Source organism: Streptomyces sp. W16, from assembly GCF_033194735.1.
Classification (GTDB): domain Bacteria; phylum Actinomycetota; class Actinomycetes; order Streptomycetales; family Streptomycetaceae; genus Streptomyces.
Map to the genome: position 1 here is coordinate 1 of NZ_JAWOAI010000001.1, position 57,671 is coordinate 57,671.

43 protein-coding genes and 2 pseudogenes (1 of these 45 running past the window's edge) are annotated in these 57,671 nt (G+C 69.1%); 18 read left to right on the plus strand and 27 right to left on the minus strand.

Annotation, left to right across the window (positions count from 1 at the left end):
- From R6V09_RS00005 to R6V09_RS00060, 12 genes and pseudogenes are all read right to left on the minus strand, one after another.
- Positions 1 to 587, minus strand: a 587-nt coding sequence (locus R6V09_RS00005; protein WP_317879199.1) for an alcohol dehydrogenase catalytic domain-containing protein, incomplete at its 3' end; no start/stop codon positions are given.
- Positions 588 to 714: 127 nt separating this feature from the next.
- Positions 715 to 1,935: a cytochrome P450 family protein gene (locus R6V09_RS00010; protein WP_317879200.1), complete on the minus strand. Its 1,221-nt coding sequence runs from the start codon at positions 1,933 to 1,935 to the stop codon at positions 715 to 717.
- A 508-nt stretch (positions 1,936 to 2,443) separates the two neighbouring features.
- On the minus strand, positions 2,444 to 3,946 hold the full coding sequence (locus tag R6V09_RS00015) for a class I adenylate-forming enzyme family protein (RefSeq protein ID WP_317879201.1): 1,503 nt from the start codon (positions 3,944 to 3,946) through the stop codon (positions 2,444 to 2,446).
- A 9-nt stretch (positions 3,947 to 3,955) separates the two neighbouring features.
- On the minus strand, positions 3,956 to 4,783 hold the full coding sequence (locus tag R6V09_RS00020; protein WP_317879202.1) for a class I SAM-dependent methyltransferase: 828 nt from the start codon (positions 4,781 to 4,783) through the stop codon (positions 3,956 to 3,958).
- A 2-nt stretch (positions 4,784 to 4,785) separates the two neighbouring features.
- Positions 4,786 to 6,054, minus strand: coding sequence for a radical SAM protein (locus R6V09_RS00025; RefSeq protein ID WP_317879203.1), 1,269 nt, complete (start codon positions 6,052 to 6,054; stop codon positions 4,786 to 4,788).
- A gap of 11 nt (positions 6,055 to 6,065) precedes the next feature.
- Positions 6,066 to 13,211 (minus strand): annotated as a pseudogene (locus tag R6V09_RS00030) (SDR family NAD(P)-dependent oxidoreductase); the annotation flags it as partial.
- A gap of 79 nt (positions 13,212 to 13,290) precedes the next feature.
- Complete coding sequence (locus R6V09_RS00035; RefSeq protein ID WP_317879205.1) at positions 13,291 to 21,456, minus strand: SDR family NAD(P)-dependent oxidoreductase; 8,166 nt, start codon at positions 21,454 to 21,456, stop codon at positions 13,291 to 13,293.
- Between the two features lie 12 nt (positions 21,457 to 21,468).
- Entirely contained in the window at positions 21,469 to 22,878 is a 1,410-nt protein-coding gene (locus tag R6V09_RS00040; protein WP_317879206.1) for a class I adenylate-forming enzyme family protein, read from the minus strand.
- 1 nt (position 22,879) lies between these two features.
- On the minus strand, positions 22,880 to 23,413 hold the full coding sequence (locus R6V09_RS00045; RefSeq protein WP_317879207.1) for a coronafacic acid synthetase: 534 nt from the start codon (positions 23,411 to 23,413) through the stop codon (positions 22,880 to 22,882).
- Positions 23,410 to 24,555, minus strand: coding sequence for a beta-ketoacyl synthase N-terminal-like domain-containing protein (locus R6V09_RS00050; RefSeq protein ID WP_317879208.1), 1,146 nt, complete (start codon positions 24,553 to 24,555; stop codon positions 23,410 to 23,412). Before R6V09_RS00050 ends, R6V09_RS00045 begins: the two co-directional genes overlap by 4 nt.
- A complete protein-coding gene (locus R6V09_RS00055; protein ID WP_317879209.1) occupies positions 24,549 to 25,001 on the minus strand; it encodes a 3-hydroxyacyl-ACP dehydratase FabZ family protein in 453 nt (150 codons plus the stop codon). Before R6V09_RS00055 ends, R6V09_RS00050 begins: the two co-directional genes overlap by 7 nt.
- Positions 25,002 to 25,036: 35 nt before the next feature.
- Positions 25,037 to 25,309 (minus strand): acyl carrier protein, encoded by a 273-nt coding sequence (locus R6V09_RS00060; protein ID WP_317879210.1) that lies wholly within the window; start codon positions 25,307 to 25,309, stop codon positions 25,037 to 25,039.
- A gap of 741 nt (positions 25,310 to 26,050) precedes the next feature.
- Here R6V09_RS00060 and R6V09_RS00065 point away from each other — a divergent pair.
- Complete coding sequence (locus R6V09_RS00065) at positions 26,051 to 26,806, plus strand: helix-turn-helix transcriptional regulator (RefSeq protein WP_317879211.1); 756 nt, start codon at positions 26,051 to 26,053, stop codon at positions 26,804 to 26,806.
- Between the two features lie 238 nt (positions 26,807 to 27,044).
- Entirely contained in the window at positions 27,045 to 27,191 is a 147-nt protein-coding gene (locus R6V09_RS00070; RefSeq protein ID WP_317879212.1) for a hypothetical protein, read from the plus strand.
- A gap of 365 nt (positions 27,192 to 27,556) precedes the next feature.
- On the opposite strand, the gene R6V09_RS00080 is transcribed toward R6V09_RS00070, so the two are convergent.
- Both R6V09_RS00080 and R6V09_RS00085 read right to left on the minus strand, forming a co-directional pair.
- Positions 27,557 to 27,730, minus strand: a complete 174-nt coding sequence (locus R6V09_RS00080) for a hypothetical protein (RefSeq protein WP_317879213.1) — start codon at positions 27,728 to 27,730, stop codon at positions 27,557 to 27,559.
- 276 nt (positions 27,731 to 28,006) lie between these two features.
- The gene (locus tag R6V09_RS00085) at positions 28,007 to 28,198 is read right to left on the minus strand and encodes a helix-turn-helix domain-containing protein (RefSeq protein WP_317879214.1); all 192 of its coding nucleotides are present in this window, start codon (positions 28,196 to 28,198) and stop codon (positions 28,007 to 28,009) included.
- Between R6V09_RS00085 and R6V09_RS00090 the strand changes: the two are divergent.
- Positions 28,137 to 28,370, plus strand: a pseudogene (locus tag R6V09_RS00090) (IS701 family transposase); the annotation flags it as partial. The gene R6V09_RS00085 and the pseudogene R6V09_RS00090 overlap by 62 nt on opposite strands.
- Before the next feature lie 147 nt (positions 28,371 to 28,517).
- Here the strand turns inward: R6V09_RS00090 and R6V09_RS00095 are convergent.
- Both R6V09_RS00095 and R6V09_RS00100 read right to left on the minus strand, forming a co-directional pair.
- Positions 28,518 to 29,168, minus strand: a complete 651-nt coding sequence (locus tag R6V09_RS00095) for a response regulator transcription factor (RefSeq protein ID WP_317879255.1) — start codon at positions 29,166 to 29,168, stop codon at positions 28,518 to 28,520.
- Positions 29,156 to 30,442, minus strand: coding sequence for a sensor histidine kinase (locus R6V09_RS00100; protein ID WP_317879215.1), 1,287 nt, complete (start codon positions 30,440 to 30,442; stop codon positions 29,156 to 29,158). Before R6V09_RS00100 ends, R6V09_RS00095 begins: the two co-directional genes overlap by 13 nt.
- A gap of 184 nt (positions 30,443 to 30,626) precedes the next feature.
- Between R6V09_RS00100 and R6V09_RS00105 the strand changes: the two genes are divergently transcribed.
- The gene (locus tag R6V09_RS00105; protein WP_317879216.1) at positions 30,627 to 31,199 is read left to right on the plus strand and encodes a hypothetical protein; all 573 of its coding nucleotides are present in this window, start codon (positions 30,627 to 30,629) and stop codon (positions 31,197 to 31,199) included.
- Between the two features lie 42 nt (positions 31,200 to 31,241).
- Here the strand turns inward: R6V09_RS00105 and R6V09_RS00110 are convergent, their stop codons facing one another.
- Entirely contained in the window at positions 31,242 to 31,415 is a 174-nt protein-coding gene (locus tag R6V09_RS00110) for a hypothetical protein (protein WP_317879217.1), read from the minus strand.
- A 755-nt stretch (positions 31,416 to 32,170) separates the two neighbouring features.
- Positions 32,171 to 33,106, minus strand: coding sequence for a nitrilase-related carbon-nitrogen hydrolase (locus R6V09_RS00115; protein ID WP_317879218.1), 936 nt, complete (start codon positions 33,104 to 33,106; stop codon positions 32,171 to 32,173).
- Between the two features lie 291 nt (positions 33,107 to 33,397).
- Between R6V09_RS00115 and R6V09_RS00120 the strand changes: the two genes are divergently transcribed.
- Positions 33,398 to 33,847, plus strand: coding sequence for a peptidase inhibitor family I36 protein (locus R6V09_RS00120; protein ID WP_317879219.1), 450 nt, complete (start codon positions 33,398 to 33,400; stop codon positions 33,845 to 33,847).
- Here the strand turns inward: R6V09_RS00120 and R6V09_RS54495 are convergent.
- Positions 33,825 to 34,499: a recombinase family protein gene (locus R6V09_RS54495; RefSeq protein WP_442809941.1), complete on the minus strand. Its 675-nt coding sequence runs from the start codon at positions 34,497 to 34,499 to the stop codon at positions 33,825 to 33,827. The genes R6V09_RS00120 and R6V09_RS54495 overlap by 23 nt on opposite strands.
- Before the next feature lie 295 nt (positions 34,500 to 34,794).
- On the opposite strand from R6V09_RS54495, the gene R6V09_RS00130 reads away from it, so the two are divergent.
- Entirely contained in the window at positions 34,795 to 35,169 is a 375-nt protein-coding gene (locus R6V09_RS00130) for an effector-associated constant component EACC1 (RefSeq protein ID WP_317879220.1), read from the plus strand.
- Between the two features lie 2 nt (positions 35,170 to 35,171).
- Positions 35,172 to 36,296, plus strand: coding sequence for a caspase family protein (locus R6V09_RS00135; RefSeq protein WP_317879221.1), 1,125 nt, complete (start codon positions 35,172 to 35,174; stop codon positions 36,294 to 36,296).
- Between the two features lie 469 nt (positions 36,297 to 36,765).
- Here R6V09_RS00135 and R6V09_RS00140 read toward each other — a convergent pair whose 3' ends face one another.
- Positions 36,766 to 37,002, minus strand: a complete 237-nt coding sequence (locus R6V09_RS00140) for an RICIN domain-containing protein (protein ID WP_317879222.1) — start codon at positions 37,000 to 37,002, stop codon at positions 36,766 to 36,768.
- A 561-nt stretch (positions 37,003 to 37,563) separates the two neighbouring features.
- On the opposite strand from R6V09_RS00140, the gene R6V09_RS00145 reads away from it, so the two are divergent.
- From R6V09_RS00145 to R6V09_RS00165, 5 genes are all read left to right on the plus strand, one after another.
- A complete protein-coding gene (locus tag R6V09_RS00145) occupies positions 37,564 to 37,872 on the plus strand; it encodes a trypco2 family protein (RefSeq protein ID WP_317879223.1) in 309 nt (102 codons plus the stop codon).
- Positions 37,873 to 37,897: 25 nt separating this feature from the next.
- Positions 37,898 to 41,866, plus strand: a complete 3,969-nt coding sequence (locus tag R6V09_RS00150) for a tetratricopeptide repeat protein (RefSeq protein ID WP_317879224.1) — start codon at positions 37,898 to 37,900, stop codon at positions 41,864 to 41,866.
- A gap of 4 nt (positions 41,867 to 41,870) precedes the next feature.
- The gene (locus R6V09_RS00155; RefSeq protein ID WP_317879225.1) at positions 41,871 to 42,323 is read left to right on the plus strand and encodes a DUF4913 domain-containing protein; all 453 of its coding nucleotides are present in this window, start codon (positions 41,871 to 41,873) and stop codon (positions 42,321 to 42,323) included.
- Positions 42,324 to 42,434: 111 nt separating this feature from the next.
- On the plus strand, positions 42,435 to 42,911 hold the full coding sequence (locus R6V09_RS00160) for a DUF2165 domain-containing protein (RefSeq protein WP_317879256.1): 477 nt from the start codon (positions 42,435 to 42,437) through the stop codon (positions 42,909 to 42,911).
- 172 nt (positions 42,912 to 43,083) lie between these two features.
- Positions 43,084 to 43,929: an IS5 family transposase gene (locus R6V09_RS00165; protein ID WP_317879226.1), complete on the plus strand. Its 846-nt coding sequence runs from the start codon at positions 43,084 to 43,086 to the stop codon at positions 43,927 to 43,929.
- A gap of 96 nt (positions 43,930 to 44,025) precedes the next feature.
- Here the strand turns inward: R6V09_RS00165 and R6V09_RS00170 are convergent, their stop codons facing one another.
- Positions 44,026 to 45,036 (minus strand): MBL fold metallo-hydrolase, encoded by a 1,011-nt coding sequence (locus R6V09_RS00170; RefSeq protein ID WP_317879227.1) that lies wholly within the window; start codon positions 45,034 to 45,036, stop codon positions 44,026 to 44,028.
- A gap of 683 nt (positions 45,037 to 45,719) precedes the next feature.
- Here R6V09_RS00170 and R6V09_RS00175 point away from each other — a divergent pair.
- Together R6V09_RS00175 and R6V09_RS00180 are read left to right on the plus strand one after the other, a co-directional pair.
- The gene (locus R6V09_RS00175) at positions 45,720 to 46,979 is read left to right on the plus strand and encodes an alginate lyase family protein (RefSeq protein WP_317879228.1); all 1,260 of its coding nucleotides are present in this window, start codon (positions 45,720 to 45,722) and stop codon (positions 46,977 to 46,979) included.
- A 174-nt stretch (positions 46,980 to 47,153) separates the two neighbouring features.
- On the plus strand, positions 47,154 to 48,314 hold the full coding sequence (locus R6V09_RS00180; RefSeq protein ID WP_317879229.1) for a glycoside hydrolase family 88 protein: 1,161 nt from the start codon (positions 47,154 to 47,156) through the stop codon (positions 48,312 to 48,314).
- Positions 48,315 to 49,082: 768 nt separating this feature from the next.
- On the opposite strand, the gene R6V09_RS00185 is transcribed toward R6V09_RS00180, so the two are convergent.
- A complete protein-coding gene (locus tag R6V09_RS00185) occupies positions 49,083 to 49,394 on the minus strand; it encodes an IS3 family transposase (RefSeq protein ID WP_317879230.1) in 312 nt (103 codons plus the stop codon).
- A complete protein-coding gene (locus tag R6V09_RS00190; RefSeq protein ID WP_442809942.1) occupies positions 49,391 to 49,699 on the minus strand; it encodes a transposase in 309 nt (102 codons plus the stop codon). The genes R6V09_RS00185 and R6V09_RS00190 overlap by 4 nt, the downstream gene beginning before the upstream one ends.
- 364 nt (positions 49,700 to 50,063) lie before the next feature.
- Between R6V09_RS00190 and R6V09_RS00195 the strand changes: the two genes are divergently transcribed.
- The 4 genes from R6V09_RS00195 (at position 50,064) to R6V09_RS00210 (ending at position 52,301) form a co-directional block, all read left to right on the plus strand.
- On the plus strand, positions 50,064 to 50,495 hold the full coding sequence (locus R6V09_RS00195) for an effector-associated constant component EACC1 (protein ID WP_317879231.1): 432 nt from the start codon (positions 50,064 to 50,066) through the stop codon (positions 50,493 to 50,495).
- 2 nt (positions 50,496 to 50,497) lie between these two features.
- On the plus strand, positions 50,498 to 50,722 hold the full coding sequence (locus R6V09_RS00200) for a caspase family protein (RefSeq protein WP_317879232.1): 225 nt from the start codon (positions 50,498 to 50,500) through the stop codon (positions 50,720 to 50,722).
- Positions 50,723 to 51,390: 668 nt separating this feature from the next.
- Positions 51,391 to 51,729, plus strand: a complete 339-nt coding sequence (locus R6V09_RS00205) for a hypothetical protein (protein ID WP_317879233.1) — start codon at positions 51,391 to 51,393, stop codon at positions 51,727 to 51,729.
- Positions 51,726 to 52,301, plus strand: a complete 576-nt coding sequence (locus R6V09_RS00210; protein WP_317879234.1) for a hypothetical protein — start codon at positions 51,726 to 51,728, stop codon at positions 52,299 to 52,301. Before R6V09_RS00205 ends, R6V09_RS00210 begins: the two co-directional genes overlap by 4 nt.
- A 204-nt stretch (positions 52,302 to 52,505) precedes the next feature.
- On the opposite strand, the gene R6V09_RS00215 is transcribed toward R6V09_RS00210, so the two are convergent.
- From R6V09_RS00215 to R6V09_RS00230, 4 genes are all read right to left on the minus strand, one after another.
- Positions 52,506 to 53,450 (minus strand): pentapeptide repeat-containing protein, encoded by a 945-nt coding sequence (locus tag R6V09_RS00215; RefSeq protein ID WP_317879235.1) that lies wholly within the window; start codon positions 53,448 to 53,450, stop codon positions 52,506 to 52,508.
- Between the two features lie 160 nt (positions 53,451 to 53,610).
- Positions 53,611 to 54,777: a hypothetical protein gene (locus R6V09_RS00220; protein WP_317879236.1), complete on the minus strand. Its 1,167-nt coding sequence runs from the start codon at positions 54,775 to 54,777 to the stop codon at positions 53,611 to 53,613.
- Positions 54,774 to 55,694, minus strand: coding sequence for a recombinase family protein (locus R6V09_RS00225; RefSeq protein ID WP_317879237.1), 921 nt, complete (start codon positions 55,692 to 55,694; stop codon positions 54,774 to 54,776). The genes R6V09_RS00220 and R6V09_RS00225 overlap by 4 nt, the downstream gene beginning before the upstream one ends.
- A gap of 114 nt (positions 55,695 to 55,808) precedes the next feature.
- Positions 55,809 to 57,671 carry the 3' portion of a tetratricopeptide repeat protein gene (locus tag R6V09_RS00230; RefSeq protein ID WP_317879238.1) on the minus strand. Its footprint extends 189 nt past the window's final position, so only the last 1,863 of its 2,052 coding nucleotides appear in the window; its start codon lies beyond the right edge, outside the window — the gene reads right to left on this strand; the stop codon is at positions 55,809 to 55,811.

Consider the following 57,671-nt stretch of genomic DNA (forward strand, 5'->3'; position numbering starts at 1 on the left):
GACAGGTGGTCCGGCTTGGGCATCAGCTGGTTGGACTTGACCAGTGCGATCTCGGCGAGCCCGCCGAAGTTGGTCTCGAAGCCCCAGATCCGCTGCTCGGGGTCGAGCATCGTGTCGTTGTGCCCGTCGGAGGACTCCAGCTCGACGGACAGGCAGTGCGCGACGACCTCGTCACCGGGCTTCCAGGCGTTGACGCCCGGGCCGGTGCGCAGGACGACGCCCGCGAGGTCGGAACCGATGATGTGGTACGGCAGGTCGTGCCGCTTGGTGAGCTCGCTGAGCTTGCCGTAGCGCTCCAGGAAGCCGAAGGTCGACAGCGGCTCGAAGATCGACGACCAGACGGTGTTGTAGTTGATGGACGACGCCATCACAGCCACCAGGGCCTCGCCGACGCCGAGTTCGGGCACCGGGACGTCGTCCAGGTGGATCGACTTGCGGGGGTCCTTGTCCGCCGAGGCGATCCCCTCGAAGAGTCCGGTCTCGTCCTTCCTGATGACGACCGCGCGACACGTCTCCGGGAGTCTCAGAGCGGCGAAGTCCTCGGCCGTCGTCCCGCTGGAGAGTACGGCGTTGACGATTTTCTTCATGTGGCTGCCCCACAGCGCTGAGGAGTTGTACGAGCGGGGGAGAGGCCCGACCCGAGGTCCACGACGGTCGGCGGCGTCGGTCGATCCGGGCGCGGCTCGGCGGAGACACCGGGTCGGGCGGGCATGGTCAGAGCGATGCCCTGCGGAGGGGCAGCGCCGTCACCCCGTGGTGGATCATGCTGAACTGCCAGACCAGCTCGTCCGGATCGACCGCCAGGGAGAACGACGGGACGTGGGCGAGCAGCCGTCCGAACGCGATCTCGCCCTCGACCCTGGCCAGCGGTGCGCCCACGCAGTGGTGGATGCCGTGGCCGAACGCGAGGTGACCGTTCGCCGCGCGGGTGACATCCAGTTGGTCCGGATCGGGGAACCTGGCCTCGTCCCGGTTGCCGGCAGCGAGCCCGATGAAGACGAAGGCGCCGACCGGCACCGTCACGTCGCCGATGCGAACGGGTTCGACAGCGCGTCGGAAGTGGCTGATGTTGGCCGAACTGTCGAAGCGCAGGAATTCCTCGACCGCGTTGGGCAGCAGCGACGGGTCGGCCCGCAGAGTGGCCATTTGGTCCGGGTTGCGCAGCAGGGCGAGCGTACCGTTGCCGATGAGGTTGACCGTGGTCTCGTAGCCGCCTGCGAACATCATGATGGCGATCGAGACGATCTCGTCGTGGGTCAGCCGGTCGGAGCCGTCGGCCGCTACGACCAGGGAACTCAGCAGGTCGTCGCCGAGGTTGCCGCGCTTGGCCGTGACGATGTCGCTCACCATGTCCAGCAGCAGGTCCGAGGCGTCCGCCACGGTCGCTCGGTCCGCGTCAAGGCCCAGCACGGCGGACCGGGCGCGGAACTCGGTCCGGTCGGCCTCCGGTACTCCCAGCAGCTCGGAGATGACCCTGCTGACCAGCGGTCCGGCGTACTCGGATATGAGGTCGAACTCGTCGCGGCCGGACAGTGAGGTGAGCAATTCGTCGGCGATCTGCTCGATCCGGGGGCGCAGGCGGGTCACCTGTCGCATGGTGAACGCCTTGGTGACCAGGCGGCGCAGCCGGGTGTGGTCGGGCGGCTCCAAGTTGATCATGGATTGCTGGATCACATGGGTGTAGTCCCGCTGCCGGTTCATGTCCGTCTGGTGTTCTTCGAACAGCGGGCCCGCGTCGGCCATCTGCTTGCTCAGCCGTGGGTCGGCGAGCAGTGCGCGGCCCTCCTCGTAGTGGGTGACGAGCCAGGCCTTCAGCCCGGTGGGCATGATGACCTGGTGCACCGGGCCATGTGGGCGGAGCCGGTCGTAGACGGAGTACGGATCCTGTACGAACTCCGGTCCGAGCACGTCGGGTTCGGTTGTCGAGATGGGCATGAGCTGACCGTCTTTCACGATGAGGATGTCCTGCCACGGGCGGGATCGGCGAGGGGTGATGTGGTCGGTGGGCTTGTCGGCCTCACTCTGGGGAGGAGGTCGCGCAGGGGGAGCGCGGTCCGGCCGACGGCCTCGGGGCCGTCGACTTCGCGCGGTCCTCTCGAACTCGGCGATGTAGCCGAGGGCCTTGGGGTGGAGTGCGGGAATCCACCTGTCTCTGGCGGCGGCATGGTCGAAGTCGTCCTGCAGGGCGATCGCTTCGTGAGTCCGGGTCGGCGGTACGGCCTGCCCGCCTTCGCGTCTGTCGCGTCGGCGTCGGGCGGGACGGAGCAGCGACCCGGAGCCGCGGTCTTTCGGCACCGTGCCCAAGTGCCCCGTCGGGATGCGGTTCTGTGCGGGAGACATGACCAAGCAGAACGTCACGACGAGTCCTCCTCACGGCCGGACCGGGCAGACGGCAGCCGCACCTCGGGCCGCCGCGGCCTTCTCCGGATGTCGTGCGCAGCCGTCAACCGGCATACGACGACGGGTAGTCGGCCGCGAGTCGCTGCCGACCGAGCTTTCCGCTGGACAGCACTGGTAGCTTCTCGACGAGGCTGATCTCGCTCGGGTACTTGTACTTGGCGACACGGCCGGACAGATGCCTCCGCAACTCGCCCACCTCGACGTGTCGTCCCGGCTCGGGCTCGACCAACGCGATCACACGTTCACCGGTGCCGGCGTCGGGGACGCCGAAGACGATGGCGGCGGCGACATCCGGGTGCGCGGCCAGCTCCTGTTCGATCTGCAACGGCGATACCGGATAGCCCTCTACCATGATCAGATCGTTCTGCCGGGCGACGAACAGCAGGCAACCGTCCGGTTGTTGTCGGACCATGTCTCCCGTGGAGATCCACTGCTCTCGGTCGAAGCGGTCCAACTCCGTTCCGTTCCAGGTGCCGACGGGTCGGGACGGGCTGCGGAGCAGCAGCTCACCGACTTCCCCCGGCTCGGCCTCGACCCGTATCTCCACGCCGTCCAGTGGCCATCCGATGGACGGCTCGTCGACGGCGTCGATCCTCGGTTGTTGGATCACGGGCGCGGCGGTCTCGGTCAGGCCGTAGAAGCCCCGCAGATGGGTCCCGAAGGTCTTGACGAAGTCACGGCCGAGGTCGGGCGGACACGCGTCGCCCCCGGCGACGCAGCTGGTCAGCCTGAGATCGAGTGCTGGTCCGGTGGACCGGTCGGCCTCGTTGAGCAGACCGCGGAAGGTGGACGGCGCGCCACAGATCCAGCCGCATCGGTGTGTGCGCAACATCCGCAGGATGACGTCCGCGGTGTGCGTCGACGTCAAGGCCAACGGACGACCGCGGCGCAGGGAGGTGAGCAGGACGACGATGCCCAACGGGTTGATCAGATCGACCATGCAGTACGTCGCGTCGGCGTGCCCGGCGCCGGTGGCCGCCATCAGGACGAGACCGGCGCCGAGGGTTGCCTGCGACAGGACGAAGCTCTTGGGCCGTCCTGTAGTACCCGAGGTGTAGAAGATGGCGGCCGGCTCGTCCGGACCGATGTCGTCGATTACGGCGGCGCCGTTGACGAGCAGATCACTCCACGGCCGTGTCGTCGCCGTCGCATCCGGGGAATCCAGGACCCAGGCCTGTTCGAGGGCAGGGCTCTGCCCGACGACGTCTGCCCATGCTTCGTACACTCGGGACTCGCCGAGGTAGAACCGAGCCCCACTGTGCGCCAGGAGATGTCCCACCTCGCTGCCCGACAACTTGTAGCTGACCGGCACAATCACGGCACCCACCCGCAGGCAGGCGTAGTAGACCGAGACCAGCTCAGGCCGGTTGCCGAGATGCACGGCCACTCTGTCCCCGGTGCGCAGACCCGCTGTCAGCAGACCGCCGGCGATCAGGTCGGCGAGATCGAGCACGTTCGCGTACGACACCTCACCGTCGAGCGTGACCAGCGCGGGCGCGTTGGGCCGGCGGAGTGCCACCTGCCGGAAGTCGTCGAAGATCGACATGAGTCCCCCTCACATCGCTTTGGCTACGGCGAAGGCGTAGAAGTAATCTCCCTCGTGAGCCGAGACCTCGGTGCTGTCCGGTACGAGCGCCTGGTGCTCCCGGCGGGAGACGAAGCACTCAAGCGCGTAGGGGACCCCTTCATCCCGGTGGTGGGCCAGCCAGTCGAGGAACTGCTCGTAGCCGAAGGTGAGGTCGCCGATCACCACCAGACCGCCAGGGCGCGTCACGCGATGCAGCTCGGCGCAGGCACGGGCCTTGTCCAGCAGATTCAGGTGATGGTGCGTGTAGGGCGCCACGACGACGTCGTAGGCGCCGTCCGGGGCAGCAGAGAGATCCACCGCGTCAGCAGCCCATACCTCGCAGGAGGAGAGCACTTTCCGGTACTCCTGGGGTGACAGGAGGTGTGACACACCGCTCGACTTGGCGGCATCGGCCGGGAAGTCGAACGAACCCGCCTTGGTGAGGTGAAGGGGTTCCTCCAGCAGGTCGGTCAGTTCGAAGTCGCAGTGGTCCAGCCATCCCTGCTCGGCGAGCAACGCCGCGTGGAAGTAGGTGGCGATGGAACCGAGGGCCGACCCGGTGACGAGGATGCGGGTGCGTCGGCCCGGCACGGGCCCGCCTACGGTGGCCAGCCCGGTGACGGTCGCCGTGGCCAGCTCGGAGTAGACCTCCACACGGGTCTTCCAGTCGGAGTGAGAGGTCACGAACGCGCTGCTCCACTCCCCGAACCGGGCTTCCGAGGACTCCGCGAAATAGCGCCTGTCCACCATCCCGAGAAGGTCGAACTCGGCGCGGCTCAGCGTGTGCCCGGCGATTCCCTTGGCGGTGATTCCCATGGTCATCCCCTGGCCTGGAAGAATAGGTCACGCTGAGCGAATTCACGAACGTATTCCTCGTGCGGATGGTGGTGGTGCCGGAACTGTTCCATCTCGTCGAGTGCGGGCTTTTCGGTGCGCAGCAGGGGGAGTTCGGCGAAGACCACCTCACGGTCGCCTTCCGGCATCCCGCCCAGCGCGGCCGTGAGGTAGCCGCCGGGACCAAGCTTCACCTCGGTGGACGTGAAGACTCCGGCAGCACGCACGGCGTCCGCCTGCGCGCTGATGCTGACCCGGCAGTTCGGGAACACCCAGACGTCGTGCAGATGCAGGGAGAGGAAGTAGACCGAGGCCAGGTAGGAGAACGAGTCCTCGACGCTCAGGGTGTGCTCGGGCCGCCGGTCTGTCCTGGGGGTGGTGATGTGGTTCCAGGTCGGCATGCCGACGATGACGGGGTGCTCCGGCAGGTAGGTCTCGCTGAGATAGCGGGCGTGGTCGATCGTGGCGAGCATCTCGAACCCCAGGTTGGGATTGAGGCCGAGCATCGAGCCGACCGACACCGCGAGGCCTTCGCGTGCGGCCCGGTCCTGGCTCTCCAGGCGGAAGCGGAAGCCGTCGCCGTCGCGCAGAACGCGGAAGTTCTCGTCGATGCCCCGGGCCTTGGGCCCGGTGGGGATGGAACGACGGTAGAGGTCCGCGTCGTAGGTCTCCTGCCACATGATCATGGAGTCCGCGCCGCACTCCCGCAGGTCCCGGTACTGGTTGCTGGTCAGCGCCATCGTGCAGAAGTGCGTCATGCCGTCCTCGGGCAGCTCCTTGCGGATCTGTGGAAGAAGGCTCGGCAGGGTGTCGCGTACGAATGTGGTGTCGTCGCCGCCGACCAGTTCGATGTCGTGGATGCCTTTCCGGACCAGGTAGCGCGTTTGGAGCTGGACCAGCTTTTCGGAGATCGTGAGCCGCTGCATGTCCTGATTGCTCGCGCGCCAGCCGCAGAAGACACAGTTGGACGAGCAACGGTTGGTTACTTCGACGGGGGCCATGGGAACGACCGCCCTGCCGTGCTTGCGCGTCCTGATCGAGGTCGAGGTGGCGATGACCATCGACTTGATCGCATCGGCCGACGGCGAACCCAGAACGTTGATCAGCCGCATGACTTCGGGATAGGTCAGCTCCCGATCGTCGAGTTCCCGCAGTGTCACCGCGAGTTCGTCCGGCGTGATGTCGGATGTGTCGTCGGCGTATGCGAGGAGTCGTGCGTCCGGCAGCTGATAGCACTCGGTTCGGGTGCTCATGGGGGGTCTCCTCAGGGCTTGTTGGGTGCGGTGGGGAACGTGCGCCGTGCGTGGAGCAGGTCTGTGATCGTTCGCGCGGTGTGCGGTGCTTGGTCGGTGAGCAGCGTGAAGTGGCGGCCAGGTGTGGTGACGTGGGCGGCAAGTCCTGGCCAAAGCCGCGCCCAGCCGTGAGCGGGGGCGGAGGGCACCTGCTCGGCGGCTTCGACGAAGAACACGGGGGCCACTGGCTCGGCCGGCGTCCACCGTGGGCCGAACAGGTCGAGGTACCAGCCCATGGCGGTGAGTCCGGCATCGTCGTGGGACCAGAACTCGTCTCCCGAAGCCAGCCATTCCCGCAGGATGTCGGCGGCGGACGACCCGGCGACGGCGCTGGGGGAGAGGCTGTCGATCAGCACCACGGCTTCGGGACGGATGCCCCGGGCCTCCAGACGGTGGGCCGCGGCGTGGGCGGCGAAACCCCCGGTGGAGAAGCCGACCAGCGTGAACGGCCGGTTTTCGGAACACGCCTCCACACAGGTGGCCAACGCCTCGGCCGCGGCGTCGACGGTTGCGGGCAGCGCCTCGCCGTCGTGGTAACCCGGCAGTCGTACGGCCGCCACGTCGTGCTGTCCGTCCAGGGCGGTGGCCAGCCGTTGGTAGGTGAGGTTCGCTACGCCCGGGATGAACGGCTCCACACAGATCAGGGCGGGTCGCCCGTGCCGGCGCAGCCAGGTCGCGGCGGGCAGGTGGTCCGGCCGGGGCGGGTGGGAGAAGGAGGGCCGCAGCCGCGCGGCTGCGGCCAGTACGCCGATGCCTTCGTTGGTCCTGCCCTGTGCTACCGCCTGCCCCAACAAGCTGCCCAGAGTGGCCGCCGCAAGCCTGTCGGGCTGCGGTGCCGTCGGTGCCACGGGACCGGTGGAGTCGGTCAGTTGGTCGCCCAGGTGGTTCGCGAGGGCACCGAGGGTGGGGTGGTCGAAGACGACGGAGGCTGGCATGCGCAGCCCCGTCGCGTCGGCGAGTCGGTTGCGCATCTCCACCGCGGTTACGGAGTCCATGCCCAGGGACCGGAAGTCCGAGTCGGCCAGGATGGCCGTGGGATCATGATGGTTGAGGACGGCGCCGGCATGGCTGGTCACCAGGTCGAGCAGGAACCCGGGCCGTTCGGACTCCGGCAGCGCCGCGAACCGCTGGGCCATGTCGACCGCGGTCGACGGACGGGACGTCGTGGTGATGAGCTCCGACAGCAGCGGAGTGGGCTTCTGCGCGCGGAGCGAGGCCGTGTCCAGCCGGACCGGCACCAACAGCGGCAGGCGGCTGTCAGGGCCGGTCCCGAGCACGGCGTCGAACTGTGCCAGCCCCTGCGCGGCGGACATCGGCACGATCCCCGAGCCGATGAGTTGCCGTATCTCCTCGGCGCCGAGCCGCTCGCCCATCCGGGACCTCTCGTCCCACATTCCCCAGGCCAGGGCGGTTGCCGGCAGCCCGAGTCCGCGGCGGTGGCAGGCCAGGGCGTCGACGAAGGCGTTGGCGGCGGCGTAGTTGCCCTGCCCGGCCAACCCCAGGATGCCTGCCGACGACGAGTAGAGGATGAACGCGGCGAGGTCCATCCGCTCGGTGAGCTGGTGCAGATGCCACGCGGCGTCCGCCTTGGCCATGACGCCGTCGATCTGGTTCGGCGTCAGTGTCTCCACCCCGGCGGGATCCACCGTGCCGGCGGCATGGACGACGGCCGTTAGGGGATGCCCGGTGGGGATGCCGTCCAGGACGGCGGCAAGGGCGTCGCGATCGGCGGCGTCACAGGCGGCGATGGTGACCTGTGCGCCGAGGCCGGTCAGTTCGGCGTACAGGTCGGCCGAGCCGGGAGTCTTGGAGCCGCGGCGACTGACCAGGAGGAGGTGCCGGACCCGGTGTTCGGTCACGAGGCGGCGGGCGGCGAGGGCGCCGAGAGCACCGGTGCCTCCGGTGATGAGGACGGTTCCCTCGGGATCCAGGGAGCGCGGCAGGGTGAGGACAACCTTCCCGGTGCGGTCGGAGCGCCGTAGGAACTCCATCGCCCGGGGAGCCTGGCGGATATCCATGGTGGTGAGGGGCAGGGGGCCGAGGACTCCGTCACGGAACAGGTCCGCCAGCCGTGCGAAGGTGCTCGACACCTGCTCGGGGTTCCCGTTCGGCTCGTGGCTGCGGAATTGCCGTACGGAGCCGGAGTTCTGCGGGACGGCGACGCCGGAGTCGTCGAGGGTCGAGCCGGCCCGGCGGGCGTCGGAGGATTCGCCGAGGCCGATCTCCTCCGAAGAGGTGATGTGGGAGTCGTCGAGGCCGAGAGCACGCAGGGCCGCGTGTTGTGCGGGGTGCCCGGTGGCGTGGACGTCCGCGCCGAGGTGGAGGGCGATCTGGACGGCGGCCATGCCGACGTCACCGGCGGCGTCGTGGATCAGTACCGTCTCGCCGGGCCGGAGACCGGTGTCGACGAGGCCCTCCCACGCGGTGAGGAAGGCGACGGGGACGGTGGCGGCCTGGGCGAACGTCCAGCCGCCCGGGACACGGGCGAGGAGGCGGTGGTCGGTGACCACCAGGGACCCCGTCGCCCCTCCCCGCGCCAGGCCCATCACCCGGTCTCCGGGCCGCAGTTCGCCCACGCCCGGGCCGCACTCGACGACCACCCCCGACAGTTCGACGCCGATCCGCCCCGGCTCGGGGAGCGTCTCCGAGGTGATCAGCAGGTCGCGGGAGGTGACCCCCACCGCGCGCACGGCGACGCGGACCCGGCCCTCCGCCAGAGGGGTCTCGGCGGCCGGGCAGGGGGCGAGGACAAGCTCGTCCGGGCTTCCGGCGGGCCGTTCGGGAAGGGCCGGACGCCAGGCCGTATGCCCGGCCGGCGGGGTGAGTGACGGGCCGGATTTCATTGTGGTCAGCCGGGGTACAAGCAACCGGCCGCTGCGCAGGGCGAGTTGGGGCTCGCCGTCGGCCACCGCGATGGCGACCGCGGACGACAGGTGTCGCCAGGAGTCGCGGTGATCGTCGATGTCGAGGAGGACGAACCTGCCGGGATGCTCGGACTGGGCCGTGCGCAGCAGACCCCACACCGGTGCCTGAGCGAGGCCGGGTACGTCGTCCGTGTCTCCTGCCGCCACTGCGCCGTGCGTCATGACCACCAGGAACTGGCCGACGGTCCGCGCGTCGGCCAACCACCTCTGGACGACGGCAAGGAGGTCTCGGGCAGAACGATGTGCGGCCTCCGGCACTGCCACGCCTGAGCGTTCGGCGCACACCAGGATCGCCACGTCATCGCCCGGGCGGACGGTGAGGGCGTCGACCGCGGGGCAGACACCGGTGAACACCCGGGGGTTCACCTCGCTCGGCCGACAGTCGTGCGGAAGCCAGGACGGGATGTCGTCGGGGACGATCCAGCACGCGGCGCGTGGCGGCCGGGAGGCAGCGATGGCGGCCTCGCGCCAGGCCAGGAGATAGGGAGGTCGCCGGTGGCCACGGGCACCCCCGATCGTCCACGGGTCGACGGCCCGAAGTGCCAGCGACTCAATCGTGGCGACGGGCTTGCCCTTGTCGTCGGTCATCCGGCACGCGTACGTGCTGTGGCCGGGCGGGGACGCGGCGGGTGTCGTGGCCGACAGATGGGCGCGTACCGCGGTGACGCCCCGGGTGTGGATCCGCATGCCGGTGAGAGAGAGGATCATCCGGGCCCGCCGCTCGTCGGCCGGGGCGGTCACCGTTTCGACGAGGCAGCCCTGCAGGCCCCCGTCCAGCAGGGCGGGATGGACGTCGAAGGCAGCGCGTGTCCCGGCATCGCCCGACGGCAGACGGGCTTCGAGATAGGTGTCTGCGCCGTGCCGCCAAGCGGCTGTGACCAGTTGGAAGGCAGGGCCGAAGGTGATGCCCAGTTCGGCGAGGTGCCCGTACAACGAGTGGATGTCGACGGGCTCCGCGTCTGCGGGGGGCCAGACCCTGAGATCGGGCCACACGGGCACGGCGGTATCGGTTGGCGCGAGGGTGCCGGTGGCGTGGCGGGTCCACTCCCGCTCCGGGGCGTCGACAGTGGCGGGACCGGACGGGAGGCGGAAGGAGAGGTCCGCGGAGCGCCGCCCGTCGGCCTGGGCCGGTCCGACGCGCACCTGGATGTCGACGGGCTCCCCGGGCAGCGGCAGGGGGGTGTGCAGGAGGAGTTCGTCGAGTCGGGCGCAGCCGAGCCGCGTCCCGGCGTACAGCACCATCTCGGCGGTGGCCGCACCCGCCGCGACCACGGTGCCTCCCACCTCGTGGTCGAGCAGCCATGGGTGCTGCCGGCCCGACAGCGTACCGGTGAACAACCAGCCATCCTCACCGGCGAGTTCGATCCCGGCATCGAGGAACGGATGTGCCAGCGGGGTCAGGCCCCCGCCGACGGCGTGGGCGCGCGTTGGCGTGCGGAGCCAGTAGCGCCGGTGCTGGAAGGGGTAGGTGGGCAGTTCCGCACGGCCCGCACGGGGAAGGATCCGTGTCCAGTCGAGCCGGGCTCCCCGGACGTGGAGGCGGGCCAGCGCGGCAGTGAGAATCCGCGGCTCGTCACGTCCTCTGCGCAGGGTGGATGTCCATGTGACGGCAGGCCTACCGGCCACCGGTCGGGCGGCGCCGACGCTTGACTGGCCGAGCGCGGTCAGGACCGCGTCAGGTCCGATCTCGACGAAGGCGGTGGCGCCCTGAGCCCGCAGCCACCCGACGGCGTCCGCGAAGCGGACAGCCCCCCGCGCCTGACGGGCCCAGTAGCCGGGCGAACAGGCCTCCGCCGCGGACAGTGCCGTGCCGGTGAGCGTGGAGACGACGGGAACGGCTGGGGCCCGGAAGCCCAGATCGGCCACGGCACGGCCGAGTTCGGCGACAACCGGGTCCATGTGGGGGGAGTGGAACGCGTGGCTGACCCGCAGCCGGTGGATACGGCGACCGCGGGCCCGCCACTCCTCGCCCATTCGTACGACGATGTCGCGGTCGCCGGAGATTACCGTCGAGGACGGCGCGTTGACCGCGGCTACGGTGACGCGGTCCTCGTAGCCGGAGAGGGTGGCCAGGACCTCCTCCTCACGGGCCTCAACGGTGATCATCGCTCCCGTGGCGGGCAGCGATCGCATCAACCGGCCCCGGGCTGCGACCAGTTCGGCCGCGTCGGGCAAGGACAGGACGCCGGCGACGTGGGCGGCGGCGATCTCACCGACGGAGTGCCCGGCCACGAAGTCGGGGCGGAGACCGACGCTCTCGACCGTCCGGAACAGTGCGACCTCCAGCGCGAACAGGGCGGCCTGAGTGAAATCGGTGCGGTCCAGCAGCGTGGCCTCGGCGGTGTCGTCACTTGCGAACATCACCTTCTGCAGGGGGTGTTCGAGGTGCGGGTCGAGATGGGCGCAGGCTTCGTCGAGCGCCTGGGCGAATACCGGGGAGTTCGCGTGGAGACCGCGGCCCATCCCCGGCCACTGGCAGCCCTGGCCGGAGAACAGGAACGCGGTGCCGCGCGACGGAGTGCGCACCCCCCTGGTGACGCCGGCCGCGGACCGGTCGTGCGCGAGCGCATCGAGGGCGGTGACCATTCCCGTGCGGTCCGCCGCGGTCAGGACAGCCCGGTGGTCGAGGTGGGCCCGGGTGGTCGCGAGGGAAAAGCCGACGGCGGCGAGGTCGACCTCCGCCTCGGGCGACTCGGTCAAAACGCGTGAGAGCTGTGCCGCCTGGGCACGCACCCCGTCGAGTGACGCGGCGGACAGCGGCCACATGAACCCCGGAGCGGTCAACGCGGGGAAAGGAGCCGGGCCACGTGGCTTGTCCGCACGCGGCGGTGGTGCCTGTTCGAGGATGAGGTGAGCGTTGGTGCCGGACAGGCCGAACGAGGACACTCCCGCTCGACGGGGCCGCCCGCGATCCGGCCAGGGACGCTGTTCGGTGAGCGGCCGCACCGCCCCCCTGGACCAGTCCACCTTGGAGGTCGGGACGTCGGCATGAAGGGTTTTGGGCAGTTCGCCGTGGCGCAGGGCCAGGACCGTCTTGATGATCCCCGCGACACCGGCCGCCGCCTGGGTGTGCCCGATGTTGGACTTCAGCGAACCAAGCCACAGTGGCCGGTCCGCGGGACGGTTCTGGCCGTACGTGTTGATCAGGGCGTTCGCCTCGATGGGGTCGCCCAGCACGGTGCCGGTCCCATGCCCCTCCACGGCGTCCACGTCGGACGGCGTCAGGCCCGCGCTCGCCAACGCCTGGAGGATCACCTGTTCCTGGGCCGGGCCGTGCGGCGCCGTCAGGCCGTTGCTGGCTCCGTCCTGGTTGATGGCGCTGCCCCGGATCACAGCGAGTACGGGGTGACCGGCCTCTACCGCGTCGGACAACCGTTGCAGCAGCAACAACCCCACGCCCTCGGCGAACCCGGTACCGTCGGCGCCGTCACCGAAAGCCTTGCACCGACCGTCCGCGGCCAGACCTCCTTGCCGGCTGAACTCGGCGAACACCTCCGGGGTCGCCATGACCGTCACGCCTCCGGCGATGGCGAGCGAGCATTCCTCGGCCCGCAGGGACTGGCAGGCGAGATGCACGGCGGTCAGAGAGGAGGAGCACGCGGTGTCCACGGTGACGGCGGGCCCGTTCAGTCCGAGCGTGTAGGCGATGCGGCCGGAGGCGACACTGGGCAATCCGCCCTGCAGGCGGTATCCCTCGGCGCCGGGGACCGGCCGGTCGTAGGAGGGCAGGTAGGCCTGGGGGGTGGTGCCGACGAAGGTACCGGTGAGGCTGCCCCGCAGCGATGTCGGATCGATACCTGCGCGTTCCGTCACCTCCCACGCGGTCTCCAGCAGGAGGCGTTGCTGTGGGTCCATCGCCAGTGCCTCGCGGTCGGAGATCCCGAAGAGCCCGGCGTCGAACCCGGCGGCCTCCGCCAGGAACCCGGCCTCCAAGGAAGGGGAGCTGCCCGCTCCCTCGGGAACCGGGGCGAACAGGTTCTCAAGGTCCCAGCCCCTGTCGGTGGGGAATGCGCCGACGGCGTCCGCTCCGGTGGCCACCAACTCCCACAGCTGCTCGGGCGACTCGACTCCGCCGGGCAGTCGGCACCCCATCGCGACCACCGCGACGGGCTCCCGCGCGGCGTCGGTCAGCTGCTGGTTCGTCCGCCTCAGCCGTTCGTTGGCCGTGAGGCTGCGGCGCAGTGCCTCGGCGATGTCCTCAGGGGTGTTGTTCACGCTCGGCTCCGTGGAGGTGAGTCGGTGGACATGACGACACTTGCTCCCGGGTCGGCTTTCATTCGGCCGCCTCCGCGGACCATGCGAGCGAGACGAGTTCGTCGACGCTCGCCGTCTCGATGTCCTCCACGCCGTGCGGACCGGGGGCGGGCACAGGGACCGTGTCGGTGTCCGCCAGTTGCACGAGGGTGTCGAGGAGACCGAGTTCGCGAAGGCGCGCGACGGGGATCGAGGCGATGGCCCGGCGGATCCGGGCATCCTCGGCCGGTGTCGGCCGGACCTCCTCGGCGGTGGGGAACAACTGGTCGTTCAGGTGGTCGGCGAGGGCGTCCGGCGTGGGGTGGTCGTAGATGAGTGTGGCCGGCAGCCGGAGTCCGGTGGCACTGGTCAGCCGGTTGCGGAGTTCGAGCGCCGTGAGCGAGTCGAAGCCGGACATCTTGAACGGCTGGTCCGCCGGGATTTGCGAAGAGTCGTCGAGGCCGAGCACCGCGGCGGCGTGGGTGGTGACCAGGGTGCGCAGACGGCGTAGCCGCGGTTCGGGGCCGAGGTCCGCGAGGTCCTTGTGCAGATCTCGGGTGGAGCCGGGGGGACTGCCCGCGCGACGGGTGGTCGGGGAGATGGTCAGACGGTCCAGCAGGGGGTGCAGAGTGCCCAGTTCGCTGTTGGCGTGGAGGGTCCGCTGGTCGAGGGGCGAGGCCGTGAGGACGGGATGTGGCAGTTCCAGCGCGGTGTCGAGCAGGGCGTGCCCGTGCTGTGCCGTGATGGGGGCGAGCCCCAGGCGGGCGATGCGCGTGTTGTCGGTGTCGGTCAACGCGCCGGTGAGGCCGGTGACCGGTTGCCACCATCCCCAGGCCACGGAGGTGGCGGGCAACCCCTGGCGCCGGCGGAGGTGGGCGAGGGCGTCCAGGAAGGTGTTGGCGGCCACGTAGTTGCCTTGGCCGGGGTTGCCGAACGTGGCGGCGGTCGAGGAGTACAGGACGAAGGCGGTCAGGTCGAGGTGCCTGGTCCGCTCGTGGAGCTGCCAGGCGGCGTCGGCCTTGGGGGCGAACACCTCGTCGAGATCACCGGAGGTCAGATTGCCGATGGTGGCGTCCGCCAGCGTGCCCGCGGTGTGGAACACCCCGGTCAGCGGATGCCCGGCGGGTACGGATTCCAGCAGGCGCCCCAGCTGCCCCGGGTCGGAGACGTCGCAGGCGACGATCGTGACCTTCGCGCCGGTGCCCTCAAGGGCGGCACGCAGCTCGGAGGCACCGGCGGCGTCGGATCCGCGTCGGCCGGCCAGCAGCAGGTGGCGGATGCCGTGCGTGGTGACCAGGTGCTGGGCGAGGAGCCCGCCGAGCGTGCCGGTGCCGCCTGTGATCAGGACGGTGCCGTCGGGGTCCAGCGGGCGGGGGAAGGCGAGCACGATCTTGCCTGTGTGACGGGCGTTCTGCATCAGCCTGAAGGCGTCGGGGGCGTGGCGGATGCCGTACACGGTGACCGGCAAGGGCGCGAGCACACCCGTGCGGAACAGGTGGTTCAGATCGGTGAGTATCCCCGCGATGCGGTCGGGGCCGGCGCTGGGATGGAGGTCGAAGGCCTGGTAGGTGAGGCGTGGATGAGACGTGGCCAGCTGCTCGGCATCCCGTATGTCGGTCTTGCCGAGCTCGATGAAGCGTCCGCCGTGGGCCACGAGATCCAGTGACGCGTCGACGAAGTGTCCCGCCAGCGAGTTGAGTACGACGTCCACGCCTCGGCTGCCGGTGACCTCCCGGAAGCGCTCGGCGAAGTCGAGGGTGCGGGAGTTCGCGATGTGCTCTTCGGGATATCCCAGGCCGCGAAGCGTGGCCCACTTGCCGGGGTGGGCGGTGGCCAGGGGGATCGCGCCCAGATGGCGGACCAGTTGCGTGGCGGCCTGGCCGACGCCTCCAGCGGCTGCGTGGATCAGGACCGTCTCGCCCGGCTGGACGTCGGCCAGGTCCACCAGGGCGTGGTACGCGGTGGCGAACGCCACCGGGACTCCGGCGGCCTGCGCGAAGGACCAGGCGTCGGGGAAGCGGGTCAACAGGCGTTGGTCGGCTATCACGACCGGGCCGAACGCCTTCTGTGCGAGGGCCGCCACCCGGTCCCCCACGGCGAACCCTTCGACGTTTGGCCCGATCTCCGTGATCACACCGGCGGCCTCCGCGCCGAGACCGGTCTGCGGTGGGATCAGCCCGAGCGCGGTGGCGGTGTCGACGAAGTTCATGGCGGCGGCCCGCACGTCGATACGCACCTGGCCGGGTCCCAACGCAGCGGCGGCCTCGGGAGCGGGCAGCAGGGCCAGCCGGTCAAGGCCACCCGCACTCGTGGTCTCCAGTCGCCAGTGGGGCGTTCCGGGCGGCGGGGTGAGCAGCTCCGCCGTACCGACCCGCGCCAGACGGGGAACGTATGGCTGCCCGTCGCGGACGGCCGACTGCGAATGACCGGCCGTCAGTGCGGCGGTCAGCGCGGCGGGGTTGCGGGGGTGGCTGTCGGTGTCGACCAGGACGATCCGGCCGGGGTTCTCGTTCTGGGCGGTGTGCAGCAGACCCCATGCCGGAGCGTGGGAGAGGTCGGGCACCTCGTGGGGGCCGGTGGCGACGGCATGGCGGGTGACGGCCGCTAGGACGGTGCGGGTGAGGCGTTCGTCGGCGAGCCATGCCTGCAGGAAGTGGAGAACCCGTTGGCACAGGGTGCGCGCGGCACTTGCCCCGTCCTCGGCTGCATCGGCGGCGGGCAGCGGCCAGATGACGACCTCGGGCGGCGGTGATCCCGCCTCGACGGCCGCGAGCAGCTCCGGCAGCCCGGCGTGGCGTGGGACCGGGCCGAGGGCGGCGGAGAGTTCGGGATCGGTGTCCAGCACGGCCCACGCGGTGATGTCCCGGGCGTCGGCCGTGTGGATGCCGACGGAGGGCAGGGGAGTCCAGGTGAGGTGCAGCAGATCGTGCTCGGGGGCGGTGGCCAGCAGCTGGCGCAGATGGTCGCCGGTGGTGCCGCGCAGGGTCACAGCGTCGATGGTCAGAACCGGGGCACCCGTGGCGTCGGTGGCCATGACGCTGACGGTGTCGGGCTTCGTACGGTGGAGGTGAACACGTAGGTGTCGGGCGGGAGTTCCGACACGAGTGATGCCGGCGAAGGTGAACGGCAGTCGTGGTTCACTCTGCCCGGCGGCTGTGTCCTCGGCGAGGTCGGGGAGGGCGATGGGGTGCAGCGTGGCGTCCAGCAGCGCCGGGTGGATGAGGTGTCCGGCGCTCGCCAGCCCGTCGGGGAGATCTGCTTCGGTGTAGACGTGGTCGCCTTGCCGCCATGCGGCGCGCAGGCCGGAGAACGCCGGGCCGTAGTCATAGCCGGCTGCCGCGAGCGTGCTGCGAAGGTCGGTCAGATCGAGGGGCTGGGCACCGGCGGGCGGCCATGAGGCCGGGCCGGCCACCGGCGGCCGGACCGGGGCTTCCCGGGACAGCCGGGCCGTGGCGTGGAGGGTCCAGGCGGGCGGCTCGATGTCGGCGCCGGTGTGGGCGCGGGCGTGCAGGGTCAGTGGTCGGTGTCCGTCGTCGTCGGGTGGACCGACCCGGAGTCGCAGGTCGAGGGCGTTCTGCTCGGGCAGCACCATCGGCGTGTGGAGGGTCAGTTCGGCGACATGGGGGTGTCCCGTGAGGTCGGCCGCATACAGGGCCATGTCGAGGTAGGCGGTACCGGGCACGAGGACGACCGAGGCGGCGGCGTGGTCGGCGAGCCACGGGTGGCTGGCCAGGCCGACGCGGCCGGTGAGGAGCAAGCCCCCGTCGTCGGGGAGGTCGATGGCCGCGCCCAGCAGCGGATGGTCCGTCGTGCGCTGCCCGGCTGCTGACACATCGGCCGACGGCGCCGGGGTGAGCCAGTAGCGCCGGTGCTCGAAGGCGTAGGTGGGGAGGTCCACCCGGTCGGCCTTGGGGTGGGCGGCGCTCCAGTCGAGGTTGTGGCCATGGGTGTGCAGGCGCGCCATGGCGCTGGTGAAGGCGCCCGTCTGGGGCTTGGTCCGGCGTAGTGTGCCCACGACGAGTGCGTCGGTGCCGAGGGTCTCTTCGATGGAGGGTACGAGCACCGGGTGCGGGCTGCACTCCAGGAACGTCCGGTGTCCCTGTTCGGCCAGGGCACGGGTGGTGTCGGCGAGACGCACGGGGTTGCGGAGGTTGTCGTACCAATAGTGGGCGTTCAGAGCCGTGCCGGCGAGTGACGTCTCGTGGGGGTGGCCGTCGACCGTGCTGCGGAAATCGACGGTGGTGGGGTGGAGGGTGAGGTCCGCCAGCCGTTCGAGGACCTCGTCGCGCAGCGCGTCGATGTGCCGGGAGTGGCCGGCGACGTCGACGTCGATCCGTCGTGCCCGGACCCCGTCGGTCCCGCACCGCCGCAGCAGGTCCGTCATGGTGGCGGGGTCCCCGGAAACGACCGTGGACGTGGGGCTGTTGACGGCGGCGATGCCGATGTGACCGTCGTACCGGTCGATGAGTTGGTGGGCCCGGTCGGCGGGCAGCCCGAGCGTGGCCATGGCTCCGGTGCCCGCGAGGGCGGTCAGCGCTCGCGAGCGCAGGGTGACCCACTGTGCCGCGTTCCGCAATGTGAGGGCGCCGGCGATGTGGGCGGCGGCTATCTCGCCCTGGGAGTGCCCCACCACGGAGTCCGGCACGAGACCGAAGGACTGCCACAGCCGGGCGAGGGCGACCATCACCGCGAACGACGCGGGGTGAACGACGTCCACTCCTTCGAGCGCGGGTGCGCCGGGTTCATCGCGCAGTACATCCACGACCGACCAGCTGGTGAACGGCCGCAGGGCCTCGTCGGCCTGGTCGAGGGCCTGCCGGTACACCGGGAAGGCGTCGTACAGGCCCATGCCCATGCCGGACCAGTGGGTGCCCTGGCCGGGGAAGACGAGCACCAGTTTTCCGGGCCCCGGGGGAGGCACCACTCCCTGGGCGAGGCCGGGGTGGTCCCGGCCCTCGACCAGGGCGTGCAGGGCCTCCACGTGCTGGTCGCGGGTTCGTCCCCAGACCACGGCGCGGTGGGTGAACCTGCTCCGTGTGCTGTGCAGCGAGTGGCCCACGTCGACGGGGGTGAGCTCGGGGCGGGTGGCGACATGCCGTCGCAGCCGGTCGGCCTGGGCGCGTAGTGCCGTCTCCGTCTTCGCGGAGACCGGCCACGCAACCTCCGGTGGTGTGCCGGTGCTCCCGCCCGGGGCATTGTCCGGGGCGGGCGTCGACGAGACAGGGGCTCGCTCCACAACCACATGGCAGTTGGTGCCGGACACTCCGAACGAGGACACGGAGGCGCGCCGGGTGCGGCCGTCGGTGTCCGGCCAGGGGCGTTGCTCGGTCAGCAACCGGATTGTGCCGCTCGACCAGTCGACCTGCGTGGAGGGCGCGTCGACGTGCAGGCTGCGGGGGAGCAGCCCGTGCCGCAGGGCCATGACCATCTTGATCAGGCCGGCCACTCCCGCGCCGGCCTGGGTGTGACCCATGTTCGACTTGATCGAACCGAGCCACACCGGCCGTTCGGCGGGTCGGCCGTGGCCGTACGTCGCCAGCAGCGCGTGGGCTTCGATCGGGTCGCCGAGGAGGGTCCCCGTACCGTGCGCCTCGATCGCGTCCACGTCGGAAGGGGCCAGATCGGCGTTGGCAAGAGCCTGGCGGATCACGCGTTGCTGTGCCGAACCACTGGGCGCGGTCAGGCCGTTGGAGGCGCCGTCCTGGTTGACCGCGCTGCCACGGATCACCGCCAGGACCGGATGCCCGTTGGCCTGGGCGTCGGACAACCGCTCCAGTACCAGCATGCCGACGCCCTCGGACAGGGCGATGCCGTCGGCGGACGCCGAGAACGCCTTGCACCGGCCGTCCGGGGCCAGCACCTGTTGCCGGGAGAACTCGACGAGCACGCCGGGCCCGGACATCACGGTCGCGCCGCCCGCCAAGGCCAGCCGACAGTCGTCGTTGCGCAGGGCCTGGCAGGCCTGGTGAATGGCCACCAGGGAGGAGGAGCAGGCTGTGTCCAGCGTGATCGCCGGGCCCTCCAGACCCAGGGTGTAGGCGATCCGGCCCGATGCCACGCATGCCGCCGTACCCATGAAGGCATGCCCGGCAACGTCGTCGGAGGCCTGGTGCAGGCGTGGACCGTACTCCTGGGCGATCACACCGGCGAACACCCCGGTGTCGGTGCCGCGCAGCGACTCCGCGTCGAGGCCCGCGTGTTCGAGAGCTTCCCACGAGACCTCAAGAAGCAGGCGCTGCTGCGGTTCCATCGCGGTCGCCTCGCGCGGCGAGAGGCCGAAGAACCCCGCGTCGAAGTCGGCGGCGTCGTAGAGGAATCCGCCAGTGCGTGAGGAAGCCTTGCCGACGCGCCCAGGGACGGGGTCGTACAGGCTCTCGGTGTCCCAGCCACGGTTGGCAGGGAGGTCGCCCACCACGTCGCGGCCCGCCAGCACCAGGTTCCACAGTGAGTCCGGGCCGGTGACCTCACCGGGATACCGGCAGCCGATCCCGACGATCGCGATCGGCTCCGCCTTTGCGGTGCGGGAGCCCACATGGGTGCTTGGCGCGTTGTGCCCGGATTCGAGGGCGACCGGCTTGTCCTGCCCGGGTTCCGGGCCGAGTTCTCGCCGCAGGTGTGTGGCGAGCGCATGTGGTGTGGGGTGGTCGAAGACGAGGGTCGCGGGAAGATCGAGACCGGTGGCCGCCGACAGCGCGGCGGCCAACTCGACCACGCCGAGGGAGGTGAAACCGATCTCCAGGAATGTCTGGGTACCGACGGAGAAGGTGTGGCCGAGCACCGCGCTCGTCGCACGGGCTATCAGGTTGACCAGATCGTCCCGCTGTTCGGCCGATGAGGCGCGGCGCAGGGCCGTGCGCTCGACGAACTCGGCACCGGCCGGAGCCGGGACGGCGGTTTCCGCGAGCGGTTCCGGCCGGCGGGAGGGCGCCACCGCGGGCCGAGGCCGTAGGAAGAGCCGTTCGTATGCCGTGTTCCAGGCGATCGGCACTCCGTTGACGAAGGCGTGGGTGAGGGCGTGGAGGAGGCTCGCCCTGTCGTCCTTTCGGCGGTCCAGCGTGGGGATCACGGCGCCGGTCACGCCCGTGCTCCGGAGGGTCTCGCCGATGACCGTCGTCAGCGCGGGGTGGGTGCTGACCTCGATGAAGAGCCGGTGGCCGTCCTCGACGAGCGCGCGGACGGCGGGTTCGAACAGGACCGTGTCGCGCAGGCTCCGGAACCAGTGCAGGGGGGTGAGCCCGTTGCCCTCCAGCCGGGTGCCCGTGACGGTGGAATAGAAGGCGGCGCGGGGCGTCTTTGCGGACGTGAGCGGAACCCCGTCGAGTACGAACTCCCTCAGGGCCTCCACCTGGGAGGAGTGTCCGGCGACATCGATGCCCGGCACCCGCCAGGCCCACAGGCCCTGCGCCTTCAGCTCCGCCAGCAATTCTTCGACGGCTTCCGTGTCACCACTGACCGTTACGTTCCGGGCGCTGTTGACGGCGGCGATGTCCAGACGGCCGCTCCAGTCGGCCAGCAGCGGGCGGACGCGTTCGGCGGAGGCCGCGACCGACGCCATGGCACCCTGGCCTTCGAGGCGGGTGAGCGCGGCGCCGTGCAGGACGAGCACCTTGGCCGCGTCCTCGACGTCGAGCACCCCGGAGGCATGGGCCGCGGTGATCTCGCCCACGGAGTGTCCCAGTACTGCCGCCTCGTGGAGTCCCAGACCGCGCCACAGGTCCGCCAGAGCCGAGGAGAGGGCGAACTGGACGGGCTGGATGGCGGAGAGCCGTGTGAGGTGTTCCCGTTCGACGAGCGCGGCGCCCGGATCCCAGCCGAGATGAGGGAACAGGGCCTGGGCGCACCTGTCGACGTGCTCCCGGAATTGGGGCACGGACGTCAGCAACTCCTCCGCCATGCCGGGCCATTGAAGGCCCTGCCCGGGGAATACCAGCACGGGTTTGCGGCCCACGTCCGCGGTTCCTGTGAGCACGTTCCGTGCGGATCTTCCCTGGGCGAGGGCGGTGAGCCCGCCGAGGAGTCCGGCCCGGTCGGTTGCGAAGACCGCGCCGCGGTGATCGGCGTGGGCCGTGGTCAGGAGACGGTGTTCGAGTTGCGGCAGGGCTTCGGCCGGGGTCGTCTCGACTTCCTTGCGCAACTCGTCGGCTGCCGCCGTGAGCTCGTGCGGCGAATCTCCCGAGACCACGAGCGATATGGGGAGCAGTTCCATGGTCAACCTCCGCTACTTGGCGACGGACTTTCGCCAACCCAGTTGCGCTGCGGGGTGAATCAGCAGATGCGCCGGCTGCTCGCTGCGCAGCAGAACCTTCGCCAGCCGCCGCCGCACTTCCCGTTCGTCGATCGAGTCGTCGGCGCAGTAGACGTCGAGGGTGAAGACGACGTCGCCCGAGGCGCTCTCGTGTGTCCACGCTTCCGCTCCCCGGATGCCGGGGAGCGTCTCCGCTATCTCACAGACCGACCTCAACGAGACCTTCTCGCCGCGGCTGATCACATAGGTCGGTCGTCGGCTGCGGAAGAACAGGTAGCCGTCGTCGTCCATCGCGAAGATGTCGCCGGTGCTGATCGACGTTCTGCCGTCGCCGACCGGGCACGCGGACTCATCGCGCCGACCGACCCGGCGAAGCATGCCGGTGTCCGTCTCGACGATCAGTTCACCGACGTGGTCGTCCGGTCTGTCCGTGCGGAGACGTACTCGGACGCCGGGCAGGGGGAGCCCGACGGACGAGTACCGGCGGGGTGGCTCCAGGTGGGCGGCCAGGGTGGAGACGCGGGGGCCGGCCTCGGTGAGCCCGTAGGTGAGGTACAACTCCAGGTTCGGGTTGTGTTCCAGTACGTTCGCCACGGACGAGGCGTCGAGCCCGCCACCCCCGACAGTCAGGGCGCGCAACGGGGCAGGGAGTTTACGGCCGACGCGACGCCACGACTCCACCAGAGTGGGCGTCAGGGAGGACACCGTGACCTGGTGGTCCTGAAGGGTCCGCTCGTAGTGCGCCGGTGTGAACGGCGGCCCCGCGATGACCGCTGTGCCTCCCGAGACAAGGGTTCCCAGGACCTGCGCGACGAAGGCGTAGGAGTAGTGCATGGGCAGGTTGACGAGCACCCTGTCGGCGGAGGTCTGGCCGATGGACCGCACGTGGCGGGCGGCGTTGCGCAGGAGGGAGTCGACCCGATGCAGACAGCCGCTGAACACACCGGACGTACCGGAAGTGAGCAGGATGATCTCGCCTGGCAGGTAGCTGTCGGTCACCAGGTCGCGCAGGAAGGTCAGTTGGATGGTCCTGGCGATCGTGTGCGATGGTTCACCACCCGCCAGATCGGCCTGGATTCGAGGCGCGACGAGTACGTCGGCCCCGAGTGCCTGGGCCATGCGTTCGATCCTGGACGGTGGGGCCGAGGGCGGCAGGAGTATCGGAACCGCGCCCCGGGCAAGCAGGGCGAGCAGCACGGTGAGGAACTGCCCGCCGTGCGGCAGTGCCACCAGTACGGCCCGTCCGGGTCCGATGCCGAGCCTTCTCACCTCGTCCATGACGGTGTCGAAGTCGGGGAGTTCGGCCTGTGGCCGCTCCACCTGGACGAGGGTGCAGAGGAACTGACGTACGGTGTCCGTTTCGATGGTGAGGGCGGTCGTCACGTCAGTCCCCCTTTCGGGTCTCCCGGAGCACCGTGGTGGTGACGCGGTGGCCGGAGGCGTCCGCATCGTGGGATGTGAGAAGCATGTGAGTAGCCGAACCCTCTCGGAGCCAGGCGCGGCAGATGGCCAATGCCGGTGGCAGGCCCCGCGCCGGCGGCATCGAGAGGGTCATGCTGGGGCCGCTGAACCCGAGGAACTGGGAGGGAAGGCTGCAGACCGAGCCCGGGTTCGCTCCGGAGAATCGAAGCGGCGAGATCCGGCCCGCGGCCAGCGTCGCCGCGATCCCCCGCATCGTGTGCGTGGTGCAGTGATCGCTCACGACGACATGTCCGACGAACTCCCGCGAGGACAGGAGTTCCTCGCTGTGGCCGTCGATCGCGTGCCGCACAGCGTCGAGCACCAGCCACGAGAGGGGGTCCGCGTAGACGGATGTCCGCTGCCTGCTCCGTGCACCCGACGGGTCGGATGGGGTGGCGACTCCCCGACCGACGATGTCCAGGCCTTCGGTGTTCAGCCGGGCGATCGACTCGTTCATGCTGCCGCGCTTTCCGGTCCCTGGAGAACGAGACAGGTGTTGAAGCCGCCGAAGCCGAGCGTCACGCTGATCCCCGCGCCCGGAGCGACCGGCATGGGTCGTTCCGACGGGATCGGCAGGCGGAGGCCCGGGATGGGATCGCGCAGGGCGTGCACGGGGGGCGCCCAGCCCGTGTCGAGGGCTTGGAGAACGGTCATCGCCTCGATGGCGCCGGTCGCCCCGAGGGCGTGCCCGAACGATCCCTTGGTCCCGAACAGCACGGGCGGGCTGGGTACGTCGGTGAACAACTGCTTGTAGGCCCGAGCCTCGGTATCGTCGTTCACCGGTGTCCCCGAACCGTGTGCGCTGACGAGGGTGACGTCCTCCCGGGAGAGTTCGGCGTTCCGCAGGGCGCGTTGGACGGCGAGGACCACGTTCCTGCCGGAGGGGTCAGGAGCCGTGGCACTGGCGGCGTCGTTCGAGGATCCTGCCCCGGCGATGACTCCGCGCGGTCGGGCTCCCCGGGCACGGGCCTGTGTCGCCGGCTCCAACACCAGGAACGCCGCGCCCTCGCCGAGGACGGTACCGCTGCGCTGGACGTCGAACGCACGAAGGTCGTCGGGGGACATGGTGCCCAGGCGTGAGTGGCCGAGCCGCTTCCCAGGGGTGAGCACGTCCGCCCCTCCGCACACGCACAGTTCCGCGGCGCCTTCCCGCAGAAGGGCAAGCCCGGCCAGGAGGGCGTCGGAACCAGCGGAGCAGGCAGTGGTGACGGTGACGGGATTCGCCACACAGCCGGCGTCGCGTACCGCCGTGGCAGACCATCGTGACATGGAGGTGACGTCGGGCAGTTCGAGGTGAGGGCCGTAGCTGGTTCCCAGTACGGGGAGAAGACGCGGGTCGCCGGCGTCGATTCCCGCGTCCACCAGTGCTCTCGACAGTGTGGTGCGCGTGATCTCTTGCTGGCGGTTCCACGCAGGCAGGTCCAGCGGGACGGCGGACACGGTCGCGGCGAGTGTGCCGCGCAGGGGAAAGGGGAAGTCGACCTCGGTGATGCCGGAGAGGTTGGCAAGAAGGGATTTCCACACGGTGTTCACATCTGGACCGAGGGCGGTCGACCAAGCCATTCCGGTGACCCATATATGAGGGTCGGTGGTCACCACAATTGCTCGCCCAGATCCGTGATCTTAGTGCGGACCAGCGTTCCTCGTGTCATGGCAACCGGCTTTCCGGAAACTGTCGCTCGGCAGGAGAACACGAGGACATTGTCACGAAGGCTTTCACATCGGGTCGTGAAGATGATCTGGTCGCCGGGGACGACCACGTGAGTGAATCTTGCTTTGACCGATCCGATCAAGGTGATTTCTTCGTCTGTCAGCGGTGACGTCGACAACTGGGCCAGAATGATTGCCGACTGGGCAATCGCCTGCATCATGTGGCTGGCCGGAAAGATGGCGCGCTCCGGAAAATGCCCGGAAATGGCGTCCGTCTGTCCGGACACGGCCATGAGGCTCGTGACGTATTCCCTGGGCTCGTAGTCGAGGATACGGTCCAGATAAATCATAGGATGACGATGGCGCAGCCATCCCTTGAGCTCTGTGAACCCCATCGTCCTGGGTGTGCGGGCCCCGGTGTCCGTCCCGGTCACCGGTTGCCCGCCGTGTCGGGCAGGGGTGCGCGGAGGCCGGCCACCAGGTTCGTCAGAGTTCGGATCGAGGAGAAGTGCTCCGGCACGAAATCCTCGTCGGAGATGGTGATGTCGAACGCGTGCTCGCACTGGGCACGGAGCTCGGTGAATCCGAGAGAGTCAACCCCGAGGACGTCCCGCAGGCTGTCGTCCGGGCCGATCTGGGAGGGTGGAACTTCCACGAACAGGTCGTCGACCAGGATATGGGCGATGGTTGTCTCGATGTTCATGATGCAGTCCCCTGTGTTGCCGATCGGACCGTCTTTCCGTAGACCGTGCTGATCATTTTTGAACGCCCTTTCATGTCGCCGATGGACGTGAAAAAGGGGAGGCGCAGGCATGCGTGACCGCAAAACGGCCGCCCTTCGGAGAGGGCAATGCGACCATACAAGGTTCAAGCTTCGAGGGTCGACTACGAAAACCCTTAGCCCCGCTTGACAAAACGTGAAAAATGGGACGCATCCTGGCGGGGATGTGTGGGATTTCTGGTCCGGGGAGATCAATATTCCGGGTTACTGGCGGGTCTATTAGAAACCTTCCGACGTGTTGACCCATTCCTTGTGCAACCTTGCCCGGTCGAGGGTTTGAACCCGATGGCGGGTCTCTGTGTCGTGTGATGGCGCGCTGACCGGTACGTGCGCCATCACACAGAACCGCTCTCTTGACCAACTGCCGTTCCTGCAAGGCAAACTGAGGTGTTTCATCCTGCCGGATGGAATCGAACCTCTGTTTGGCAGTGTTTCCTTCGTCCTGAATTTCAGCCCCTGAAATAGGTCACCCGAAGCCGAATCGCGCCGTTTCCCAGAGGGGCGAGCGCAGCGGTCTACGTGTCCGGAGGCTCCCGCGAACTCCGCGCCCTCGCCTCGCGCCGAACCTCACATCCTCCGAGCCTTGCCCCCCACCCCTCAGGCATCGCGCCACGCGAGAGAGGTACTGCTTTGTCTGCGAACGAGCGCCCGGATCCCCCCACTGTGCGAGCCGCCGTCAGACCGGCGCCGGAGACCCCGACAGGGGTTGCCGCAGAACTGGGCACGATTCACCTCGATGCCGGCCTGCGGATCGTGGAGGCCAATGACGCGTTCTGTGAGCAGATCAGCCTCACGCGCGCAGAGGCCCGAGGTGAGCCGTTGTCGCGGTACTTCCACCCGACGGCCAGGGAGAACTTACAAGAGCACTTGTGGCAGCTCCTCGACGGCAGGCACGGGGACTTCAGCGTCCCCGCGACGCTGTTGGGCGCGGACGGGGAGGAGAACGACTGCCTGGTCACGGCCATCTCCGTCAACACCGTGCCGTTCGTCTCCTGCGCCGGTTGCGCCCGTTGGGCCGCGCTCGTGCTCGTCATCCCGAACACCGAGCAGAGCACCCCGCTCGCCCTGGCCCCGGCGCCGGTGGCGCTGGCCGAGGTCCCCGCGCACGTTCTGGAAGGAGTGGCGTACGGGTTGTCCACTCAGCAACTGGCCTCGCGGCTCGGTCTCAGCAGTCACGGGATCGAATACCACATCAGCGTGATGATGCGGAAACTCAAGGCCCCCAACCGCTCCGCCCTGGTGGCCCGCGCCTACGCACTCAACATCTTGACGACGGGTTGTTGGCCTCCCCGGGTGAACCCGCAGTACGCCACGAGGTCCACGGTCGGCGCCTCCTCCCACCCGCCCCCGGAAACGGCCTCGGGCCTGCGGCAGTCCCCATCGTCGGCCGACGGCATTAAGAACCGCCAACGAAAATGAGTGACGGGGAACGCCAGGCTCACGCGACATGAGTCACAGTGGTTCGCAAGCGGCAGCATTCTTCCGAGAGGCCCGCCAGAGCGGAGTAGTCCGGTTTGTCCGGGATGGCGCAGGAAGCCCGGGGTTGCGTCCATGGAGATGGTGTACGGGTTCGACCTGATCCGGGGGTTTGCTCCGGCATCGGGATGGTGCCCGCATAGATGAACGGCCACCGGCTGATCTTCGAAGTGTTGAATCCATGTCCCTGGATGCCTGGCGCGATCGCGACCTGCCTGATGCAGCCCGAGAGGGATACATGATCGGCATCAACTGGAGCGGACCACGCCTCGTCGGCTGGAGCTTCACTCCGGTGGAAGTCCTCAACCGCCTTGCAACGGGTAACTAGTGCTGGATTCCTCATTGAATGTACACATATCGGCGCCGTAGCAGGCGAGTTGGTGGTGCGGGTCTGCCCCATACCCAGGGCTGGGCTCGGGTGTTGAGCTGGGATGTTGCAAGGCGGGTGGCGTGTTCGATCTCGGCTGGTCCCGTGAAGGACTGGCCTGCGAGGGCGGCCTTGCGGAAGATGCGCCACCAGCCTTCCTGGAGGTTGGGCCAGCAGGCGCCGACGGGGATGAAGACGTGCTGGATTCTGGGGTGGCCCTTCAGCGACGTCCGGATGGACAGGCTGTTGTGCGAGGACAGGTTGTCGGTGACGACGTTGATGTCCCTGGTGGGATTGGCTGCCTCGACGATGTGAAGAAACTGCTGCTAGAAGGCACTGTTGCGGGAGGAAGCGGTCATGGTGACCTCGTATCCGTCCTGTACTCGCAGTGCGCCGTAGACCCAGGTCTTCGCCGGTCCGCGACCGTAGTCGACTTCGGACTTGATGCGGCGGCCGTCCGGCGACCAGCCCGGCGCCGGCGGGAACGTGTGGGGGATCACCGATCCGAGCTCGTCGGCGCAGACGACCGTCGCGCCCTCCGGCGGGCAGGTGTAGAGCTCGATGATCCTTGTCCTTTTCCCTCGAACTCTGTGTCTCTCGACCTCGTCCAGGACCGGGTGCGGCGCCAGCGCACCCCCTCAGCCAGCAGGATCCGGCGGACCTGGCTGCGGCCGACCTCGATGCCTAGCTTCCTGGCTTCGGCGGCCAGTGCGCCTAGGGTCCACTCTGGCGGCCCGGACTCATCCTCCGCGGCAGCTCGCCGTCGGCCTACACGGTCAGTCGACCCAGCGGCGCCTGCTTGACCAGGCCGATGATCCTTGAGCGTTCCGCCGTTTGCGGCCCTGCCCGCCCAGATCTTCCAGTCCGTCCAGGCCCAAGCAGTTGAAGCAGTGCAACCAGCGGCGGACCGTCTTCTGGCTGCACCTCAACTCGTCCGCGATGGCCGCTGACCTGGTGCGGTGGGCCAAGATGTGCTGGCGGATCGAGCACGATTACCGCGAGCTCAAGCATGGCCTCGGGCTGGACCACTTCGAGGGCCGCACCTGGCGCGGCTGGCACCACCACGTCACCCTCGTCATGGCCGCTCAGGCATTCCTCACCCTCAGGCGAGTCGGCCCAAAAGTCCGCACACCGGCCTGACCCTCTATGCCCGGTGGCTGTTGTCGAGGGTGCGGTCACCCACTGGGGTGACAAGCGTCTCGTTCAAGGTGGCTTGTCTCGCGGTGGGCCCGTGGGGCTGCCGGTGGCCCTGCCGGGAGGGGAAGCCGACGTTCAAGTGACGGTCCGTCAGTTGGGGGCGGCGTGCAGGAAACGCAGTACGGCAAGGACGCGCCTGTGATGGCCGTCCGCAGGGGGCAGGTCGAGCTTGGCGAAGATGTTGTTGATGTGTTTGGCGACCGCGCTGTCGGTGACGACCAGGTCTCCGGCGATGGCGGCGTTCGAGCGGCCTTCGGCCATCAGGGCGAGTACCTCTCGCTCGCGCGGCGTCAGCCGTTCCAGCGGGTCACTGTCACGGCGCAGTAGCAGCTGGGCGACGACCTGCGGATCCAGTGCCGTGCCGCCGGCCGCCACCCGCCGTACTGTCGCGGCGAACTCCTCGACGTCGGCGACGCGTTGCTTGAGCAGATAGCCCACGCCGCTGGTGTCGGCGGTCAGCAGGTCGGCGGCGTACCGCTCCTCGACGTACTGGGACAGCAGCACGACGGCCGTCGCCGGCCACTGCCGCCGGATTGCCAGCGCCGCGTGCACTCCCTCGTCGGTGAAACCGGGCGGCATGCGGACGTCGATCAGGGCCAGATCGGGCCGGTGTTCCCCGACCGAGGCCAACAGCGCCTCGGTGTCACCCACTTCGGCCCTGACCTCGAAGCCCGCCATCTCAAGCACCTTGACCAGCCCCACCCGCAGCAGCACGGAGTCCTCGGCGATCACCGCTCGCACAGCGACTCCCACGGCAGCTCCGCGGCGACAGTGGTCGGGCCTCCGGCGGGGCTGCTGATCCGGAAGACGCCGTCGACGGAACCGACGCGCCCCGCCAGCCCGGTCAGCCCGGTGCCGGCGGCCGTGTCGGCGCCACCCACACCGTCGTCGGTGACCTCCACCCGCACCACCTTTCCGGTCCGCCGTACGCTTACGTCCACGCGTGTGGCGCGGGCGTGCTTGGTGACGTTGGTCAGCGCCTCGGAGACGACGAAGTACGCGACCGATTCGGCGCCGGGCGCCACACGCCCGTCCAGGTCGACGTGGAGGCGTACGGGCAACGGTACCCGGGCGGCCAGGCCGGACAGCGCCGCGTCGAGGCCGCGATCGTCGAGCACCGCGGGATGCAGTCCGCGGACGAGGTCGTTCAGTTCGCTGATGGCCTCCTTCGCCTCACGGTGCGCCTCGTCGATCACCCTGCGCGCCTCGTCCGGCAGGTCCGTGAGCGTCGCCCTGGCCAGCCCCAGATTGACCGCGAGGGAGACCAGGCGCTGCTGAGTGCCGTCGTGCAGATCGCGTTCGATCCGGCGGCGCTCGGCGTCGGCCGCCTCGGCCAGGTCGGCGCGGCTGACGGCGAGATCCGTGACCCGCCGCTCGAGTCGCTGCGCACGGCTGGGCCCGAGCAGCGCCCGCGCCGCGCGCGTCTCCAACCGGGTCACCGTCGCGGCGAGCGGGGGCGCCGCGGCGAGGAGCAGCACGCCTACCGCGGTGACGTATGCCGCCTGGGTGAGTCCCGTGTGCGTGGCCCACATCCACCCGTAGACGGTGGCGCACCCGATTCCGGTGCCCCATACGGCCAGGACCAGCACTTCCGCGGCGGCGAGAGGCGGCCCAAGGAGCGTGTGGTAGGCGGCCTTCCGCCAGGTCTGCGCGGAAGTGAACAGACGGAGCAGGTGATGCGGCCCCAGACGCTGTCCCGCCGCCGCCGCTGCCGAGGCCGACGGGGAGCGAGGGATGTCCGCTCCGAGCAGTTCTTGATGACGCCACCTTTGAGCCGCCGTCAGCGGCAGCGCGACCAGGAGGAGCAGGAGGACGACGGCGACCAGCCCGGGAACGATGTCCCAAGGCGTGTGCGCCGATCTGACGATCGGCTTGGCCCCGAGCCACAGCCACGCCGGTATCGCGGCGAGATGCGGCACCACACCCGCGGCCAGGAAGGCGGTGTCCTGCCGGGCCGTCCTGGCCCGTCGTCGCAGTAGACGGCGGGGCGGTCCGAGTACGGAGGGGAGCGTCATGGACCGACCGTAAAGCTCCAGGTGGGGCGGGGACCATGCACCTGTCTTCAGGTTCGATGGTGAAGTCCGCACCACCCCGAAGCCGGATCCGTCCGTTACTGACCTTCGCGCGCCCCGCAGCCACGCTGTTTCCACCAGGCCGCAGACCCGCTGCGGTACTGACAGAGACGGGGTGGAAGACGCCATGGACGCACCACACGCGCAAGATCCGGGAGCCCACCGTGAGCAGACGCCTCAGCAGCCGCGGTCCGCGGGGCGGACGGTCACCGAACTCCAGGAGACCGGAGTTCCGTACGACGCGGAGACGACGCCCGGTCCTGGGCCGTCGTCGCGACCTAAGTGGCGCGGTGGCGAGCCCCGTTGCCTCGGCCTGGCGCTGGTCGGCTGCGGCGTCGCGATGCTGCCCTGGCTCGTCGTCCTCGCGAAGACCCTGCCGGGCACCACGCGCGTCCGTCACTGGTCGACCGCCTGGGTGGGACTCGACGCCCTTGAGGCGCTCGGTCTGGCCACCACCGGTCGGCTGCTGCTGCGCGGGGATCCCCGCTGCGCTCTCACGGCCACGGCCACCGCCGCCCTCCTGGTCACCGATGCCTGGTTCGATGTGACAACTTCGGCCGCGGGCACCGAGTTCACCACGGCCGTCGTGATGGCCATGGGCGCCGAGCTGCCCATGGCGACGCTGTGCACGCTGTTGGCTGTCCGCTCGCTTCCGCGTCCGCCCCGGGACCCGGGCCGAGGTGTCCGGACGGGCTGGTGACCGATAGCCCGAAGCATCGGTACGGCGGACGGTCTGCGGCCTTCACCCCTGGGCGAGGACTGCCAGCGCGTTGTCGGCGACCTGGAGGTAGTCGGCGCGGGTGCGGCGCTCGTCCGCGGTCGCGTCGAAGGCGTAGATCAGCCGGGCGACTTCCTCACGTGCCGGCTGTCCGCTGTCATCCGGGACCCGCAGGTCCCGATAGCCGTCCTGGGTCATCGCCACTCCTCGGCAGGGCGAGTGCCTACCATCGCCTGCTGCTGTCGCGCTTATGTCGCGGCGACTCGTCGGAGAGATCATCCCGGTCCCAGCAACGGGCGGATGGGGCAGAGGAGTTGACGGCGAGGGCGGCGGGGCAGAGGACCTGGTGCCCGTAGCGGCGCGGGCGGGCTCGTGCAGCCGCTGACAGGTCTGGTCCTCGGCTGGTCTGGCGGGCCACGTCTGAACCCGCGCCCATCCAGAAGCCGACAGCCCGACCCCATCCCTGTGCCTCGTGAACGGAGAAGGCCCCGGAGCAGGCGACGCGCCACGCAGCTGCAGGCAGGGGGACCGACGAAACTCGCTGGCAGATGGTGCCCCGGTTCTCTGGCACCGGCACTTACCGGGATGCCGGAGAGCGTTTCCCGTGGTCGTTGCCCACGAGTGCCCTTCCGCGGTCAGCGGGCAGTCTGGATCACCAAGCGCACTTCGCGGGATGTCGTCGCGCAGCAACGGCAAGGTCCGGTCGAAGTCCTGGAGCAAGCCTCCACCGTCAACGGGCCACAGCCGGGAGTTGGCGATCGGAATGCCGATGTAGGCGCGGCCGGGTGCGTCATCCCAGGTCGGGTCCAGCACGGTCCCGTCAGCACGCACGATTCAGGCATGCGGCAGTTTGAGAGTGGCCGGATAACTCCCCACTGGCGGCCAGTCAGTGGGGAGTTATCCGGCCCTGGACGGTGACGCTGCGTGCATTGCCAGGTGGCAGGCTTCCGTTCTCAGTGGGCGGGGCGTAGGGCCGGATTGAGGGCCAGGCGGTTGTCGGTGGGGTGGTGACCCTCAGGGCTGAAGGGCGGGATGGTCGCGGGCAGGCAGTCGGCGATCAGGAGGCAGTCCTGGTGGCGGTCCTCAACGGTGGCCACCACCAGCGGTTCGCCGTCGGGTCCCCAGATGCCGGAGTTTCCCTGGTACTGCCAGGCGCCGGCGGGGACCTGTTCCCAGCCGCGGCGGTTGGCGTAGGCGACGAACAGACGCCAGACGCTGGCCATGGCGGGGATGATGTGGCGGGTGGCGTCCTGGTACGGAACGCGGCTCATGGTGCCGTCAGCCAGACGGAAGTGGCCGTCGGCCGCGGTGGGGCCGAGCACGATCTGTGCACCGTGCTCGGCCAGGTACTGGTACAGCGGCGGGAACTCGCACTCGTAGCAGTTCAGTACGCCTACCGTGATGCCGTTGATCGTCACGAGGGGCGGCAGGTCCTGACCGAAGGAGTAGTTGCGTCGTTCTGCGGCGCCGTACAAGTGGGTCTTGCGGTAGTTGGCGGCCACCTGCCCGTCGGCGGCGATCACGCTGATGGAGTCGTAGAAGTCGCTCCCGTCGCGTTCGGGGTAGGGCAGGACCACGGACAGGCTGTTCTCTTTGGCGGCCAGCCGGGCCCGGTCGATCGAGGGCCCCTCGCGGTGCTCTGCCAGTTCCCGGCACTGGCCGGGGCCGAGGGCGTAGCCGGTGGTGTACTTCTCGGGAAACACCACCACCTGGCAGTCGTAGGCCGCAGCCAGAGCGGTGACCTCAACCAGGCGGTCCATGTTCTGCTGCACCGCCTCCCGGCTGCCTACCGGCCCCTGCCCCTGGTACAGCGCCACCCGCAGACCCTCGCCGACGGCGGGCGCGTCGCGCAGTGCGGAGCGGAAAACGATACGAACGGGCTGCGTCATCGGTGAGTGCTCTTTCCATGATCGGCGATCCCCGCGACCGCCCCATGAGAAGAAACGAGTCACTGTCTCAGCGGACACCATGATCATTGTGGTGACGGTGTCGAACCGTCAGGCCAGAGGTAGCGACCTCGACGATCAGCAGCCTGGTTCAGGGCCTCGGTATCTCCGCGGCCCCCTATCCGCATCGGTGCAGAGCGTCACCTCCGTGCTGGCCATCCACGGGGAATTCCCGTTGGCCACTGTCACGCATTCGCTACCGTGTCCGACGGAGTCGATCATCGTTAGCGCAGCATGATCAAGAAGAGCTTCGCGGCAGCTGTCCTTGCTGTCGCTGCATTGGTGGCGCCTCATGGGCCGGCGAACGCGGCTGCCGACCCGATCCGTGAAATCAGCGGTCACGGGCTGGGTGCCTGCCCCCGCCCGGCACTGTGTCTGTATGACGACCACGACTTCAACGGCACGGAGGACGGTCGCATCTGGGTGATCACGGGCAGCGTCAGCAACCTCCAGGCCTCCGGGGCGAACGACAGGGTCACCTCCGCCTACATGAACACGCCCACGGGTTACGAAGCCTGGGCGTACAGGGACCACGACTTCGGAGGCGACAAAATGATCATGTACTTCGACAAGCAGGTGCCCAACCTCAACGACAGAATCTCCCTCAAGAGGCCCGACGGAACGGAGTTCTACGGCTCGCTGAACGACGAAATCACCTCTGTCACCTTCTACACAGTGGGCTGATCACGACTCCGCATACGGCGTGACCAGGAAATGCGCACCGGGCTGGTGAACGCACTGTGCGGGCAATCCGGCCTTGTGCGGCGTGCTTCGGGCGGATCCGTCCGAAGCGACGGCTGGGCCGCGGGTGGGACCTGGCCGTGTTGTAGGTGTGTACCCCAGGCATCGACCGCGGCCTGGGCTGCGGGCAGGCCAGCGAACGGACCGGAGACGTCGAGCAGTTCACGGTGGTGGGTCTGCTGCCACCTCTCGATCTTGCCCGTCGTGGTCGGAACCGACGCTTGTCACTGCTCCAGCCGCTCCTGCCTCCCCCGAGGAACCGTCCCACGCGGCCGGGCCCGCAGCGCCGGTCACCATGCTGATTCCGGTCCCGGCACCGGCGATGGGGTTCGAGACCGTCGTCGCGGCCGGCGGCCTGGTCGGCGACCTCCAGCAGTTCCAGGGCGCCGCGCCCCAGGCGCTTCAACTCGTGCACCACGAGGGTGACCCTCGCGCCGAGCGAGCGGTACTCGCAGGCCGCCGCCAGGGCGGCCTGCATCTCGGGGCGTTCCCTGCCCCGGGTGCTGATCTGTTCCTGGAAGAGCCGGTGCACGCCGGAGGCTTCGAGGGCTCGTATTCCGGTCCTACCCCAACTACTCATTTCTGCGAACCACATCCGTCCCGGCGCGGCCCGGCCGATTCGCGTCCGAAGGCGGCAGCGCCGCCGGACGGTGGCGATCGGGTCGAGGATGGACAGACGCAACAGCCGTGCAGCCGTACTCCGGTATCCAGTACCCGCCTTTCAGGTCAGCCAGCTTGTCGACTCGGTAAGTAGTCCCGACCGGCTGCCGCGGGCTGCCGTGTGCCGCCACACTGTGAGGTACGGCTTCGTGACAACTCGCCACCGGGGACGCATGCAGGACGACGCCTCGATGAGAACCGGGCACACAGATCACTGGGCAGGCGGCTTGGTGAAGGTACTCCTGATCATCGCGCCCGACCCCGAACTGGGCCTGGAAGCGGCGGAACGGCTGGCGCGCCAGCTGCGGGTCGAGATCGCCGAGCTGGATGTCGAGTCGGTCCACTCCGGGCCTGGCGCCCCGGCTCCTGACGGTGCGAAGGGCGCCGAGGCGGTCGCGGTGGGGGCAGTCGTCGTAGCGCTGAGCGCGTCCGGTGGCGTGTTCACCGCGCTCATCGAGGCCGTGCGCGACTGGCTTGGCAGGTCCTCCGCCCGGCATCGGGTTTCGCTGACCATCGACGGTGACACGATTGAACTGGAGCGGGCCTCCGACGCGGAGCGGCGCGAACTGGTCGATGCCTACGTCCGCCGCCACACGGGTGGTTAGCCGTGGGACGCCGGCTGGCGCTGCTGATCGCCACTTACGACTACCAGGACACCGGACTGCGGCGGCTGACCGCACCGGCGCACGACGCGGAGGCGCTCGCCGCGGTGCTGCGCGACCCGGCCATCGCCGGGTTCGAGGTCACCACCCTGGTCAACGAGCCGCATCACCGGGTCGGCGAGGCCATCGGCGACTTCTACCGCGACCGCCGCCGCGACGACCTGACCCTGCTGTACTTCACCGGCCACGGGCTCAAGGACGACGACGGCCGCCTGTATCTGGCGATGACCAACACCCGCCGCGACAGCCTGCTGTTCACCGCGCTGTCGGCCGAGCAGATCGATCAGGCGATGGAGGGCTGCGTCTCGCGGCAGAAGGTGCTCGTCCTCGGCTGCTGCTACAGCGGGGCGTTCCCGGCCGGCCGCCTGGCCAAGGCCGACGCCGGTGTGCACGCGCTGGAGCGTTTTCAGGGCCGTGGCCGCACGGTGCTGACCGCGTCGGACGCGACCCAGTACTCGTTCGAAGGGAATCAGCCGCAGGGCCAGGCGGTGCAGTCGGTGTTCACCCGCTACCTGGTGGCGGGCCTGCGGGACGGCAGCGCAGACCTCGATGGCGATGGCGACATCACTCTCGACGAGTTGTACAGCTATGTCCACGATCGGGTCGTCGACGAGATGCCACAGCAGCGGCCCAAGAAGCAGGACAACGTCGAGGGCCGTACCGTCATTGCCGCCAACATCAACTGGAAGCTCCCTGCCTACCTGCGCAACGCGATCGGCAGCCCGATCGCCCACGACCGGCTTGGTGCCCTCGACGGGCTCGCCCACCTGCACCGGATCGGCAACGACGTCGTCCGTGGCGCTGTCCTCGACGAGATCCGCGGTCTTGCCGACGACGACAGCAGACTCGTATCCGCTGCCGCTACCGCGCGGCTGCAGTCCGTCCTTCCCCAACCGCCCGAACCCCCTCTCCCGGGCGCCAGCCCCGCCCAAGAATGTCGAAGGACATCTCACGCCACAGCCCCGGGCGTCCACGCCGATGCTGCTGGCCCGCTCCCGTCACGCTTCCCTACGGTCCCGGGGACGCTGCGCTCGCCCCTGAGTCGACGCGGTCGCCCGGCACGTCGCTGAGCACGACCCCGCCGCTCGCCGTCGGGGTCGATCACGGCGGTCTACGGCACGTTTCCGGTGTATTCCGGTTGGTCTTCCTCACCAGCGTCACTGGTAGTGGTCGGCTATTGAGCAGCCAGTCGATCACGCACGCCATGAACGATGCGCTGAACGAGGTCGTGTATACGCTCGGGTTCGAGCGGAAGCGGTACGGCGATGGGGGAGCCTGGATCGTTACCGGGCAATGACGCACCGCAGCGGCCGGCCGCCGGAGTATGTTAGGCGCCGTTTTTCTTGGCGAGATGACGGATCAAGGCTGGACGAGGGCCCCCACCGCGCGGGGCCCTCGTCGGTGACCGGGCTACTTCTTGGGCTGGTTGGCCACCTTCCAGCACTGCGACAAGGAAGGCGGCGCATCCCACATCGGGGTTGGGACAACGCACACGTTATTCAGGGGGCTGTCGCTCTGCGGCGCGAGGGCGTAGCCGGGCTAAGCGCTGGGCATGATCGCGTAGCTGTCGATGCCGTCGTGAACGCGGCGGAAGATCCACTGCTGCCGGATGCCCCCGTCCTTCTCCTGCAGACGCGGGAAGTCACCGGCCGCGGTGGTCGAGGCGGTCAGAGAGCGGTTGTTCTCGTAGCTCTTGATCAGATAGCCGCCGTCGCCGGTCACCTCGTGGATGAACATGAACGGGCCGTTGATCGAGTCTGTGTGGATGTCGGGCATGTGCCCTCGCTTCCCTCGTGTCGGCGTCGCTTGAATCCTGGAGCATTACCGGCGGGACCCCGTGAACGCGAAGCCGGGGGGAATCTCGCCAGTCTGGAAGTTCGACATCAGTGCTTTGTCCGTTACGGCTCCGGTGCCCAGGGAAAAGACACCGCGCCGCAGCCCCACAGGCCACGGCACGACCCACGCTAGGAGCGTCCTGAAGATCTTGGAATCGCGCCCGGCTTGCACCGTTTCATGACGATTGACATTTACCGGCAATCCGGTGTGAGCCTGGCGGCCGGAGCGAGATCTTCAGTGGCCTCCTAGGGGAGCTTTCGCGCCCCTTCTTCACCTTCCAGGGCAAACCACCAATAAGGGGGTAGCGGAAGCTCGCCCGGTCTATCCGCTCCGCTCCTGCGCCCCACTGCGTCACGAACGAACGTGTCACCGATCCTGCTGGCCTATTCCGTTCGTTGGCCTGCGCAGTGGTCGGCGGTCGGGTAGGAACGACCCATCCCTGACTCATCATCACTACGATGTAGATGTATGCGCACGATGACGGGGTGACGGAGGGTGAGCATGGCGCGTGGCGAGCACGACGAGGACTGGTTGGACCTGGCTGACGCCATTGAGGTACTGCGCGACCAGCTGTCGGAGGCGCAACGCCGCGGCCAGGGCTCCCCGCTGCGCTTCGTACTGGGCGAGATCACCGCGGAGTTCGAGATCGAGCTGGTGCGGACGAGGAACGGCGGCGGCGCGCTGCGGTTCGGCGTCGTGGAGGCCGACGCCCGCCGGGAGCGCTCGGCACGCTCCACCCAGCGCGTGACCCTGCGTCTGAACCCGGAGCGCCGCGGTGGCGGGGACGTGGCCGTGGGTGACGTCGAGTGAGCCGAGCGATTCCGGGGGCGAGCTGATGCAGCTGAAGCAGGTCGTTCAGGTCTGGGTCCCCGACGTGAGCTTCGGCACCGGCTATCTGATCGCGCCGCGGCTCGTCCTGACCGCCGCGCATGTGGCGCCGCCGCTCCACGGGCAGGCAGAGATCGTTCTTCCCGAGTCGGGCGCGACGGTCTCCGCGGTCGTGCGGTGGCGAAGGCATGACGACACCGTGGACGCCGCCCTGCTGGAGATCCCGGCCGACCGGGAATGGCCGGTACCCGAGCCGCTGCGCGGCCCCCGCGGTCGCCGCCCGCAGCGCTGGGGCCGGTTCGTGACGGGCGGCACCCACATGGAGGTCGCCGTCGCGGGATTCCCCCGGCAACAGCGGACCGAACCCGTGCGAGGCGGGGAGCCGCTGGGCCACCGGGGCTGGGAGTCGCTGACCGGCTGGGTGAGGCCGCACGGCGGCACGAACGCCTCCGAGATCCTCGACACCGCCGACCCGCTGTGGGGCGACATCGAGGGGTCCGCGACGACCACCCCGTGGTCAGGGATATCGGGCGCGGCCGTCTTCCCACGCGACGGGGAACTGCTGCTCGGCGTGGTGCGAGACGACCGCCGGCCCGGCCAGGGCACACGGCTGACGTTCACCCGCAGCGACGACCTGCTGACCTGTGCCGAGTTCCGCGCGGTTGTCCGCGAGGCGACCTCCGTCGACCCGACGCCCGAACCGGCCGAGCTCGCGGGCCTGTTGGAGCCGACCCCGCCCAAACGGGAGGTGACCTCCCTCACCATGCTGCTGCGGGCCGACGCCGAGGTCGTGTCCTTCCACGGCAGGGAGGACACGCTCACCGACCTGGTGCAGTGGTGTGTGACAGATCCGGACGGCCTGCCCTCCGTCCGTGTGCTCACCGGTCCGGGCGGGCAGGGCAAGAGCCGGCTGGCGCGGCAGCTGATGGCACGGATGCGGGACCGCGGCTGGGTGGCCGGTCAGCTGGTCCGCGAGCCGCTCGACCTGCGGGTGCTGCGCACCGTCCAGCACCCGCAGCTGTTGGTCGTCGACTACGCCGAGACCCGGCCCGAGCTGGTCAGGGAGCTGCGGGAGCAGACCGAGCGGGCCGGACACACGGTGCGCCTGCTGCTGCTCGCCCGTTCGATCGGCTCGTGGCAGATCAGGGCGACCGGCGCCCTCCGCGAGATCAGGCTGCACGCCCTCAGCCCCGCCGCCGCCGACCGGGACCAGGCGTTCCGGACGGCGGCCCGCGATCTCTCCCGACGCATGGCGGAGGTGACCGACGAAACGGGCGTGGACTGGCCCGGCGTCGCGGACGCGCTCCCCGCGGCCCGCCCCGGAGGGGGCCCAAGGACCGAGACGGCGCTGACCGCGCAGATGGCGGCACTGGCCGAACTGCTGCGCCGCGTTCGGATCACCCCGCAGGACGAGGAACCGCTGGAGGCCCAACTCCTGGGCCACGAGAAAAAGTACTGGCTGCAGAGCGCAGACGGGTGGGAGATGGGGCGGCGGGCGAAGAATCTGCTCGCTGACGCTGTGGCGGCGGCCGTGCTGTGTCCCGTGCGGGACGAGGGGGAGGCCCGCGAGACCCTCGCACGGCTGCTGCCTGATGAACCGTCGTCACTGAGGTCGGACATCGGCGCCTGGCTGCGCGAGCTGTATCCGCCGTCCGAGGACCGTTACTGGGGCCAGTTGGAGCCGGACCGGCTTGCCGAGTACCACGCCTCCGAGCAGGTCATCGATGACCCGAGGCTGCTCGGGAGGCTGTTCGCCCGGTCCCCGGACCACCAGCGGGTGCAGACCCTCACCGTGTTGGCCCGGTCCGCCGTGGCCCATGTCAACGAAGGCCGCCCGGACAGGGCGCGCACCGTCATCGACCGGCTGCGTGAGGCGCTGCGCTCCGTGCCCGCCGACGTACCGCTGACCGCCACGATGCTGCGCGCCCACTCCGACACCCTGCCGGAACAGTCCCATGTGCTGCGCGAGTACGCGCTCGATGTCGCCAGCGAACTGAGCCGTCTCTGCCGCGCGACGGAGGACGATCCGCAGGCCCTGAGGGACCGCGCGTGGGCGTTGCACAACCTGGCCGAGCGGCACCTGGCGGTCGGCGACTGGGAGGACGCCCGGGATGCGGCCGGCGCCGCAGCGGCGATACGCGAACGGCTGGCGGACAACGGGGCGACGACGCACCGCACGGAGTGGGCCGACTCGCTGCTGGCGCTCTCGCGTGCCCTGAGCATGACCGGACGCCTGATGGAGGCACACGACGCCGGAGAGCAGGCCCTGGGTCTCTTCCGCGCGCTGGCGGCCGAGGACGGCGAGGAGCGGGAGAAGCGCGAGCACGGCCTGGTGCGAGCGCTCGTCAACGAGTCGCTGGTGGTCTGGCAGCTCGATCCGAACGCGATTTCCTTCGACCAGATCGCCAGGTCCGACGACCACACCGACGAGGCCGTCCGACGTGCCCGCGAGCTGGTGGCCCGGCACCCCGATCTGGATCCGCTCCTGCTCCCCGACGCGCTGGTGGCACGGGGCACGAACCTCTGGCGCTTCCAGCGGCATTCGGAGGCGGTTTCGCTGAGCGAGGAGGCGGTCGAGACCGCTCGCCGGCTGGCGGGAGAGAACCCCGACTCCTACACCGCCGACCTTGCGCGCGCTCTGATGGTCCTGGCGGTCGACTCCAACGCCGCCGCGCGACCGCCCGGCGAGGCGATGACGCTCGTACAGGAGGCGATCGGACTACTGCGCCCGCTGGCCCGGGATCTTCCGGGCGTCCACCGCCCCACACTGGCGCAGATGCTGCACAACCTCGCCTGGGAGCAGCACGAGGCCGAAGACTTCCCAGCGGCACAGAATTACATCGGAGAGGCCATCCGTCATCGCCGGGACCTGGCGCGCGATCCATACGGGACCACGGTGCCGGGCCTGGCCCAGTCGGTGAGCTCGCTCGCCTCCTTCCATGCGGACAAGGGAAACCACCGAGCGGCGGTGAAGCATTTCGAGGAGGCTCTCGAAATCTACGCGCAGGCCCGACTGCCGCTCAGCGCGAGCAACTTGAAGGCACGCTCCGGAACCGCTCTCGCACTCGGCCTCTCCTACGACGCACTCGACCGCTCGACGGACGCGCTGACCGCCCTGAACCAGGCCCTCGACATGCGGCGCCGCCTCAGCGAGTATGCCCCCAGCCTCTACACACAGGGGTACGCCCACACCCTCCACGACAGCTCCGACCTGTACCGCAGGCACGACCGGCAGGTCGCGGTACGCATCCTGCTGCGTCAGGCGCTACCGCACTACCGTCGGCTGTCCCGCGACAGCGGGGAGGGACGTCAGGGGCTGGCCTTCTGCCTGCATGACCTCGGCACCAGTTATCTGGCGTCCTGGGGAGTGACGGCCGAGCGGGCGGTTCCCGTACTGCGGGAGGCATATGAACTCCGCGTTGAGCTCTCGGCGGGAGGGGCGCGGCAGGAGGTCCAACTGGCCGACACCTGCACGCAGCTGTGCCGTGCGCTGATGATGACGAGCCGCTTCCACGACGCTGTCCGCATCGCGGAACACGAGGTGCGCCTTCGGCGCAGGCTGCTCGGCACAGACCCGGCCGGCCACGAGCAGCCTCTCTACTTCGCCCTGTTGCGGCTGGCCGAGGGGCAGGCGATGACGGGGCACGACTCCGCCGCCTGGCACACCGCACTTCAGGCGGAGAAGGCCTGCCGGGCGCTGACCGATCGCCCCGGTCTCCCGCCGGCTCGGATCGCGCACCTCCTCCAACGGCTGGCCCGGGCGTTGAGCCTGTGCGGCAGGCAGGAGTGGGACCGGGCCGCCCGTGCGGTGGAACCGGCGCGGCGGGCCGTCCGCATCTATCGCGGCCTGGTGGATCAGGACCCGCACCGGGCCCAGACGGACCTGACTTGGACCCTCCGCCTGCTCGTCACGGTTCTGGAGCGCATCGGGCGCCACGACGAGGCCATCGACGTACAACTGCGAAGAGGAGCATGACGCCATGACGTCACCCCGCGACGAGGTGCAGGACGAGTCGCTCGAGGACATCCGGCGCGACGAGGAGGAGGCCGCCCGCACGGGAGAGCTGTTCTACGGGAACGTCCAGGAATTCGTGGCCGATCGGCTGGCCTATCTGCTGACCCCTCCCACCCCGGACTCCGGACGGGTCTGGTGCCCGGAGTGGTACAGGCACGCTCAGGCGCTGTCCCGGCTGGACTCCCTGTGGCGGGCCTGGGAGATGCTGCGCTTCGATCCCGCCCTGGGCATGTCGAACTGGTGGCTGCACCACGCGGACCCGCACTGGCGGGCGCTGACGGACCCGGTCACAGGGCCGTTCGGCCACTGCGTCGGCGGCCACCACACGCCTGAGCCGCTGCAGCTGTACCAGCCGCCGGACGGGCTCTTCTTCGACCAGAGGGAGGCGCGGTCCAGGGATCCGTTCACCCTCGACTGAGCAGCCCGGGCCGCCCTGCATTCTGGCTCCATACGCCTAGGCGGACCGGTCGTCACGGGAAGATGGCCGTCATGTCCACCAACACAACCCCCCCATACCCGGGCCGTCTCGCTGACCGCCACCCTCCTCACCGCGGGCGTCGCCCTCTACATCGCCCTCGTGGCCTTCGGTAACATCACCGACTTCGGCACCAACCGGGTGTTCGTGCAACACGTACTGGCCATGGACACCACGTTCAAGGACGATGACCTGATGTGGCGGGCGATCACCAACAAGGGGATACAGAACGCCGCTTACGTCGCCATCATCGTCTGGGAGACGCTCGCCGCCCTCGTCCTCGTCTACGGCACCTGGCTCTGGGCCCGGCGCGCCCACGCCCGCGCCCACAGCATCTCCGCCTACGGCCTGCTCATGCTGGTCTTCGGCGCCGGGTTCATCGCGATCGGGGGCGAGTGGTTCTCCATGTGGCAGTCCAAGACCTGGAACGGGCTCGACGCGGCGCTGCGGGTGTTCGTGCTCAGCGGGGTCGTGCTGCTCGTCGTGCAGCTGACCCAGCTTGCCGACCGGCGGACCGCCTCAACCACCTGAGCTCGCCTATTCAACTGTCGTCAGTTCGCCCTGGTGCCCAGCCGGATGGTGACTGTAGGTGGTCTCCAGCGGCGCGCGGCTCTTCATCGCCTGTCGATAGAGGGCGTCTGAAAAGCCTGCCCAGTGGGCAAGTTGCCTGGTAGCGGGGTGGTGCGCACTTTCGGGGGCTGGGGTGTGCGGGCTGCGTACCCGTTACTCGACGGATCTGTCTGATGCGGAGTGGGAGATCCTCCGTCCGTTGGTTCCGGCGGTCAAGTCCGGTGGTCGGCCGCCGAAACACATGCGGCGGGAGATCCTCAACGCGCTGGCGTACTGGCTGCGGGCCGGATGCGCCTGGAGACTGTTGCCGCATGACCTGCCGCCGTGGCAGACGGTCTATCACTACTGGCGGCGATGGCAGCAAGAGGGCGTGTGGGAGCGGATGTTGACGGCGTTGCGCGAACGCGAGCGGGTGCAGCTCGGCCGCGAACCCACTCCCAGCGCTGCCATCGTGGACAGTCAGAGCGTTCGGGCCAGTGAACGCGGTGGCCTGCACGGTTACGACGGTGGCAAGAAGGTCAGCGGCGTCAAGCGTCACCTGCTCGTCGACACCCGCGGCACCGTCCTGGTCACCTGCGTGAGCCCGGCCAACGTCGGCGACCGCGACGGTGCCGCGGTGCTGTTCTCCCTGGCCGCCGATGCCTTCCCACGCCTTCGGCACGTGTGGGCGGACCAGGGCTACCGCGGTGCCGACTTCCACGCCTGGGCCCGGGAAGCCACCGGCATCACCGTGGAGGTCGTGCAGCGCCGCGACGGAGGATTCCGCTCAACCTGGGCTCGGGTGGGAGCACCGCCTCCGGCAGTACCCCTCTTCGCAGTGGTCCCTCGCCGTTGGGTGGTGGAGCGGACGTTCGCCTGGCTGGGACGGTGCCGCCGCCTGTCGAAGGACTACGAGTACCTGCGCGTCTGCTCGGAGAACGCCATCTACCTCACCATGGCCATGCTCCTCGTGCGCCGCCTCGCAAGACCAGCCAACTGACAGGCTTTTCAGACGCCCTCTAGAGTTTTCCGCTCTCGCTGAGGAAGTAGTTGTAGGGGCCGACCAGCAGGAGGGCAGTGGTCGAGGCGTCGTCGCTCACAGTGTTCCCTTGTCCCGTCGGTGCTTTGCGTCTGATGTGGGTGCGTTTTGCAGGCTGTTCGGTTCGTGCGCTGCACCCGAGCGCGATGACATTCGGAATTCCGGCTGCGCGCCACAGCCGGCTCCCGTCATCGATATCGCTCTATTCAGCTGCGCTTGGCGACCGCCTGCCTGGCTACATACCACAGCACTCGCGGATTGTCGCGGTCTCCGTGCAGCTCCAGCATGGCGGCGGCGATGTCTTCCACGGTCTCCTGGTCGTCCACGATGCGGCTGAAGTCGCGCAGGTACTTGCTGGCTCTGCTCGATGGTCTCGGGGGAATCGGGCGCGCCGACCCGCTTGTGACCAGATACCACCGTGGTGGGGTTCAACGCGGCGATGGCATCAAGATTGGCGACCCACGCGGCGCGCGAGGCGCCGTCGGTCTCGGCGGTCATCATGTGGACCTGGTTGTAGACCACGTCGCCGGCGACGACCGCGCCGATCGATGGGGCGTACACGAGCGAAGAGTGCTCGGCATCGCCCTGGCCGACGTCGATGATCTGGAGTTCGTGGCCGTCGAGCTCGAACGTGCCGTCCTCCAGCAGGCCTGGAAGCACCGGACTGTCCGGGATCTCGCCGGGAAAGCAGGTGTGCCAGTACTTCTGCAGGCCCGCGTCCGTCGCCTCGAAGCGGGCGCGGTCCAAAACCTTGCCCGTGGCCAGGCCGCGGGCATCCGGGAAGCGTTCGAGTAGCCGGCCCAGCCCGATCCAGTGGTCGGAGTGGCCGTGAGTGATCAGGACCGCGGTGATGCGCTTGTCGTGGCGCTCGGCCCAGTCGGCCAACACGTCCACCTGGTCGAAGGTGATGAGCGTGTCGACCAGTACCGCTTCCTCCGCTCCGGTGATGAGCGAGCTGCTCATCGGCGACCACAGGGGTTGGTCGCCTGCTCCCTCTGACGCGGCACCAACGAACGGTCGCATAGGCGCCATGTGGACGTCGATGCTCAGACCGGATCCGGAAGCCATGATGAAACTCCTGCAGTTGGGATACGCGAAGCGGTTGCGGCGGACCCGAGGGGATCCGGCGGCGAATTACATGAGGTGGCGCCCGTACGGCTCATCGGCCCCCGTCATGCATGGTTCCCCACAAGAGCTGGCGCATCTCTCACCTGTTCAGGTGAGAGGCCGGTCCTCAAGCCCAGGAACGCATGTCAGCGGGGTTGAGGAATGCCTCTCAGCGCTGGCCCACCCCATAGACAGCGCCGACCGTCAGACGGGTGGACGCGAGGCGATGCTCTCTCGGCGCCCTCGCCGGCGCGATCTTCATCGCCTGGGCGGTCGACGACTCTGACCTCTTCGAGTAGATCATGTCCGTCGTCGCAGCCCTATTGAGTCCGTTTCATCTTGAAGTCGCTGGTCACGGGGTCATAAATGTCGTACGCGCTGAGCTGGTTAGTCGAGTTCTGAGGGCGGTCGGCGTTGTCGACATAGCCCTCGATAACGCCTGCGGCGAGCGTAGTGCCCTGGCGTCCCGGACTACGCGGGACGCGTGATGGCGCAGCCGCAGGCCGCCCGGAATGTTGGTCTAGACCTTGACGCCCCTGTTCCCGCGCGACTACCTTCCGGCATCAGCGGTTCACCATCGCATTCACTGTTCACGTATAGGAATTCCGTAGCGGCAGTCGCCTCATGGAAGGCCATCCCCCCCCATGCGTTTAACAGCCCTCTCCCGGTTCGCCGGCCTGTCCGCCGTGCTCGGCGCTGTGGCGGCGACAGCCGTCATGGCTCCCGCCTCGGCTTCCCCGGCACCCACGCCGGAAGCCGCCACGCGGGCCACGACCGTTCAGCCCGGCACCGTCGAAGCCGCAGCCGTTGCCGCATCGCCCGCGGTGTTCGTGCACCCGGGTGTGAACCTTGACTCCGCCCAGCTCGACTTCGCACGGGCCAAGGTCCAGGCGGGGGCCCAGCCGTGGAAGGCCGCGTACGACAGCATGATGGCGAGCCCGTACGCCTCGCTGTCACGCAGCCCCAAACCCCGGGCGACGGTGGAGTGCGGCCCCTCCTCGAATCCCAACAACGGCTGTACCGACGAACGCGAGGACGCGATAGCCGCGTACACCGATGCGCTGGCCTGGTACATCAACCGCGACGACCGCTACGCGCAGAAGGCGATCCAGCTCATGGACGCCTGGTCCGCGACCATCCGTGCCCACACCAACGACAACGCCCCACTGCAGACCGGCTGGACGGGCTCCTCCTGGCCCAAGGCAGCCGAGATCATCGAGACCGTGCACGGCAACTGGCCCAACGCCGGCCGCTTCGCGACGATGCTGCGCACCGTCTACCTCCCCCTGGTCGTCAACGGCTCCAACCGCACCGGCAACTGGGACCTGACGATGCTGGAGGCGGCCGTCAGCATTTCCGTCTTCCTCGACGACCACACCAGCTACGACACCGCGATCGGCCACTACCTGCAGCGCGTCCCCGCCTTCGTCTACCTCTCCTCGGACGGCGCACTGCCCAAGACCGTGCCCAGCCAGCACCTCACCACCCGCGACCAGATCGTCAACTTCTGGTTCGGCGCAAGCACCTTCACCACCGGCATCACCCAGGAAACCTGCCGCGACTTCACCCACACCGGCTACGGCATCTCCTCGATCTCCCACGTCCTGGAGACCGCCCGCATCCAGGGGCAGGACCTCTACCCGCAGGTCGGTGAACGGCTACGGCAGGCACTGGGCTTCCAGTCGAAGTACCAACTCGGCGCGGCCATCCCGTCCACCGTGTGCGGCGGCACTGTCAAACTCGGGCTCGGCCCCATCACCGAGGTCGGCTTCAACACACTGAACACCCTCCACGGCGTCGCGATGGCCAACACCCAGACTCTCACCGAGCGAAACCGCCCGGCCGGCACGAACAACCTCTTCGTGGCCTGGGAAACCCTCACCAACGCCCAGAACCCCAACTGAGTTTGCTCCGCGCGGCCGATGGCGATCCGCCGCGTCGATTCCCGTAAGGGGGCTCCTGCGCAGCAGCCCCCTTACGGGAAGGCTGCTGCGCAGCAGCCAACCCTTCACCCCCCAACTCCGGGAAATCCGCGACCTCCTCAGACACGAAAGGCCCTGGCCTCCATGGACAAGGACATGGACCGACGACGCTTCCTGACCACCACGGGCGGCAGCGTCCTCGCCGCTGTGGGGCTGTCTGCCCTGACCGGCATCGGAGGGCCGCGCGCAATGGCGAATCCCGCCGCCGTGCCCTCGCCCGCTCTGCCCTCGCGCGCCGCGATCACCGCCGTGCTACGCCGAGTCGCCGACCACTGGATCGCCGCCCACAGCAACCCGGGCAACAACCAGTGGGCCAACGCGACCTTCTTCTCCGGCCTGCTGTCCCTGTACTCCCTGACCAAGGACGCCCGCTACCTTGGCTACGCCCGGTCCTGGGCCGAGCAGAACAACTACGCCCTCAACGGGGGCTCCAGCACCCGGATCGCCGACAACCAGAACGCCGGACAGGCGTACCTCGACCTCTACGCGCTGGAACCCGACCCGCACAAGATCAGCGCGATCGAGACCTCGCTGCACCGCATGACCTACACCGACCAAGTCGACAAAAACGACGACTGGTGGTGGGCCGACGCCCTCCACATGGCGATGCCGCCCTTCGCACGCCTCGGCACCCTGCGCGGTGACGCCCGCTACCACCAGAAGCTGTACAGCCTGTACCAGCACACCAAGCACGCCGAGGGAGGCCCCGGCCTGCTGAACCCGGCGACCGGCCTGTGGTACCGCGACAAGAACTTCCTGCCCGGCCACATCGTCTCCCCCTCCGGCAAGCCCGTCGTCTGGTCGCGGGGCAACGGCTGGGTGGCCGCCGCCCACGTCAAGACCCTCAAGGCCCTGCCGCCCACCCAGTCCGACACCACCGAGTACAGCGGCACCCTCACACGCCTGGTTACCGCCCTCCCTCCGATCCAGCGCCCCGACGGTTTCTGGAACGTCAACCTTGCCGACCCCGCCCACTTCCCCGGCCCCGAGAGCAGCGGCACGTCCTTCTTCGTTTATGCCATCGCCTACGCCGTCACCACCGCCCTCGTCGACCGGGCCACCTACTTGCCCGTCGCCGCCCGTGCCTGGAACGGCCTGGTCACCACCGCCGTCCACCCCGACGGCGTCCTCGGCTACGTCCAACGCGTCGGCGACCGCCCCGACTCCAGTCAACCCGTCACCTACGACACCACCGCGGACTTCGCGGTCGGCGCTTTCCTCCACGCGGGAGTGGAGTTGGCGACCCTCACATCCTGAAGAGCATCGGCGCGCCACGCCCCGAGCGGGTCATCAGCTCGGAGAAGGCGCTGTCGCTGCTCGGGTCCGCGGCGGAGTACCGGGCCGCGTTCCACAACTCGCGCCGTCCCCACGAGCACATCCCGACCAAGACGCTCGCTCCGGAGAAGGTCAACCGGGTCCGCGCCAAATGCAACCTGCCGCCCGTGACCACCTACGACGTGCAGGCGTACGACAGCAGTGACAACTTGGGTGCGCACGACCCCCAAGTTGCTGTCGGCGATGATCCCGCCGCGCCGCGAACACGGATGCCCGCCGCCCGAGCTGCCTGGCAGGCCATTTCGGACCGTCCCGGATCTTGCCCGCAGCGGACCTCCTTGCTGATGCCCATCCCGCAGCGCCAGCCGACGGCCCATCCGTCCCTGGTCCGGAACTCCTTGCCGCCACCCGTCCGAATCCGGTCACAACGGCGTCCGGTAGGGTCCAGCGCACACCGTCCGCCATCAGGGCAAACACGCGGTCGGCGCAACAGATGTTAAGGGTGAGGGCCAGTGGTCAGGGCATGGACAGTACGGGGCGGGCAGCAGGGGCAGCGGGAGGAGTACGCCCTCGACAAGGGGCTGGTGATCGCGGGCTGGGAGGAAGTCGGCGACCTCACCGGCTGTGAGTCCATTGGCGATCTCGGGAACATCCTGGCCCAGGCATATCCCGATGAGCCCGCCCGCACGGTGGAGAACTGGAAGCACCAACTGTGGCGCTTCATCACCATGCAGATAGGCGACTTCGTCGTCATGCCCGTCGCCTGCGGTGGCGGCCCTGCAGACCGGCGTCGCGCATCAGCCGGGCGATGCGGCGGCGTCCGCAGTCCTCGCCCTCGCGTTGCAGGACCGCATGGATGCGCGGGGCCCCGTAGGTTCCGCGGGACCGTTCGTGGACTTCCGTGATCTTCTCGGTGAGCTCGGCATCACGGACCGCCCGCGGACCGGGCCTGTCACTGCGGCGGGCGTAGAAGGCGGTTCGGGAGACCTGCAGCAGTTCACACGCGCGCTTGACGCTGTGACCGTCTCGCTTCTCCGCCTCGATGAACGGGTGCACCGTCACCGGGTCTCCTTCGCGAAGAAAGCCGTGGCCCGCTTGAGGACCTCCACGTCCTCCCGCAGCCGACGGTTCTCCCGCCGCAACGCGGCCAGTTCCTCGCGTTCACTGCTGGTCAGACCCTCGCGCTCGCCCGCGTCGACCTCAGCCTGGCTGACCCACAGCCGCACCGCGGTCTCGGTCAGATCGAAGTCCTTGGCGATCTGGCCGACCGAGCGGTCACCACGACGGCACAGCTCAACGATCTCGGCCTTGAACTCCGGCGTGAACGAGCGGCGAGAGCGTGGCGTCTTCTTCCCCATGCTCTCCATGCTGGACATCCTCCCGGGGCAGAACCCCTGATCTCGAATGTCCGCCAAAGCGGATCAAGCCCAAGATCCGTTTGAAGACGGACCCTAGTGACGAAGTCTCAGGTCAATGTCGTGCAGACTGGTATAGCGCGTGTTGTGTCCTTGCTGGTCAGAAGCGGTGTCTGAGCCTGACCTGTCAAGACGGATGGGAACGCTCGGCAATGGTTCATGGCGAATCATTGGGTTGGCGCTGCGCCTGCCGATGAGCAGGCGACCGCCGCTTCCCCTGTCGACTCGGCAAGTTGTTCCGACGGGCTGCCGTCGGTAGCCGCATGCCGCCACACTGTGAGGTGCAGTTTCGTGACGACTTGCCACCGGGGGACAGATGAAGGGCAACACTTCGATGAGAAGCGGCTGCACGGATCATCGGGCGGACGGCGCGATGAAAGTACTGCTGGTCCTGTCGCTCGATCCCGAGCTGGACTCGGAGGCGGGGGAACGGCTGGCACGCCAGTTGCGGGCGGAGATCGCCGAGCTGGACGTCGAGTCGGTCCGTCCCGGGCGCGGCGGCCCAGTTCCTGACGGCGCGAAAGGTGCCGATCCGGTCGCTCTCGGGGCCATTGTCGTAGCACTGGGCGCGTCTGGTGGCGTGTTCACTGCGCTCATCGAGACTCTGCGTGACTGGCTTGGCCGGTCTTCCGCCCGACATCGTGTCTCGCTGACCATTGACGGAGATACGATCGAACTGGAGCGGGCGGCCGTCGCCGAGCGGCGCGATCCCATCGACGCGTACATCCGCCGCCACACCGGCAGCTAGCCATGCGACGCAAGCTGGCGCTGCTGATCGCCACTTACGACTACCAGGACACCGGACTGCGGCGGCTGACCGCTCCGGCGCACGACGCGGAGGCGCTCGCCGCGGTGCTGCGGGACCCGGCCATCGCCGGGTTCGAGGTCACCACCCTGGTCAACGAACCGCATCACCGGATCGGCGAGGCCATCGGCGACTTCTATCGCGACCGCCGCCGCCGCTTCTCTGGGTGAGTGGTGCCGTGCGAGGCAAATCTTGAAGTCTTTGCGCAGCTCAGTGCCGGTGTTTCCTAGTATATCGGTTGCAACAGGTGTGGTGCGATCCCTGATTGGAGTGGACGTCTCGCCAGCCGAGGGCGCGCAATCGGGTAGTGCCAGCAGGCTGACATCGAGGCTTGGCACACCGAGAACGTGGCCACCGGCCGTCCGTTGCAGTCGTGCCTGCGGTGGTGCATGAAGACTGGCCGGACGCCCGGCCTCGTACTGCCACCGGGCGGCGCCGACGGCGGGGTGGAGGTAGGCGACGAACGACGCCCCGGCCCCCGCGAGCAGGAGGACGAGGACGCGCATGTCGAGGGGGCCGTTCACCGGGTCACCGCCGAGCTGACCGAGGGGACCACGATGCGGCCGGCTGCGGCGAGAGTCCGGGCCCGGCTCAGGCGGCGCTCGACCGAACCAGCGTTACGAAATCCGGGCCCCCTGAACCACAAGCAACTGACCTGTGCTTTTGCGGGATTTGACCCGACAGAAACGATCTGCGAAACTGGTCCTGCGGCGCACCTGGTGCGCCCATTTTCGTTTCGGGGCCTTCCTTCTCACTGAGAAGCGGGGCCCTTTTGCATGTCCGCTTCAAGGCCCTCCGAACACCCGGGGGGCCTTTCGCGTATCCGGAGGTCCCTCTCGTGTCCCTTTCTCTGCTGAGCGTCCTGCTCAAGATGCCGCTCTCGGCCGTCCTGGCCGCGTCCTGCGTCGTGGCAGCCGTCCTGCTGTTCCTTGGAATCCTGGCCTGGCGCGTCACGCGCAATGCCCAACCTGAGCAGATGCCTCCTATCTTGGAGGCCTTCAGCCACGTCATCACGGCCCTGTGCGGGCTGTTGCCGTGGGGCCGCCGGAGCCGCCCTCCCACGCCGGAGCCGCCAGCGGCCGAGGAGAGCCAGCGGACGGAGGGAACCACCGTGGTGCTGATCCGGCCCGATGCCCCCGAGACCCTCGGCACGGTCGTACGGAGGACGGAGCAGTGAACGGTTTTCCTTCGTACGGCACCAAACGCCGGCGGACCGCCGAGGCCGAACCGCGGATGCGGGTCGAGCGCACCACCGTGCTGGCGGACATGCTCTGTACGATGCCGCGCGATCGCGCGACCGCCCTTCTGGCCCGGGTGCTCTACGAAGCCCCGATCCCGCTGATCGCCGAACAGCTGCACATAACTGCGGAATCGGCGCAGCATCTCGTCGAGCAGGGGATCGCGTCGATGCAGCACCCCTCCCGTGCCCGGATCCTGAAATCCGTCTTCTTCGACGACGAGGACGACACTCTGCTGATCGACGGGGACATGCGCGGCCTGATTCGGCAATGGCGTCTGGAGGAGCTGTTCGCGCCGCGGTGCGAACAGTGCGAGCTTCCGTACAGCGCGAGAGCCGCGCCGGTCCACGCGTTGTGGAGCGGAGTGGCGCGCAACTGGCTGGGGCGGCGAGGGCGCCCGCGCCGGTACTGCTCGGACGCCTGCCGCCAAAAGGCGTACCGCGCGCGATGTAAGGCGGACCTGGCTGTGGACCACTCCCTGCGGGCGCCGAACGGCCTCCCGGAGCAGTGAACATCCGGTGACGGCCCCGGTCTCCTAGCCCTGACCCAGGGTGCAAAGTAGCCGCCACGCTCTGACGGCGGCCCGTTCATGCGCCGGGAGTGGTCCCCCGAGGCCCAGCTGGACATCCTCGACTTAGCCGGAAGGAGTCACCGCCGCGCGGCTCGAACGGCCGTGTGCGGGTGGTACGGCGGGGACGACGATCCGTCGGCCTCATCAGGAGCCGGCCGGGTGCCAGATTGAGGACAGGCTGAGGCCGGTCGGTAAAGGCGAACCGCTCGGCGGGACCAGGCCGGATGGCGCTGAGCCAGTAGCTTGAATGAAGTTGACCGTGCCGCCGGAGAATGTCGCCCCGAAGAAGTCGACACTGCCGCCGGAGAACGTCGCCCCGTTGAAGGCGACCGTGCCGCCGGAGAACGTCGCCAAGACGAAGTTGACACTGCCGCCGGAGAACGTCGCCCCGCCGAAGTTGACCGTGCTGCCGGAGAACACCGCCCGGCTGAGGTCTCCGCCGTCGAACGTGACGTTGGTGAGGTCGAAGTGGTGGCCCTGCCAAGAGTGCGGGTGCTCGGGGGGCCAGCGGAGGTGGTCGCGGACGAGGCGGATGACGGTGTGCCGGACCTCCCGCAGGGCCAGGTAGGCGTGCCGGGCCGCCGCGTCGCCCGCCGACAGGTCGGTCTCGGCGGTGTAGGGCAGGCGGAGGTAGGCGCACAGGACGTCGATGCAGGTCTGGCGCAGTTCGCGGGTGGGGGCGTCGTCGGCGAGGCCGGCCAGGGCGTGTACGCCGCCGAGGCGGACGGCCGCGGATTCCTCGCCGAGCTGGGAGACGGCCGCGGTGAAGCGTTCGGTGTGCAGGCGGGTGGCCTCGCGCAGGGCGCCGTCCTCGTCGACCCGCTGGCGCCGGTAGGCGACCACTAGAGCGACCAGGGCGCCGGCCCCGGCGACCACGCCGAAGGCCAGCTTCACCAGGTCGAAGAGCGTCGTGGAGTCGATGCGGTGCTCGGGCTTGAGCCCGCGGGCGCCGAGCAGGTCCCAGCTGGTGTAGAAGACCGCGGCGGCCACCAGGAGCGCGGCGGTGAAGGCCAGCGCCAGGACGGTGCCGACCGGCCACAGGCGCAGCCCGCGCCGCTCCGTCCGGCGCCGGGGCAACTGTGCTCTCACACACTTTCAGGACGGTCGGGGGCTGGCGTCGGTTGCGACCCTCCACAGCCTCGGCACGACCGCTGTCCGACCGCGTTGAAGATTTCAGCCGACAGGGCTCTGACCTCGGCACTGGAATCTTCGGTGCGGTGACCTGGGGCACGGTCGATGCTCGGAACGCCTAAGTAGCCGACGGCTCGGCCCAACCCTTGGCATCGACGGCGCCACAGTGGAAGCACAAGGCGACGTCGTGGCTCTTGTCTGCGGCCGTGCTCGCGGGCGTCACCACGTCAGCCGTGCCACACGCCGAGCAGTTCAGAGCCCCAAAGGGGTCGTCCTCCAGGACATACCCCATGTAGTCGACAGCAGCGTCGGCAGGGGAGTCGTACGATCGCAGGCAGAACCGGCAGGTAACCGGGCTTTCACCCACCACCAGTGCCCACTGCCAACAGACATGGCAGATGACGGTACGCTCGACGACCGCCTTGAGCTCGCCGGTTAGCTCCTGCATCCGGTTCTTCACCAGTGCTTGGATGTCCTGCAGTTGGAACCTCACTGCGCGCATCGTCTCCGCCACCATCTCGGCTTCGCTCGACAGCACCGGGTGCAGCTGCCTTGGAACGAAGTCGACGAGGAAACTCAGAACTCGGGCGGCTCGCGCCTCCACGGCGAAGGCGTTCGACGTGTGCCCGTAGTGGGTCAGGGCATTCCTTGTCTCCCCCAGGTCCTTGATGGCCTTGCGTTCCTTCTCCGTGATTGGTACCCCAACGATGCCGACGAGACGATCCAAAGCAGAGGTCATGGTGCAACTGTCGAACTTGCCCTGCTCGTAGGCCGCACGAGTGGCACTCCCGGGGTCCTTGAAGACCAGGCTCCAGTGTTCACGCCCGAGCCGGGCCTTGAGGAGCACCTCGGTGGCTGCCTGCAGATGCAGGACCCCGTACTTCAGGTAACGGTCACTAACCCAGTGGCGCGGCCACGGGTGCAGTCCCCGGGTAGCCTCCGGCCACAACTCGGCGGCTTCTTCGGGCACCTTCAGGTTGCCTGTCAGGTACAGCACTGCGCTGCTGAGGTAGTCCATGCCGTTGCGTACCAGGGTGAATTCCAGGTCGGGACGCGAAGGTGGCTCAAGGGACTCGATGAGTTGCAAGGTCTCCCCATCAGGGTGCTGTTGGGCGTCGCAGAAGTGGACGTTCCACTGTCTGCGTCCACGATGCTCCGTCGTCTGGTGTCGGGCAGCACGAATGATTTCAGTGCACGAGCCTGTGACCTGGGCATTGAAATCATTTGTGCTGCGGCTTCGGCCCCGGGGATCAATCGAACCGCGGTTGGCGCTGAGATTGATCATGGTCCGGCTGTTGCAGCCTGAAGGGCGTTGACGCGGTTCTCGTACTCGCGGCGGGCCTTGCGCTGAGCCGGGACGGTTGGGGCACCTTGGCCGCCATCGAGGGGCCCACAGCGGGCGAGGAACTGGCGGTGGATCGCCGGGGTGGTGCTGACACGCAGGGTGTAGCCCCGGCCGCGCCGTACGGTGACGCCCTGGTCGAGCGCGGTGCGCTCGGCGGGCTCCAGGCCCGCCGAGCGGAGGAAGTCAGCGACCTTGCCCGGCATGTCAAGGGTGACCGGCAGCTCCGGAGCCAGGACGTCCTCGTGCTCGATGGCGGTGTGGTCGGGCATGAGGTCGGCGACGGCTGTGCGGATCGCGCCGCGGCTGACGCCGTGCTCGCGGGCGAGGGCGGCAATCGAGCGGCCCTCCAGGTAGGCAGTGCGCACGCTGTCGGTCTCCTTGGCCGCCACGGCGGGGCGGCGCCCGCCTTTGTTGCCCTTGGCCTCGGCGGCGCGCAGTCCGTCGTAGGTCAGTTCGCGCTGGAGGTCGCGTTGGAGTTCGCCGGCGGCTGCGAGGGTCTGCACCATGAACTTCACGGTGGACAGCAGCTCGCCGGTGCGCGGGTGGCGGGCGGTCAGGTCCATCGCGGAGAACGCGCCGTCGTGGATGCGCAGGGCGAGACGGTCGCGGTGGAGGACGTCGAGCACGTCGAGGATGTGCCCGGTGCCGCGTACGAGGCGGAACATCTCGGAGATGTGGACGGTGTCGCCCGGCCGCGCGTACGTCAGCAGTTCGCTGAACTTCGGCCGCTGGAGGGGGTGGAGGCGGCTGGAGGTGCCCGGGTCTTCCTCGAAGACGACCGGGTCCTCGATCCCGGCCTCGTCCAGGACGAGGTTCTGCCGGTCGGTCGAGACCCGCTTGTAGACCAGGTTCGCCACCGAGAGCCCCTTTCCGTGCGGAGGATCGGACCCTATCTGTCGTCAAACCCTGTCAGCAATCACCATCGGATCTGATTGGATTCGAGCCGCCGCGGACCCCCCGGATTGCACGGGTCATTGGACGCGTCGGCCGCCTGTCGTCAAACGATCGTTACCCGACGCCCTATCGTCCTCTCCCGCCCGGTCCCGCCAGAAGGCGAGCATCTGCCGGGTGGCGTGAGTGTGGGGATGATCGGGACCCAGCACCCGTTCTTTGCGTTCCAGTAGCTCGGCGAGGTCGGCTGCGGCGCCAGCAGCGTCCCCCGCCCGGCCCCGCCACTGGGCGAGGTTACCTCGGGTGATGAGAGTGCTGGGGTGATCCTCGCCCAGCACCCGCAATTGGTCGGGCAGAAGTTCGGCGAGGCCAGCTGCGGCGCCAGCAGCGTCTCCCACCCGGCCGCGCCAGAACGCGAGGTAGCCCCGGGTTGTGAAGGTGTCGGGGTGGTCGGGGCCGAGGATGCGCAACTGGTCGGGTAGAAGTTCGGCGAGGCCAGCTGCGGCGCCAGCAGCGTCTCCCGCCCGGCCTCGCCATCGTGCGAGGTGGGACCGTATGGCCAGGGTGTCGGGGTGGTCGGGGCCCAGCACCCGCAGGGAGTCGGCCAGTAGCTCGGCGAATGCGGTGGCGGCCCCGGCCGCGTCCCCCGCCTCCCCCTGCCAGTAGGCGAGGTCGTGGCGGGTGGTCAGGGTGTCGGGGTGGTCGGGGCCCAGCACCCGCAGGGAGTCGGCCAGTAGCTCGGCGAATGCGGTGGCGGCCCCGGCCGCGTCCCCCGCCTCCCCCCGCCAGTAGGCGAGGTTGGCCCGGGTGGCCAGGGTGTCGGGGTGGTCGGGGCCCAGGTTCTGGCGGGCGGTGGTGTGCAGGTCCTGGAAATAGGTGCGCGCGGCGGTGACGAGTCCGGTGCGGCCGAGGCTGTTTCCGGTGTGGAAGAGAACCGGGTGGCCGTCGGGTTGCCACAGGGCGTCAGCGGCGTGGGCGGTCAGGGCGGCGGTGTTGGCGCGCAGAGCCTGACCGAGGGCGGTGTCGCGTTCCACCTCGGGCCAGGCCTCGTACAGGGCGTCGGCGCAGGTACGGGCCGCCATGTCACGTGCGGCGGGGTTCAGGGCTTCGCGGGTGGCACGTTGGACGAGGTTGTGGACGCGTACCTCCTGGTGAGGGGTGTTGGGGGTGTGGTCGGCCAGGCTGAGCCGGTGGAGGCAGCGCAGCGCGTCGGCCGCATCGTCCACTCCGACCGCGCGCGGGAGTACGTCGGGATCGGTGCCGCCGTCAGGGGTGCGGTGTTCGGTGAGGTAGGCGAGGGCGGGAGGCGAGGTCAGGACGGTGGTGGGGATGCCGTTGGGGTCGAGCAGGGCCGCCAGATGCAGCAGGGGGCGGGCCAGGCCCGTCGGGCGGAGCCGGTCGGCGTGTTCGATGGACAGAGACCAGGTGGCGGCCACCGTGGCGCGGTGGGCGTCGGGCAGGCCGCTGTCCTCGGGGACCAGGTCGGGCAGCGTACGGGCGCGGTCGGCCAGCCGTACGCGGTAGGTGGCGCAGTCCAGGTGGAGGTCGAGGAGGTAGGTGACGGCCTGGGCCAGGGCCAGCGGCAGATGGCCCAGGTCGCGGGCGAGCTCTTCGACCTGCCCGGGGTCGTCGTGGCGGCCTTGGGCGGCGAGTTTGGCCCGCAGGTAGTCGACGGCCTCGCCCTTGGTGAACAGGCCGACGTCGATGAGGTGGCCGGGTAGGGCGGCGTCGCGGCGGCGGGTGGTGACCACCGTGCGGCCGTTTGGGCGCGCGGGCGGCCACAGGTCACCCCGCCCGTCCGTGCCGTTCAGGTGCGCGGGGTCACTCATGTCGTCGAGCACGATCAGCCATCGCCGGTCGGTGGACTGGGCCCAGGCCAGGAAGCGGACGGCGGCCCGCTCAGGGTCGTCGAGACCGGCCCCTTGGGGGTTGTCGGGGTGGGT

Coding starts and splice junctions, on each gene's coding strand:
- R6V09_RS00120 (WP_317879219.1), top strand. CDS start 33,398: ATGATCAAGAAGAGCTTCGCGGCAGCTGTCCTTGCTGTCGCTGCATTG.
- R6V09_RS00110 (WP_317879217.1), bottom strand. CDS start 31,415: ATGACCCAGGACGGCTATCGGGACCTGCGGGTCCCGGATGACAGCGGA.
- R6V09_RS00105 (WP_317879216.1), top strand. CDS start 30,627: ATGGACGCACCACACGCGCAAGATCCGGGAGCCCACCGTGAGCAGACG.
- R6V09_RS00145 (WP_317879223.1), top strand. CDS start 37,564: ATGGCGCGTGGCGAGCACGACGAGGACTGGTTGGACCTGGCTGACGCC.
- R6V09_RS00180 (WP_317879229.1), top strand. CDS start 47,154: ATGGACCGACGACGCTTCCTGACCACCACGGGCGGCAGCGTCCTCGCC.
- R6V09_RS00035 (WP_317879205.1), bottom strand. CDS start 21,456: ATGGAACTGCTCCCCATATCGCTCGTGGTCTCGGGAGATTCGCCGCAC.
- R6V09_RS00195 (WP_317879231.1), top strand. CDS start 50,064: ATGAAGGGCAACACTTCGATGAGAAGCGGCTGCACGGATCATCGGGCG.
- R6V09_RS54495 (WP_442809941.1), bottom strand. CDS start 34,499: ATGTGGTTCGCAGAAATGAGTAGTTGGGGTAGGACCGGAATACGAGCC.
- R6V09_RS00060 (WP_317879210.1), bottom strand. CDS start 25,309: ATGAACATCGAGACAACCATCGCCCATATCCTGGTCGACGACCTGTTC.
- R6V09_RS00150 (WP_317879224.1), top strand. CDS start 37,898: ATGCAGCTGAAGCAGGTCGTTCAGGTCTGGGTCCCCGACGTGAGCTTC.
- R6V09_RS00055 (WP_317879209.1), bottom strand. CDS start 25,001: ATGGGGTTCACAGAGCTCAAGGGATGGCTGCGCCATCGTCATCCTATG.
- R6V09_RS00190 (WP_442809942.1), bottom strand. CDS start 49,699: ATGGAGAGCATGGGGAAGAAGACGCCACGCTCTCGCCGCTCGTTCACG.
- R6V09_RS00070 (WP_317879212.1), top strand. CDS start 27,045: ATGTCCCTGGATGCCTGGCGCGATCGCGACCTGCCTGATGCAGCCCGA.
- R6V09_RS00155 (WP_317879225.1), top strand. CDS start 41,871: ATGACGTCACCCCGCGACGAGGTGCAGGACGAGTCGCTCGAGGACATC.
- R6V09_RS00015 (WP_317879201.1), bottom strand. CDS start 3,946: ATGTCGATCTTCGACGACTTCCGGCAGGTGGCACTCCGCCGGCCCAAC.
- R6V09_RS00140 (WP_317879222.1), bottom strand. CDS start 37,002: ATGCCCGACATCCACACAGACTCGATCAACGGCCCGTTCATGTTCATC.
- R6V09_RS00020 (WP_317879202.1), bottom strand. CDS start 4,783: ATGGGAATCACCGCCAAGGGAATCGCCGGGCACACGCTGAGCCGCGCC.
- R6V09_RS00010 (WP_317879200.1), bottom strand. CDS start 1,935: ATGCCCATCTCGACAACCGAACCCGACGTGCTCGGACCGGAGTTCGTA.
- R6V09_RS00100 (WP_317879215.1), bottom strand. CDS start 30,442: ATGACGCTCCCCTCCGTACTCGGACCGCCCCGCCGTCTACTGCGACGA.
- R6V09_RS00200 (WP_317879232.1), top strand. CDS start 50,498: ATGCGACGCAAGCTGGCGCTGCTGATCGCCACTTACGACTACCAGGAC.
- R6V09_RS00170 (WP_317879227.1), bottom strand. CDS start 45,036: ATGGCTTCCGGATCCGGTCTGAGCATCGACGTCCACATGGCGCCTATG.
- R6V09_RS00045 (WP_317879207.1), bottom strand. CDS start 23,413: ATGAACGAGTCGATCGCCCGGCTGAACACCGAAGGCCTGGACATCGTC.
- R6V09_RS00175 (WP_317879228.1), top strand. CDS start 45,720: ATGCGTTTAACAGCCCTCTCCCGGTTCGCCGGCCTGTCCGCCGTGCTC.
- R6V09_RS00025 (WP_317879203.1), bottom strand. CDS start 6,054: ATGAGCACCCGAACCGAGTGCTATCAGCTGCCGGACGCACGACTCCTC.
- R6V09_RS00115 (WP_317879218.1), bottom strand. CDS start 33,106: ATGACGCAGCCCGTTCGTATCGTTTTCCGCTCCGCACTGCGCGACGCG.
- R6V09_RS00220 (WP_317879236.1), bottom strand. CDS start 54,777: ATGATCAATCTCAGCGCCAACCGCGGTTCGATTGATCCCCGGGGCCGA.